The organism is Phreatobacter cathodiphilus (genome assembly GCF_003008515.1).
GTDB lineage: Bacteria > Pseudomonadota > Alphaproteobacteria > Rhizobiales > Phreatobacteraceae > Phreatobacter > Phreatobacter cathodiphilus.
Genome location: NZ_CP027668.1, coordinates 4,299,049 through 4,354,714, shown reverse-complemented (window position 1 = coordinate 4,354,714; position 55,666 = coordinate 4,299,049). Strand labels below are relative to the sequence as shown.

The following is a 55,666-nucleotide window of genomic DNA, read 5'->3' as shown; positions in this document are numbered from 1 at the left end:
CGCGCGTCGGCGCCGACGATGGACAGCGGCCGCCGCTCGAGGCGGCGCAGGATGGCCTCGGCGTTGAAGCCGTGGACGGCGCCCTCCACCGCGGTGAGGGTGATCTGGCCGCTGGCGGTGCGGGCGAGTTCGGCCATGCTGCCGCCGCGCGCCTCGAGCCCGAGCTGGATGTTGGCGGTGCCGTCGAGGCGGCGGAAGCCGAACCATTCGCCGAGGCCGAGGCCGAGCTGGCCCTTCTGCACCGTCAGCGAGGCCCGGACGTCCATGTCGTCGCCGGCCGGGGAGACGACGAGGGCGCCGCTGAGCAGGCCGCCATAGGCCTGCGCCTCGCCGAGGGTGACGGCGAGACGCCCGTTGCGCGCCGTCAGCGCCGCGGCGGAGCGGCCGAACTGGGCGCCGCCGACGATCAGTTCGCGCGCCGAGACCCTGAGGTCGATGTCGATGGTGGAGACCGCCGAGAGGTCGATGGGGCGGCGGCTCCAGCCGCGGCCCGACTCGGGCGCCAGGTTGAGGTCGCGGAAATAGGTGGTGGCGACGAAGCGGCCGGTGTCCAGCGTGCCGCGCACCTGCGGACGGGTGCCCTCGAAGCTGACCGACAGCGCGCCGTCGGCGACGTTGCCGTCGAGCTCGGCATTGACCTTGGTGAAGGCGAGCGAGTTCGGCAGCACCTCCACCTGTCCCTTCAGCGCGAAGGCGCCGAGCGAGGGGCCGATGCCGGGGTTCTGGCCGATCCAGCGCAGGAAGCCGCGCAGGGACGGGCCCTCGAGGGTGAGGGCGCCGGAGGCGGTGACGGTGTCGCCGTTGGTCAGCGATCCCTCGAAACCGCCGCGCAGCGGCACCGAGGCGAAGCGCATCTTGAGGCCCGTCGGCTCGGCGACGAACAGGGCCTGGGGCCGCGCGACGATGGCGTTGACCTCCATCGGCTCGCCGTTGACGGTGAGCTTGCCGGAGACGTTGGCCTGCCGGTCGGCGCCGGGCCAGGACACCGCGAATTCGATGCCGGTGATGTCGAAGCGCTGGCCGCTCTTGGCGTCGTTCACCGTGGCGGTGCCGTCGGCGATGCGGAAGTCGGTGAGGCCGGTGCGCCGCAGCCGCGTCGCCTCGCGCAGCCGCTCGAAGGCCTTGTCCCAGTTCGACGCGCCGTCGGCGGAGACCTGGACGGCGATGCTCGGCCGGATCAGCGTGTAGTCCGACACCGCGACGCTGCCGAACAGCAGCGGCAGCAGGCGCAGGGCCCCGACCACCGCCTCGGCGCGGGCCGGCGGCTCGCCGGTGCCGGCGTCGCCCTCGCCGAAGCGCACGTCTGCGAGCCGGATGGAGAGCTGCGGGATGACGGAGACGGCGATGTCGCCGTGGATGGCGACGGGCATGCCGAGCCGCTCGCTCAGCTCCGCCACCACCGTGCGCCGCACCGTCTCCACCGGCAGCAGCACCGGCACGAGCGCCAGGGTCCCCGCCAGCACCAGCAGGGTGGCGCCGACGGCGATCGCGATCCGGCGGATGGGTGGAGCAAGGCTCAAGGGCAGCGGTCCCGGTCCCGGCCTGGCCGCCCCCGATAGGGCGGACCATGAGGTGTCATAATCCTGCAGATGCCGGACCATGAACAGGCGACATGGCATTTCGATGGCCGCAACCCGGCCCGACATCATGCATGACGCGGCGCGGCAATGGCAACGGCGGACGGGAGGCCGCTGCGGCCTCCCGTCGCCTCGGCGGGTCGTCAGGCGGCCGCGGCGAGGCCCGGAGCGACGGCGAAGCTCGCCTCGGTATTGGCCTTGATCTCGTCGAGGGTCACGCCCTCGGCGATCTCGAGCAGCGTCATGCCGCCGCCGCCCTTCTTGTCGATGGCGAAGACGCCGAGGTCGGTGATCACGAGGTCGACGACGCCGGCACCGGTGAGCGGCAGATTGCAGCGCTTCAGGAGCTTCGGCCCGTCCTTGGCCGAATGCTCCATGACGACGACCACCTTCTTGACGCCGGCGACCAGGTCCATGGCGCCGCCCATGCCCTTCACCATCTTGCCGGGGATCATCCAGTTGGCGAGGTCGCCGTTCTCGGCCACCTGCATGGCGCCGAGGATCGACAGGTCGATATGGCCGCCGCGGATCATGGCGAAGCTGTCGGAGGAGGAGAAATAGCTCGTGGTCGGCAGTTCGGTAATCGTCTGCTTGCCGGCATTGATGAGGTCGGGATCCTCCTCGCCCTCGAAGGGGAAGGGGCCCATGCCGAGCATGCCGTTCTCCGACTGGAGCTGCACGCTCATGCCGGCGGGGATGTGGTTGGAGACGAGCGTCGGAATGCCGATGCCGAGGTTCACGTAGAAGCCGTCGCGCAGTTCCTTGGCGGCGCGGGCGGCCATCTGGTCACGGGTCCAGGCCATGGTCTCGTCTCCTTGTCAGGCCGCCTTCGGGCGGGTGGTGCGCTGCTCGATGCGCTTCGCCGCGTTCGGCACGTGGACGATGCGCTTCACGAAGATGCCGGGCGTATGGATCGCGTCGCCGTCGATCTCGCCGACCTCGACCAGGTGCTCACACTGGACGATGGTCATGCGCGAGGCGGTGGCCATCATCGGGTTGAAGTTGCGGGCGGTCTTGCGGAAGACGAGGTTGCCCTCCTTGTCGGCCTTCCAGGCGTGGACGAGGGAGATGTCGGCGAAGAGGCCGCGCTCCATCACATAGGTCTCGCCGTCGAACTCGCGGACCTCCTTGCCCTCGGCGATCACCGTGCCGACGCCGGTCTTGGTGAAGAAGGCGGGGATGCCGGCGCCGCCGGCGCGGATGCGCTCGGCGAGGGTTCCCTGCGGGTTGAACTCGAGATGCAGCTCGCCGGAGAGGAACTGCTGGGCGAAGAGCTTGTTCTCGCCGACGTAGGACGAGATCATCTTGGCGATCTGCTTGGTCTCCAGCAGGATGCCGAGCCCGGCCCCGTCGACGCCGGCATTGTTCGAGATGACCGTGAGGTTCTTGGCGCCGGAATCGCGCACCGCCTCGATCAGCACGTCCGGAATGCCGCAGAGGCCGAAGCCGCCCGACATGATCGTCATGCCGTCCTTGATCTGGCCGGCCAGGGCCTCCCTGGCGGAGGAATAGACCTTTGAACTCATCGCGTATTCGCCTCTCAGCGGGCCTCGACGGCCTCTGGTGAACCTGTGCCGCAGCCGGTTGCAGCCGACCGGCGGACAATGGTGGATTTTCCGCAGTGCATCAAGGATGAACCGCTCGTCAGGTCGCCCGGCTAGAGCCCCATCGCCCGCGGCAGCCACAGGGCGAGGTCCGGCACCGCCGCTACCATGGCCATGGCGAGCGTCATGGCGGCGACCATCCAGATCACCCAGGGGATCGTCGCCTCCATCGGCACCCGCGCGATCTTGCAGGAGACCATGAGATTGACGGCCACCGGCGGGGTGAACTGGCCGATGGCGATCATCATGGTGAGGATGACGCCGAACCAGACCAGGTCCCAGGAGAAGGAATTGGCGATGGGGATGAGGATCGGCAGCAGGATCAGGTAGATCGAGATGCCGTCGAGGAACATGCCGACGATGATGAGGAGGACGACCAGCAGGGCGAGCGTCCCCGCACCGCCGAGGCCGAGGCCGACGATGGCGTCGGCGATGGGCTGGACGATGCCGAGCGTCGAGATCGACCAGGCGAAGACCGAGGCGAGCGCCACGACGATGAGGATGACGGCGGAGAGCTCGCCGGCCTCCACCAGCATCTCGTAGACGTCGCGAAGGGTCAGGGTGCGATAGACGAAGAAGCCGATGAACAGCCCGTAGGCGACGGCGATGACGGCGGCCTCCGTCGGCGTGAAGGCGCCGATGCGCATGCCGCCGAGGATGATGACCGGGGCCATCAGCCCCCAGATCGCCTCCTTGAACGTGCCCCAGATGGTCAGCGCATCGCTGGTGGTGCGGGTCTTGCCGCCGAAATCCTTCAGCCAGGAGATGACGAGGATCGGCACGATGATGGCGAGGCCGGCGAGGATGCCGGGGATCATGCCCGCGGCGAAGATGGCCGGGACCGAGACGCCGGGCACCATCACCGCATAGATGATGAAGGCGATGGAGGGCGGGATGAGGATGTCTGTCGCCGCCGCCGCGCCCACCGTCGAGGCGATGAAGGCGCGGGGATAGCCGTCCTTCACCATGGAATCCGTCACCACCTGGCCGACCGCCGCCGACGTCGCCGGGCCGGAGCCGGAAATGCCGCCGATGACCATGGCGACGAGCACCGAGACGGTGGCGAGCGCGCCCCGCCCCGCCCCGACCAGGGCGGTGGCGAAGCGCACCAGCCGCAGCGCCACGCCGGTGCGGTCGAAGACGGCGCCGACCAGCACGAACATCGGGATGGCGATGAGCGGGTATTTGGCGATGCCGGCATAGACGTTGGTGGGCATGGCCATGATGCTCTGCCCGGCGAGCCAGATGGCGAGCGCGCCGGCGAGGCCGAGCGAGACGCCGACCGGCACGGCGGCGATGAGCATGACCGCGAAGGCGGCGAACAGAATGAAGGCGGTCATGCGTCCTCGCCCCGGGCGAGACGCAGGATGCGGCCGGCGGCCCGCGCGATCACCGCGATGGAGAGCAGCGGCAGCATGCCCGTGTAGAGCCATTGCGGATTGCCGAGGCCGGGCGAGAGGACCTCGAAGCGGTATTCGTCCCAGGCGAGGCGCCCGCCATGGACGAGGAGAATGCCGAAGCAGACGATCACCAGGACCAGGGCGGCGATCTCGCAGGCCCGCCAGCGCGCCGGGGACATGGCGTCGACCAGCACGCCGATGCGGATGTGCCGCCCCGTGGCGACGGCGAGCGACGAGCCGATCATGGTCACCACCACCATCAGCACCACCGAATATTCCTCGGTGAAGGCGAAGGAGACGTTGGTGAGATAGCGCACCACCACGTTGCCGAAGGTGATGAGGGCCATGGCCGCCATGGCGGCGGCGATCAGGATTTCCTCGAGCCGCAGCGGCACGCGGGTCTTCGGGGACGGCGGCGGCGCCGTGGGGTCGCGGTCGACGGGCAAGGCGGGATGCTTTCGGCAGAAGAACGCAGCCGGCGGCCCACCGGCTGCGTCGCGTGTGGAGGGTCGAAGGTCAGCTCGCGGCGTTGGCCGCGGCCTCGGCCTTCTTGACGAGGTCGGCGCCGACCTGCGCCGCCCACTTGTCGAAGACCGGGCGGGTGGCCCGGGCGAAGGCGCGCTTCTCCTCCGCCGACAGCGTCACCGTGGCGACGCCGCGCTTGGCGAGTTCCTCGAGCGAGGACTTGTCGTTGGGGTCGAGCACGCCGAGGCCCTTGCGGGTGGCGCCGATCTGGACCTTGGCGGCGTCCCGCGCGCTCTCGCGCACGATCTCCTTGTCGGCCGCCGAGAACGTGTCCCAGACGGGCTTGGCCACATGGAACAGGCCGGCGTCGACGCAGTAGTTCCAGATGGTCATGTGCTTCTGGGCCAGCGCGTCCATCTTGAGGCCGAGGAACAGGTTGACCGGGTTCTCCTGGCCGTCGACGGCGCCGGTGGAGAGCGCCGGCTGCAGGTCGGCGAAGGACATCTGCACCGGGTTGGCGCCGAGGCCGTTGTAGATGTCGGCGAAGATGGCGCCGGCGGCGAAGCGGATCTTGAGACCCTTCAGGTCTTCCGGCTTCTGGATCGGGCGCTTGGAATTCGACAGCTCGCGGAAGCCGTTCTCGCCCCAGGCGAGCGGCACCACGTCACGGCTCTCCATCACCTTGAACAGCATCTGGCCGACCTCGCCGCCGACGATGGCGTCGAAGGCCCTGTGGTTCGGCATCAGGAAGGGCAGCGAGAACAGGTTCATCTCGCGCACCTGCGGCGAGATGTTGATGGTGGAGGAGACGGTGAAGTCGATGATGCCCTGGCGCATGGCCACGAGCTCGCGGGTCTGGTCGCCGCCGACGAGCTGCGAGCCGGGATAGACCTTGACGTTGATGCGGCCGTTGGTGCGCTGGGTCACCATCTCCGCCCACTGGAAGGCGCCTTCCGACAGGGCGATGGGCCGGTTGCCGACGACGGAGAGCTTGTACTCGGTCTTCAGCGTCTGGGCCTTCGAGACCCAGGGAGCCATGACGGCGGCACTGAGGCCGGCGACCGCGATGCGGCGCGTGACCACGAAATCCTTTGCGCGCTCCGACATGGTGCGCCTCCTTCCCTGACGATGCGTTTCTCTCGGCGATCCGGACGTCTGCGGTCCGGTATGGTGCGGGATCATGGGACGAGCGCGGGGGCGCTGGCAAGAGCCGGCTAGCGGCCGTTCGTCCGATGGGGCGCGGAGGCGCCGGGCGAGCCTCTCCCGAACGGGAGACGGACAGGCCGATTTCGCGCCGCTGCGACGCTTCGCCATCCTCCGAAGGGCTGAATCCGGCCGATTTGGCGCCGGATCGCATTGACCTCGCCGTACCCATGCGTAGGTTCTGAGCCGAACGGGACCCGCTCCCGTCAAGGAACGCATCGGTGTCGAAGACGGCTGAAGCCGCACGGCGCCCCAGGGGAGGACTTGGCGGTGTCGCCACAGCATTCGGCCGCGCCCGTGCGGCCTCCGGCCGCTCGTCTCGACGTGGAGAATCTCTCGCTGCAGTTCGGCGGCGTGAAGGCGCTCGACGGCATCGATCTTCACGTCGCCCCCGGCTCGATCACCGCGCTGATCGGCCCGAACGGCGCGGGCAAGACCTCGGCCTTCAACTCGATTTCCGGCTTCTACACGCCGAAGACCGGCACGGTGAAGCTGGACGGCGAGGACATCACCGCCGTTCCCGCCCGCGACCGGGCGAAGCTGGGACTCGCCCGCACCTTCCAGAACATCGCGCTCTTCCGCGGCATGACGGTGCTCGACAACATCAAGCTCGGCCGCCACGCGCACCTGACCACGGGGGTGTTCGACGCCTTTCTCTACTGGGGCAAGGCAAGGCGCGAGGAGATGGAGCTGCGCGCCGAGGTGGAGCGCGACGTCATCGACTTCCTCGAGCTCGACCACATCCGCAACGTTCCCGTGGCGATCCTGCCCTACGGCCTGCAGAAGAAGGTCGAGCTCGCCCGCGCCCTCGCGATGCGGCCGCGCATCCTGATGCTCGACGAGCCGGTCGCCGGCATGAACCGCGAGGAGACCGAGGACATGGCCCGCGCCATCCTCGACGTGCGCGAGGAGTGGGGCGTGACCGTGCTGCTCGTCGAACACGACATGGGCATGGTCATGGACATTTCCGACCATGTCTGCGTGCTGAACTTCGGCCGCCGCATCGCCGCCGGCACGCCGGAGGAGGTGCGCAACAACCCGGACGTCATCAAGGCCTATCTCGGTTCCTCGGGCGATCCGCGCCGGGTGGCCGAGGGCAGCGCCCCGATCGGCGAGGTGGCGTGATGGCGATCGAATTCATCGACGTCGTCGAGACGAGCCTCGCCGGCCTCGGCACCGGCTCGCTGATGGCGCTCACCGGGGTTGCCTTCGTCATCATCTACAAGGCCACCAAGGTCATCAATCTTGCCATCGGCGAGATGCTGATGATCGGCGCCTTCGTCTTCTACGGCTTCTCGGCGGGTCTCGCCCTGCCGATCTGGGCCTCGGTGCCGCTGACGCTCGCGGTCTCGGCCGCCATCGGCGGCGTCATCGAGCGGACCATGATCCGCCCGCTGCTGAAGGACAATCCGGTCTCCGTCTTCATGGTGACGATCGGCCTCACCTCGGTGCTGATCGGCGTCGTCGAGCTCATCTGGTCGGCCGAGCCGCGCCGCCTGCCCGAGTTCCTGCCCTCGCAACCGATCATCATCGCCGACGCCTTCATTCCCTCGAAGACGGCCTATTCCTTCCTCATCGCCGCCGCCGCCATGGCGGTGCTGATCACCGTCTTTTCCTTCTGGCGCGGCGGCATCGCGCTGCGCGCCACCGCCACCGACCGCGCCGCCGCGTCTTCCGTCGGCATCGACGTGCCCGGCGTCTTCTCCTTCTCCTGGATGCTGGCGGCCACCGTCGCGGCGCTCGCCGGCATCCTCGTCGGCTCGGTCGGCGGCATCTCCTCGGCCATGGGCCTGTTCGGCCTCTCGGTCTTCGTCGTGGTGATCGTCGGCGGCCTCGATTCGATCCTCGGGGCCCTCATCGCCGGCCTCTTCATCGGCTGGCTGGAGGCCATGGTCGGCCGCTTCCTCGGCGGCGAGTTCAAGCTCCTCGCCACCTTCTCCATCCTGCTCGTCGTGCTGGTGGTCAGGCCCTACGGCCTCTTCGGCACGCATGAGATCGAAAGACTGTGAGCATGGCGCCGAAAAGTGGGAACCGGTTTTCGGGCAACGCCATGCGGGGGGCAGTGTAATGCGCGTCGGCACCGCCAAGGAGAGCTACGCGGCCGACGAGGGCCTGTTCAAGACCGACACCCAGAAGGTCTGGTTCGGCCTGCTCCTCGCCGCCCTCGTCCTCTATCCGCTGCACGGCTCCAACTACTGGATGTTCCTCGCCGTGCTGGTGATGATCAACGTCATCTCCACGACGGGGCTCAACATCCTCACCGGCTATACCGGCCAGGTCAGCCTCGGCCACGCCGCCTTCATGGCGGTGGGCGCCTACACGGTCGCCTTCTTCGACGGCCGCTTCGGCACGCCGGTGCTGCTCAACCTCGTCCTGGCGGGCGCGGTCGCCGCCGGCATCGGCTATCTCGTTGGGCTCCCCTCGCTGCGTATCAAGGGGCTCTACCTCGCCATCGCGACGCTGGCGGCCTCCGTCATCCTCGGCTTCGTCTTCCTCAACTGGACGCCGGTGACCGGCGGCCTGCGGGGCCTCAACGTTCCCACCGCCCGCATCGCCGGCATCGAGATGGCGACGCCGGACCGGCTCTACTGGCTGGTCATGCCCATCTGCGTCGTCATGGTGCTGGCGGCCAAGAACCTCTTCCGCACCCGCGTCGGCCGCGCCTTCATCGCCATCCGCGACCGCGACATCTCGGCGGAGATCATCGGCATCTCGCTGTTCAAGTACAAGCTGATGAGCTTCGCCATCTCGTCCTTCTATGCGGGCGTGGCGGGGGGCCTGTGGGCCTATCTGTTCCGCGTCGTCACGCCGGAGAGCTTCCCGGCGCTCGCCTCCATCTTCTTCCTCGCCGCCGTCATCGTCGGCGGGGCCGGCACCATCGTCGGCGGCATTTTCGGCGCCGTCTTCATGACGCTGATCCCGGAATTCCTGAAGCTGTCGGCGACGGCCCTCGTGCCGTGGTTCCCCGACGCCTCCATCTACCTCGCGCCGGTCCGCAACATCATCTTCGGCCTGCTCATCATCGGCTTCCTCATCTTCGAACCCATGGGGCTCGCGGAGATGTGGCGCAGGACGCGCCGCTACTTCGCCCTCTGGCCGTTCAGGACGTGAGCCCAACACGACAAGAACCGCCGCCAAGGCGGACCCGAAACCCCTGAGGAGACACCCATGACCCGTCTTTCCCGCCGTGCATTCCACCAGCTCGGCCTCGGCGCCGCCCTCGTCTCGACGGCGAGCGGCCGCGCCTTCGCCCAGGCCCCCGAACTCGTCATCGGCGCCGCCAACCCGATGTCCGGCGTCTTCGCCTTCGCCGGCGTCGAGGGCTTCGAGGGCGGCCGCGACCACTTCGAGTTCGTCAACAAGAACGGCGGCGTCGCCGGCCGTCGCATCCGCTACGTCAACGAGGATTCCGGCTACCGCGTCGACAACGCCGTCGCCATCTTCACCCGCATCACCTCGCAGCATCAGACGCCGGTCTTCTTCGGCGACTCGACCGGTTTCCAGAAGGCGATCAACCCCGAGCTGAACCGCCGCGGCACCACGGTCATGGCCGGCGCCTCCTTCGCCTCCGAGATCGACAACCCGCAGGCCTTCCCGAACCAGTGGATCCCGGGCCCGAACTATTCGGACCAGATGCGCGTGCTGCTGCGCTACATCGCCAGCCAGAAGAAGGGCGCCTCGGTCGTCTTCGTCCATTCCGACACCGAGTTCGGCCGCGATCCCATCGCCGCCGGCGAGGCCGAGGCCAAGCGCCTCGAGCTGAACCTCGTGGAGAAGATCGTGACCCAGCCGGGCTCGGTCGACGTCTCCGGCGACGTCCTCAAGATCCGCCGCCGCAACCCCGACTACGTCATCTTCCACGGCTACGTGCTGCAGCCGATTCCGGAATTCATGGCCCAGGCCCGCCAAGCCGGCATGACCTCGAAGTTCATGGGCACGTTCTACTCCACCGACACCGTGCTGATGAACCGCGCCGGCGCCGCCGCCGACGGCTACATGGGCGTCTCCGCCTACAACTTCGACCCCGCCGCCACCGGCACGCAGATCGACGCGATCCGCGCAGCCAATGCCGGCAAGACCCGCACCCACGCCTATTACCAGGGCTGGACCAACGCCATGCTGGCCGTCGAGGTGCTGAAGCGCACCCTCGCAGCCAACGAGGAGCTGAACGCGGTCAACATGATGAAGCACGCCCGCTCCATCAAGAACTACGACACGGGCGGCGTCGTCGGCGTGCCGATCACCATGACCGGCAACTCCTTCCCGCACGGCCGCGTCTACCAGTACAGCGCCGCCGACAAGATGCTGAAGCCGGCCTCCGACTGGATCACCATCTCCGCCAGCTCCTGACGTCGGCCGGGGCGGCCGCGCCGCGGTCGCCCCGCCATTTTCGCATCCGCAAGCGCCCGAGGGCTTCATGGCGACGACCGGCGACCTCATTCTCGAGGTGAACAATATCGAGGTGGTCTACGCGAAGGCCATCCAGGCCCTGCGCGGCCTCTCGCTCGCCGTGCCGAAGGGCAAGATCGTCGCCCTGCTCGGCTCCAACGGCGCGGGCAAGTCGACCGTGCTGAAGGCCGTCTCGGCCCTGCTGCCCATGGAGAACGGCCTGGTCACCGAGGGCCGCATCAGCTTCGACGGCGAGACGGTCGAGCAGAACGCACCGCACAAGCTCGTGCGCCGCGGCCTGTTCCACGTCATGGAGGGGCGGCGCATCTTCGGCGACCTGACGGTCGAGGAGAACCTCACCGCCGCCACCTATGCGCTGACCGGCCGCGACGTCGCGCCGGACTTCGACATCGTCTACCGCTACTTCCCGCGCCTCGCGGAACGGCGCAAGTCCATTGCCGGCTACCTGTCGGGCGGCGAGCAGCAGATGCTGGCCATCGGCCGCGCCCTCGTCGCCAAGCCCCGCGTCATCCTCCTGGACGAGCCTTCCCTCGGCCTCGCGCCGCTGCTGGTGGAGGAGATCTTCTCCATCATCGCCCGCATCAACCGGGAAGAGGGCGTCTCCATGCTGCTCGTCGAGCAGAACGCCTCCGTCGCCCTCTCCATCGCCCATTACGGCTACATCATGGAGACCGGGCGCATCGTCATCGACGGGCCGACCGAGAAGCTGATCGCCGACCGAGACGTGCAGGAATTCTATCTCGGCCTCGCCCACAAGAGCTATCGCGACATCAAGCACTACAAGAGGCGCAAGAGGTGGCTGTCATGACCGCGACCGTCCTTCCGCTCGACATGGCCCGCGAGGCGGCGAGCCCCGCCGCGGCCGATCCCGCCGCCGCCCTGCCGCCGCTCTCGGTGGTGCAGATGCTGAAGAAGCACGCGAGCGAGCGCGGCAACGAGGTGGCGCTGCGCCAGAAGCGCTTCGGCATCTGGCGGCCGACCACCTATGCCGAATACTGGCTGCGCTCCTGCCACGTCGCCCTCGGCTTCCGGGCGCTGGGCCTCGAACCGAAGGGGCATGTCGGCGTCATCTCCGAGAACCGCATCGAATGGGTGCTCTCGCAGATGGGCGCCGGCGTGCTCGGCGCCGTCACCGTCGGCGTCTATCCCACCAGCCCCTCCAACGAGGTGGCCTATGTGCTCGACCATGCCGACTGCACCATCGTCGTGTGCGAGGACCAGGAGCAGATCGACAAGGTGGTGGAGGCCCGCGCCGACCTGCCGAAGGTGAAAAAGATCGTCGCCCTGGAGGACCGCGGCCTCGCCGGCTACGAGCCGGGGCTGGTCATGACCTTCGACGAGGTCGAGGCCCTCGGCCGCGCGGAGTACGAGAAGAACCCGGGCATCGTCGACGAGCTGATGCGCGATCACCGGCTCTCGGACATTGCTCTATTGATCTATACATCCGGATCAACCGGCAAGCCGAAGGGGGCCATGCTCTCCTTCCGCAACATCCGCGCCGGCGCCAACGGCCTCCTCGACCGCTACGGCATCGGCACCGGCTGGACCGCGCTCTCCTACCTGCCGCTCTGCCACGTGGCGGAGCAGGCAACCACCGTCTTCGCGCCGCTCTATGCCGGCAGCCGGGTCGATTTCGGCGAATCCCTCCGCACCGTGCAGGAGGACCTGCGCGAGGTCGCGCCCACCAGCTTCCTCGGCGTGCCGCGCATCTGGGAGAAGATGCATTCGGGCATCCGGGTGAAGATGTACGAGGCGCGCCCCGTGCAGAAATGGCTCTACAAGACCGCCTTCGACCTCTGCGAGCCCTTCGCCGACAAGCCGCGGTCGAGCTGGTCACTGGCCGAGAGGGCCAAGTATGGCCTCGCCTACGTCACGGTGTTCCGGGCGCTGAAGAACGCCATCGGCCTCACCCGCTGCCGCATCGCCTTCACCGGCGCGGCGCCGATCTCGCCGGAGGTGATCCGCTTCTTCCGCACCATCGGCGTGCCGCTGGTGGAGATCTACGGCATGACCGAGACCTCCGGCGGCATCCTCGGCCAGACGCCCGACGACGTCGTCGTCGGCACGGTCGGCAAGGCCATGAAGGGCACCCAGGTCCAGCTTGCCGAGGACGGCGAGATCATGGCCCGCGGCGCCACTATCTTCGAGGGCTACTACAAGAACGAGGAAGCCACCCGCCAGACCATCGTCGATGGCTGGCTGCGCACCGGCGACGTCGCGGAGATGCAGGGCGGCCACTTCAAGATCATCGACCGCAAGAAGGACATCATGATCACCGCCGGCGGCAAGAATCTGTCGCCGACCGAGATCGAGCATGCGGTGAAGACGAGCCCGTTCATCAAGGAGTGCATCGTCTTCGGCGACCGGCAGAAATATGTCGCGGCCCTCATCCAGATCGACATGGAGACGGTCGGCAAATGGGCCGAGATGAAGGGCATCGCCTTCACCAACTACAAGAACCTGTCGCAGGCCCCGCAGGTGGTCGAGCTCGTCCAGCAGGCGGTGGACAAGGCCAACGAGACCCTCGCCCAGGTCGCCAACATCCGCCGCTTCGAGATCCTCGACAAGGAGCTCGACCACGACGACGGCGAGGTGACCGCGACGATGAAGGTGCGCCGCAAGGCCATCGAGGCGAAATACGCCGACGCCATCAAGCGCCTCTACGCCTGAGGGGGCGCTCCGCCGGGATGCCGGCGGGATGACCCGCGAGCCGGTCGCGGGAACCGGAGGCGCGGCGGGCGGACCCGATGCCTGTCGCGACCCTCCGCATCCTGCAACCCGGCCCCCCGCCCCTGCCCCATTCCCTGCCGCCGCGGAGCGCGCTAGCCTCCGGTCCAAATCGTTTGAAAAACGGAAGAGGACACGTCCATGCACATCCTGATCATCGGCGCCGCCGGCATGGTCGGCCGCAAGCTGACCGAGAAGCTGGTGAAGGACGGCGCGCTCGGCGGCAAGGCGATCACGGAATTCTCCCTCGTCGACGTGGTGGCGCCCGAGAAGCCCGCGGGCTTCGCCGGCAAGGTGACGAGCTGGGCGGTGGACATCTCGTTCCCCAACACCGCCGGCCCGATGATCGCCGGGCGGCCGGACGTCATCTTCCACCTCGCGGCCATCGTCTCCGGCGAGGCCGAGGTCGATTTCGACAAGGGCTACCGCATCAATCTCGACGGCACCCGGCAGATCTACGAGGCGATCCGCCAGGAGGGCGTCAAGGCGCCCTACCATCCGCGCGTCGTCTTCACCTCCTCCATCGCGGTCTATGGCGCGCCGTTCCACGAGTTCATCGAGGACGAGTTCTTCCACACGCCGCTGACCAGCTACGGCACGCAGAAGTCCATCGGCGAGCTGCTGCTCACCGACTATTCGCGCAAGGGTTTCTTCGACGGCGTCGGCATCCGCCTGCCGACCATCTGCGTGCGCCCCGGCAAGCCGAACAAGGCGGCCTCGGGCTTCTTCTCCAACATCATCCGCGAGCCGCTGGTGGGGATGGAGGCGGTGTTGCCGGTGGGCGACGACGTGGTCCACACCCATGCGAGCCCGCGCTCGGCGGTGGGCTTCCTCATCCATGCCGCGACGATGGACACCGCCCAGCTCGGCTGGCGGCGCAACCTCTCCATGCCCGGCGTGGTGGCAACCGTCGGCGAGCAGCTCGAGGCCCTGCGCAAGATCGGCGGCGAGAAGGCCCTGAAGCTGGTCAGGCGCGAGCCGGACGAGCTCATCATCCGCATCGTCTCCGGCTGGTCGCAGCGCTTCAACGCCAAGCGCGCGGCGGAGCTCGGCTTCAGGGCGGAGACGAGCTTCGAGGAGATCGTCCGCGCCCATGTCGAGGACGAGCTCGGCGGCAAGGTGGCCTGAGGGCGGCCGGTGACGGCAGCGGGCAGGCATGCGCTTCCCTTGCCGCCCGCCGCGTCGCACTGTGCGGCGATTCCCGCCGCCTGATGCCCGCCGATGCCGCCCATGCTGATCGCCCACCTGACCGATACCCACATCGTCCGCCCCGGCACCCTCTTCGCCGGCCGTTTCGACACGCTCGCCGCCCTCGACCGCGCCGTGCCGCGGCTCGCCGCGCTGCGCCCGCGGCCGGACCTGCTGGTGGTCTCCGGCGACCTCGCCGAGGAGGGAACGCCGGAGGTCTATGCCATCCTCGCCGAGCGGCTGGCGCGGATCGGCCTGCCCATGCTGGCGGTCCCCGGCAATCACGACGTGCGCGAGGCCATGGCCGCCGCCCTGCCGGAGGCGACGGGAACCATCGCGGGCGGCTTCCTGTGCAGCATGCGGGCGTTCGGCGCGGGCGTGGTGATCGGCCTCGACACGCTCGCCCCCGACGGGGCCTCCCATGGCGAACTCTGCGAGCGCCGCCTCGCCTGGCTGGAGGAGCGGCTGCGGGAGACGCAGGGGCGGGAGCGGCTGATCGTCATGCACCATCCGCCCTTCACGACCGGCCTCGCCGCCATGGACGCCATCGGTCTCAGGCGCGGCACGGCCGAACTCGCCGCCCTGCTCGCCGCCCATCCGGGCACCCAGGCGATCCTCTGCGGCCATGTGCACCGCGCCATCCAGGCGAGCATCGCCGGCGTGCCGATCCGCCTCGCGCCCTCGGCCTCCCACGCCATGGACTTCGACCTCGACCCCGCCGCGCCCTATCGATTCAAGCGCGAGCCGGCACAGTTCATGCTTCACCTCTGGGACCAGGGCGAGGGCGTCGTCAGCCACACGCTCTTCGTCGAGGAGCACCCCGACCTGTGAGCCGCACCGGAGCCGCGCCCGTGAGCACTGCGTCATGACCTTCCGCCAGACCGTCGGCCGGCACAGCCACGTGTTCCGGAATCTCGCCGACCTGATGGCCAAGGCGACGCCGCTGCGCTCGGGCGACCAGCTCGCCGGCATCGCCGCGACCTCCGCCGAGGAGATGGTGGCGGCGCGCATGGCGCTGGCCGACCAGCCGCTGAGGCTGTTCCTCAGCGAGCCCCTCGTCCCCTACGAGACCGACGAGGTGACGCGGCTCATTCTCGATCGCCACGACGCCGCGGCTTTCGCGCCCGTCTCGCACCTGACCGTCGGCGGCTTTCGGGACTGGCTGCTCTCCGACGCGGCGACGACGGAACGCCTGGCGGCGCTGGCGCCGGGGATCACCCCGGAGATGGCGGCGGCCGTCTCGAAGGTGATGCGCAACCAGGACCTCGTGGCCGTCGCCCGCAAGTGCCGGGTGGTGACCCGGTTCCGCAACACGATCGGCCTGCCCGGCACCATGGCGGTGCGCCTGCAGCCGAACCACCCGACCGACGATGCCCGCGGCATCGCCGCCTCCATCGCCGACGGCCTGCTCTACGGCACGGGCGACGCCACCATCGGCATCAACCCGGCCTCCGACAGCCTGGCGGCGCTCTCCGACCTCCTGAAGCTGCTGGACGAGATCATCGCCCGCTTCGACATCCCGACCCAGGGCTGCGTGCTGACCCACGTCACCTCCTCGATCCAGCTCATCGAGCGCGGCGCGCCGGTCGACCTCGTGTTCCAGTCGGTGGCGGGGACGGAAGCCGCCAACCGCTCCTTCGGCATCGACCTCGCCGTGCTGAAGGAGGGCCTCGAGGCCGGCCGGTCGCTGAAGCGCGGCACGCTCGGCGACAACGTCATGTATTTCGAGACAGGCCAGGGATCGGCCCTGTCGGCCGACGCCCATCACGGCGTCGACCAGCAGACGCTGGAGGCCAGGGCCTATGCGGTGGCGCGGGCCTACGAGCCGCTGCTGGTCAACACCGTCGTCGGCTTCATCGGCCCGGAATATCTCTATGACGGCAAGCAGATCATCCGCGCCGGCCTCGAGGACCATTTCTGCGGCAAGCTGATGGGCCTGCCGCTCGGCTGCGACGTCTGCTACACCAACCACGCCGAAGCCGACCAGGACGACATGGACACGCTGCTGACGCTGCTGGGGGCGGCCGGCGTCACCTACATCATGGGCGTGCCGGGGGCCGACGACGTGATGCTGAACTACCAGTCCACCTCGTTTCACGACCAGCTCTACATCCGCGACGTGCTGGGCCTGAAGCGGGCGCCGGAATTCGAGGACTGGCTGCGCCGCCAGGGCATCACCGGGCCGGACGGAAGGCTGACGCCGCGGGCGGAGAACGCGCCGCTGTTGGCGCAGATGACGGGCCTCGCCGCATGAGCCGGGCGATCTGGCAGGAGCTCGCGGCACTGACGCCGGCGCGCATCGGCCTCGGCCGCACCGGATCGGCGCAGACCACGGCACAGACGCTGCGCTTCGCCCTCGCCCATGCCACGGCGCGGGACGCCGTCCACATGCCCTTCGACGCGGAACGGGTGGCCGGCGAGATCGCCGCGCTGGGACCTGCCACGGTGATCGTGGAGAGCGCCGCCGACACGCGCCAGACCTATCTTCTGCGGCCCGATCTCGGCCGCCGCCTCTCCGGGGCGAGCCGCGCAGGGCTCGCGGACCATGCCGCAGACCCCGTGGACCTCGCGCTGGTGATCGCCGACGGCCTGTCCTCCAGCGCCGTCCACGCCCATGCGGCGGCCGTCGTCGCGGCGCTCCTCCCGCAGGTTCAGCGCGAGGGCTGGCGGCTCGGCCCCGTCGTCGTCGCGCGGCAGGCGCGCGTTGCCCTCGGCGACGAGGTGGGCGAGATCCTCGGCGCGCGGCTCGCCCTCGTGCTGATCGGCGAACGGCCGGGCCTCTCCTCGCCCGACAGCCTCGGCCTCTACCTCACCCACGGGCCGCGGCCGGGTCGCAGCGACGGCGAGCGCAACTGCATCTCCAACGTCCACGGCGCCGGCCTGTCTCCCGGCATCGCCGCCTTCAAGGCGGTGTGGCTGATGAAGGAGGCCCTCGCCCGCCGCCTCACCGGCGTCGAGCTGAAGGACGAGAGCGACGGCGCCGCGCTGTCGGCGGGGGACGGCGTCGCGCTGTCGGAAGGCGGGGCCTAGGCAGCCGCCACCGCCGTGGACGCACCAGTCAGCAAGAAGGTTCGGGAGGCGTGCTCCGGCAGCTCACACCCGGTCAGTTGCTGATCCAGATCTCGGGTCGATCGACTCGCACCCTCGGATGGATACGGATTCGGATCGGTCGCCCGTCGAGGCCGGTCGATACGTCGTTGGCCAGTCGCTCCGCCGCAGCGCGGTCCATCTCCGCATTGACCCGGATCTCGTTCCACGACCCTCGCAGCTTTCCCTCCATGTCCTCCGGGCGCTGGACGGACCAGCCACGTCCGACCAGGGTCCGGCGGAGAGCGTCGACCTTGGTGAGGTCGGTTCCCAGATAGTGGGGGAACACCCGATAGTCTTCCCACTGCGCCTGTGGGGGAGGCGCAGCGCCGGCGGACGGGGCTGTCGTCGACGGAGCCGTGACGGCGCCGACGGCCGCGCATGCGGCGTCACGCTTGACGGTGAAGATGCAATGGGGCTCGCGAGGCCAGGCGAAGACCACCGACGTGAACAGGACCGCCAGCACGAGGGCGAACATCATCAGGACGAACCGGACGAACCAGACTATGGTGGCCGTCAAATCGGGGATGCCCTTGGCGATGGCGGACACGACGAGCAGCAAGATCAAGAAGGCGGCGGCGACGACACCTATGAGGAAGGCCGTCGCAGGGTCGTTGTCGAAATAGCTGAGCGCCGCCGCCATGGCGGCCGCGAGGATGGGCAGCATTACGGCGATGGACGTAAATCCGGGATTGAGCTTGCCCACGTCCGCGAGCAGATCGAGGGGCGGTTTCAGAACCTGCACGACGGTAGACAATGTGCTGTTCATCGAAGCCGCCTCCCTCCCGGGACGATTGTCTGACAATAACAAAACTTATCCTGAGTTGTATTCGTGAAGTTCCCCACCCCCCTCGTCCCCGGCCGACTCATCAAGCGCTACAAGCGCTTCCTGGCCGATGTCGTGCTCAACACCGGCGAGGCCGTCACCGTCCATTGCGCCAATCCCGGCGCCATGCTCGGCCTCAACGCGCCGGGCAACCGGGTCTGGCTGTCGCGCTCGGCCAATGCGGCGCGCAAGCTCCCGTTGTCGTGGGAGCTGGTGGAGGCGGAGTTCGGCCGCGGGCCGGAGCTGGTCGGCATCAACACCGCCCATCCCAACGCGCTGGTGGAGGAGGCGATCGGCGACGGCACGATCGCGCCGCTCGCCGGCTACGACAGGCTGCGCCGCGAGGTCACCTATGGCAGGGCGAGCCGCGTCGACATGGTGCTGACCGGGCCGGGCCGGCCGGACTGCTACGTCGAGGTGAAGAACGTCCACCTGATGCGCCGGCCGGGCCTCGCCGAGTTTCCCGATTCGGTGACGACGCGCGGGGCGAAGCATCTCGACGAGCTCGGCGACATGGCGGAGGCCGGGCACCGCGCGGTGATGGTCTTCCTGATCCAGTATGGCGGGGCCGAACGCTTCGCCCTCGCCCGCGACATCGACCCGGACTATGGCAGGGCCTTCGACCGGGCGCGGGCGCGCGGCGTCGAGATGCTCGCCTATCGCTGCCGCCTCACCCCCGAGGCGATCACGGTTGAGCGGGCGGTGGAGATGGCGGAGGCGCGTGCCCCCGCCTGATCGGCGGGCTTGCCGCGACAGTCCAGCTCTTCCATGAAGGGCCGACGATGCGGCCGGCGCGCCGCGACAGCGGGAGCGACGGCATGAGCGTGAAACCGGGCTGGCAGGGCCGCTTCTTCGAGGATTTCGAAATCGGCGACGTCTACAAGCACCCGCTCGGGCGCACGGTGACCCAGGCCGACAACATCTGGTTCACGCTGCTCACCCAGAACACCGCCCATCCGCACTTCGACGCCAATTATGCGGCGGCGACCGGCTTCGGCAAGCCGCTGGTCAATTCCTGCTTCACCATCGCGCTGGTGACGGGACAGTCGGTGACCGACATCAGCCAGAACGTCTTCGCCAATCTCGGCTGGGACGAGGTGCGCCTGCCGGCCCCGGTCTATGAGGGCGACACGATCTATTCGGAGAGCGAGGTGCTGGAGAAGCGCGATTCCGGCTCGCGGCCGGAGGTCGGCATCCTCACCGTGCGCACCAAGGGCTACACGCAGGCGGGCGACGTGGTGATCACGTTCAGGCGGACTGTGATGGTCTATCGGCGTGGCCAGGGCCCGGGCGGCAAGCACCGACCCGAGCCGAAGGGGTGAGGGCAGGGACCGAAGCGCTGCCTTCACCTCTCCCCGGCGGGGAGAGGTCGACGATCGCAGCGAGGCGGGTGAGGGGGAGAGTTCAAGGCGGATGCGCGCCGGCCCTGGACCCCCTTCCCTCGCCCTTCGGGCTCGCCGGGGGTGACGGCCGATCGGATGCGGAGGCGCGCTGCACATGGCAAGTGCGTCCTTCGAGGCTCGGCCGTTCCGGCCTCGCACCTCAGGATGAGGGGGGTTGTGACCGGCACTTCGGTCGTCAGCCGACGACCCGGCGGGACATGCCAGGCACATCCCCCCTCATCCTGAGGTGCGAGCGCCCGGCGATGCGTCGGCATCGTCCGGCGGCGAGCCTCGAAGGACGCACTTGCGACCTGCAGAGCGCCAGGGCGGATGCCCTCACGCCTTCTTCAGAAACTCCGTCCGCAGGACCAGGCCCTTGACCTTGTCGACGCTGCATTCGACCTCGTCGGGGTCGTCGGTGAGGCGGATGGACTTCACCCGCGTGCCGCGCTTCAGCGTCACCGAGGTGCCCTTCACCTTGAGATCCTTGATGATGGTGACGCTGTCGCCGTCCTTGAGGATGGCGCCGTTGGAATCCTTCACGTCCATGGGTCAGTCCTTCGTCGATACCGGGGGATAGGGGTGGCGCGCGCCGCGCCAATCGGCGACCTCGCCGTCGCCGAAATAGGCGGGGCCGACGGGGACCTTGCCCTCGCCGCCGGGGATGTCGAGCACGTAGGTCGGCTGGGCGAGGCCGGAGAGGCGGCCGCGCAGGGCGCGCATCAGCGCCTGCCCCTCGGCGACGGAGAGGCGGAAATGGGCGGTGCCCGGCGCCATGTCGGGATGGTGCAGGTAATAGGGCTTCACCCGGTTGGCGAGGAAGGCGCGCATCAGGGCCGCAAGGGTGTCGGGGTCGTCGTTGACGCCGCGCAGCAGCACCGACTGGCTGACGAGGGCGATGCCGGCATCGGCGAGCCGGGCGAGCGCCTCGCAGGCGGCGGGGGTGAACTCGCTGCTATGGTTGGCGTGGATCGCGACATAGACCGCCTTTCCGGCCGCGCGCAGGGCGCGGGCTAAATCGGCCGTCACCCGCTCCGGCGCGACGACGGGCACCCGGGTGTGCCAGCGGATGACCTGGACATGGGGAATGGCGGCGATGGCGCGGGTGAGCTCCCGCACCCGCCGCGCGGAGAGCACGAAGGGGTCGCCGCCGGTCAGGATGACCTCGAAGATCTCCGGCCGCGCCGCGATATAGGCGAGCGCCGCGGCGAGCTCGGCCTCGTCCAGCGCCCCCTTGCCGCCGGGACCCACCATCTCGCGGCGGAAGCAGAAGCGGCAATAGACCGGACAGACATGGACGATCTTGAGGAGGACGCGGTCCGGATAGCGGTGGACGATGCCGGGCAGCGGCGAATGGGCCTCATCGCCGATCGGGTCGGCGCGCTCCTCGGGGCGACTGTCGAGTTCGCGGATATCGGGCAGGAACTGACGCGCGACGGGGTCAGCGCCGCCGGCCGCGGCGATGAGGGCCGCCATGGCGGGCGTCACGGCGACGGCGTAGCGCTCGCCCACCCGCGCCGCGTCGGCGGCGGCGGCGGGCGCGATCAGGCCGGCCGCGACGAGGTCGGCCGCCGTGCGCAGGGTGCGGTCGGGGCGGGTCATGGCGGCCTCATGGTCCCTCGCGCGTGCAAAGGCAAGGGCCGCCGGTCGCAGGGAACCTCCCGCGGGCCGCCGCCGTTGACGAAAAAGCTCTGCGCGGGAGGTCGATCAGCCCTCCGTCGGGCTTGCCGGCAAAGAGCCTTTGGATTACGGGGTTTGCCTCCGCCGCGGCCCCCCGGACCCGGCGCCTGACTGCATGGCATTCCAAGGCGCGGCAAGCGCCGAGACGCGGACCCTGAGGGGAGGACTTCCTTGGCCGAGACCGGAACCTGGAACAAGGCGCATGGGGCCGAAGCGTTCGGCTTTTCGGGGCTGAAGGCCCTGCACTGGAACTATCTGGAGCCGCAACTGGTCGAGGAATCGATCGCCCGCGGCGAGGCCAAGCTCTCCGCCGGCGGCCCGCTGGTGGCCGAGACCGGCCAGCACACCGGCCGCTCGCCGAAGGACAAGTTCGTGGTGCGCGACGCCACGACGGAGAAGACCGTCTGGTGGGACAACAACGGCGCCATCTCGCCGGAGGCCTTCGACCTGCTGATGGCCGACATGCTGGAGCATGCCAAGGGCCGCGAGCTCTTCGCCCAGGACCTCTACGGCGGCGCCGACCCGACGACGCGGCTGAAGACCCGCGTCTTCACCGAATATGCCTGGCACAACCTGTTCATCCGCAACCTGCTGATCCGCCCGAAACGCGAGGATCTCGCCGCCTTCGTGCCGGACATGACCATCGTCGACCTGCCCTCGTTCAAGGCCGACCCGAAGAAGTACGGCGTGCGCACCGAGACGGTCATCGCCTGCGACTTCACCCGCAAGATCGTGCTGATCGGCGGCACCTCCTATGCCGGCGAGATGAAGAAGAGCGTTTTCACCATGCTCAACTTCCTGCTGCCGCCGCAGCACGTCATGCCCATGCACTGCTCGGCCAACGTGGGTCCGAACGGCGACGTCGCCGTGTTCTTCGGCCTGTCGGGCACCGGCAAGACGACGCTCTCGGCGGATGCCTCGCGCACGCTGATCGGCGACGACGAGCACGGCTGGGGCAAGGACGGCGTCTTCAACTTCGAGGGCGGCTGCTACGCCAAGGCGATCAAGCTCTCCCGCGAGGCCGAGCCCGAGATCTACGCCACCTCCGAGCGCTTCGGCTCGGTGATGGAGAACGTGGTCATCGATCCGGTGTCGCGCGTGCCCGACTTCGACGACGGCTCGAAGACCGAGAACACCCGCATCGCCTATCCGCTGCACTTCATCGCCAACGCCTCGGAGACCGGCCGCGCCGGCCATCCGAAGAACATCGTGATGCTGACCGCGGACGCCTTCGGCGTGATGCCGCCCATCGCCAAGCTGACCCCGGCGGAGGCGATGTATCACTTCCTCTCCGGCTTCACCGCCAAGGTCGCCGGCACGGAAAAGGGCGTCACCGAGCCGCAGCCGACCTTCTCGACCTGCTTCGGCGCGCCCTTCATGCCGCGCCATCCGTCGGAATACGGCAACCTGCTGCGCGAGCTCATCGCCAAGCACCACGTCGACTGCTGGCTGGTGAACACCGGCTGGACCGGCGGCAAGCACGGCGTCGGCCGCCGCATGCCGATCTCGATCACGCGCCTGCTGCTGCGCTCGGCCCTCGACGGCTCGCTCAACCGCGCCGACTTCCGCCGCGACCCCTATTTCGGCTTCGCGGTGCCGACCTCGGTGCCGGGCGTGCCGCCGCACATGCTCTATCCGATCAAGACCTGGCGCGACAAAGCCGAGTTCGACGCGACGGCGCGCAAGCTGGTGCAGATGTTCCAGGACAATTTCGCCAAGTTCGAGCCCTATGTGGACGCGGACGTGAAGGCGGCTGCCCCTGCCGTGCAGCTCGCGGCGGAGTGAGTTCTTCGCCCATCGGTGTTGGAAAGGCCCGGCCAAAGCGCCGGGCTTTTTCGTTTGGGCGGGCGCCCTGCATCAGCCGAGTGCGTCGATGCAGGCCTCAGCTCCGCGGGGCGGAGGGAGCGGCGACGGGCGTCTGTCCCGCCGGGCGCTGGGCCTGCCCGCGGCGCTCGCTCTGGCGGATCTGCGCCCAGGAGTTCTGCTGCGTCACCATGGAGCGCAGATAGGCGACGTTCTGCTCGGCCTCGGCGGGCGGCAGGTCCTTGCGGGCGATCTCCTCGGCCTCGGCGAAACGTCCCTGGAGGCCGACGACGAGGGCGAGGTTCTGGCGCACGCGCTTGTCGGCCTGGGGGTGGGCGGCGGCCTGGCGCAGCGCCTGTTCGGCCTGGGGGAGCTGGCGCGAGAGCGCATAGGACAGGCCGAGATTGGACAGGATGGAGGGCTCGCCGGGCGCGATCTTGAGGGCGTCGGTGTAGAGCGCCTGCGCCTCCTGCGGCCGGCCCATCTGGTCGTAGATGGAGGCCTGGACGTTGACGATGCGCCAGTCCGGCTGGTCGGCCCGGTGGGCGCGGCCGAGCACCTGCAGCGCCTGGTCGTGGCGACCGACATCGGCGAGGGCGCGGCCGAACTCGCCCATCAGCACGGGATTGCCCGGCTCTCGGATGGCGGTGCGCTCCAGCACGGCGACCGCCTGGGCGGACTGGCCGGTGGCGCGCAGGGCGCGGGCATAGCGGATGGCGTTGCCGGTGTCGGTGGGGCTCGACCGGTAGCGCGAGGCCAGCCCCTCGATCTCGCTGCGGGCCGCCTGCTCGCTGTAGGGGCCGGTGCGCACCGAGCCGGTGATGTCGCCGCGGCCCGAACGGGCGCTCAGCGAGCAGCCGCCGGAGACGAGGGCCGAGAGGGCGACGACCAGGACGAGGGGCCGGACAGACAGGGACGCGATCGGCATGACGGACTCCGCGGGACAGGACGTGCGGCAAGTCTCCGGGTCATAATCCGTTAACGTTAACGAGCCGCTAAGACGGCTCAGCCGCGGCGGCGGGACCGGGCCGGCGGCTGCAGCCAGCGCAGAGCCTGGTCGGCCGCCCGCTCGCCGGAGGCGAAGGCGCCGCCCACCGTGCCCCACAGGCCCTCGTCGGTGGCCTCCCCCGCGAAGTGGATGCGCTGGCCGACGGGTTCGGCGAGCCGCAGCCGCTGGCCCGTGGCGCCGGGACCGGCCACCGACCAGGCGCCGCGGACGAAGGGGTCGGTCACCCAGGAGGTGACGTGGACCTCGCCCATGGCGCGGCGCGCCTGCGGGCCGAATTCGTTGCCGATGAATTCCGCCGCGAAGGCCTTCATGGGAGCCGGCCCCGCCGTGGCGAGATCGCGGGCGAAGCTGCCGCCGATGTCGAGATACCACCAGTCGGAGCCGCCGATGCGGGCGAGTGGCTTGGCCGTGGCGGCGGTGTCGGCCTTGACGACGAAGGGCTCGTCGGCCCCTGCCTCCATCGGATTGCCGGGCAGGTGGACGATGAGATGCTCGTAGGCGCCGCAGGAGAGGGCCGCGATGGCGTCGGCCTGGCGCTTCGGCAGGGCGGGGGCGAAGCGGATGGTGCCGGCGGCGAGGACGGCGGTGGAGGCGGTGACGACGGCGGCGCGGGCGCGGATGGTGCCGGCGGGCGTCTCCACCACGACGCCCCGCCCCGACCAGTCGATCCGCGTCACGGCGGTCGACAGGCGGATCGGCAGCCCCTCGGCGAGCTTCGCCAGGATGGCGCCGTAGCTCTGGCGGCAGAAGAGGTCGCGGGTCTCGATGGCGTTGTAGAAGTCGACGCAGGAGATGTCGGCGAGCTCCTTGCCGGAATCCCACGCCCCCTTGAGGAAGGCGACCGTCGCCTGCCAGTCCCGGAGGTTGGTCGGCATGGCGGCGGCGAGCGAGATCTCGCGGCCGGCCTCACCCGCATCGAGGATGGCGCGCTGGGCGCGGGTCAGGGCCGAGGCATAGGCCTCCCACTCGCCCTCGCGGGGGCGACGGCCCTTGACGAGGAGGCGCGCCCGCTCGGGATCGTCGTAGAGCTGGAAGCCGGCGGCGCGCGCCAGCGGCACCAGCGGATTGTCCTCCGGCGCATGGATCCAGTGGGCGCCGAGATCCATCGGCATGCCGAAATTGACGGTGTCGGCGATGCAGCGGCCGCCGGGCCGGTCCTTGGCCTCGAGGACGATGACGCTGCGACCGGCGGCGGTGAGCTTGCGCGCGGCGGCGATGCCGGCGGCGCCTGCGCCGACCACCACCACGTCGGCCTCGGCGGGCGCGGGACGCGCGTTCTGGCCGAGCGCCGGGGCTGCGGGGACGAGCGCGGAGGCGGCGAGCAGGCGGCGCCGGGTCATCAACGGTCCGTTCATCGTGCTGGGCGATTCCCGATCATGGTCGAGGCCTATCACAGGCAAATGGCAGCGTCGCGGCGATCGGGACCGCAAACGTGAACCCCTTGTCAACCCGGCGCGACAGAGACTTTGCCGTCCGAACAAGGACGTCCCTGGGGAGGGACCACCATGGGAGACCGCATTCTCGACGCCCTGGGGCGGCGCATCGCCGCCATCCTGGACAAGCGTTCGCCGGGCTATGAGCCGACCACGCCGAGCGACCCGAACGCGCTGCGCGCCGCGCTGCGGCCCGGCGACATCCTGCTGGTCGAGGGCGACACGCGTATTTCGGCCGTCATCAAATATCTCACCCAGTCGACCTGGTCGCATGCGGCCATGTATGTCGGTCCGATCCAGGGGCTCTGCGAACCCGACGGCGAGCCCCACGTGCTGGTGGAGGCCTATCTCGGCGACGGCGTGATCTCGGCGCCGCTGTCCAAGTACCGCGACTTCCACACCCGCGTCTGCCGGCCGGTGGGGCTGACGGAAGCCGACCAGCAGCAGGCCTGCCGGTTCATGATCGAGCGCATCGGCCTCGACTACGACCTGAAGAACATCCTCGACATGCTGCGCTTCCTCATCCCCCTGCCGATCCCGGTGCGGTGGCGGCGGCGGATGATCGCCTTCGGCTCGGGCGACCCGACGCGGGCGATCTGCTCGACGCTCATCGCCCAGGCCTTCGAGCAGGTGCGCTATCCGATCCTGCCGAAGGTGGAGCGCTGCGCGAAGGACGGAGAGCAGCGGGTAAAGGGTCAGGCGGCGCGGCGGGAGATCCTGCACATCCGCCACCACTCCCTCTACGCGCCGCGCGACTTCGACATCTCGCCCTACTTCGCCATCGTCAAACCGACGATCCAGCGCGGCTTCAACTACAAGAAGCTGCGATGGGGCGACGCCCCGGCCGAGCCGGCCGGCGAGGACGCGGCGCCGACGCTGAGCAGCGTCGCCTGATCCTCACAGGAGGCCGTGCTTGCGGAAGGCCTCGGCGAGCGACATGCCCGCCTCGAGGTCGGCGCGCATCCGCCGCTCGCCGGTGATCTTGGTCATGGCGGTGGAGAGCACGGCGAGCGCCTGGGCCCGCGGCACCACCACCACGCCGTCGACGTCGCCGACCAGGACGTCGCCGGGCGCGATCGACACGCCGCCGATGGTGATGGGCACGTCTTTCTCCACCATCATGCCGCGATACTGGGTATCGGCCGGCGAGAGGGCCGCGGTGAAGACCGGAAAGCCCATGGCGCGGATGGCGACGACGTCGCGGGCGGCGCCGTCGGTGAGGAAGCCGGCGGCCTCCAGATGGCGGGCGCGGGTGGAGAGGAGCTCGCCCCAGGGGCCGATGTCCGTATTGCCGCCGGTGGCCATGACGCAGACCTCGCCGGGCTTCAGGTCGTCGACGAGCGCCATTTCGAGGTCGTAGATGCCCTCGACGAAGCCGGAGATGACCTTGTAGCCGCCGGTGCGGGCCGGCCCGAACAGCACCGTGCCGTCGTCCACCGGGCGGATGGAGGGCGGCAGGATCTGGTGGTGAAGGCCGTGCTCGTCCAGCGCGTCGCACACGGGGGCGGCGGCGATGACCGGGCGCGCCGCGGCGATGATGTCGTCGAATGTGTCGGTCATTCCGGCGTTCCTCCTGATCGTTGCCAGGAGGATAGGGCGTTCAGCGCCCGTGTCAGCCCGCCTTCTTCGCAAGGAAGGCGCGCACGCCCTCCATGAAGGCCGGCTTGACGATGAGGCCGATCTGGGTCTCCCGCTCGGCGTCGAGCTGCGAGGCGAGGTCGCTGGTTTCGGCGCGGTCCATCAGCCGGCGGATCTCGAAGAAGGCTTCCGCCGAGCCCCGGCCGAGCCGCGTCGCGAGGGCGCGCGCCGTCGACAGGCACTCCGCGTCGTCGACGCAGGTCCAGACCAGGCCCCATTCCGCCGCCTTCTCGGCGGGCAGCTTGTCGCCGAGGAGGGCGAGGGCCCGGGCCCGGCCGCGGCCGATGGCGCGCGGCAGGAACCAGGTGACGCCGAGATCGGGAACGAGGCCGAGTTGCGGGCCGAAGGTGAGGACGAAGGACGCCGAGCGCGCAGCGACCGCGATGTCGCAGGACAGCGCGAGCCCGACGCCGGCGCCGGCGGCGACGCCGTTGATGGCGGCGACGGTGGGCTTGGGGAAGTCGTCGATGGCGAGGATCAGCGGGTTGTAGAGGTCGCGCATGGCGGCGTTGACCCCCTCCCCGGTCGGCGCGAGACCGCCCGCGAGGTCGGCGCCGGCGCAGAAGCCGCGGCCGTTGCCGGTGAGCACCAGCGCCTTGACGGCGGGATCGACCCTGGCCTCGGCGATCGCCTTCAGCGCGCCGCGCACGAGGTCGTCGTTGAAGGCGTTGAGACGGTCGGGGCGGTCGAGGGTCAGCGTCGCGATGCCCTCGGAGACCTCGTAGATGACGGCCATGGTTCAGGTCCTTTCGGCGACGAGGCCGGATGCGAAGGCCGCGTCGATGTCGGTGGGGGAGAGGCCGGCGGCGGCGAGGACGGCGCGCGTCTCGGCGCCGGGACCGCGGGCGGCGGGCGCCGCCTCGGTGGGTGTCCCGGAGAAGCGGGGCGCCGGCTTCGGCATCGGCCCCTCCGGCGTCTGGACGAAGGTGCCGCGTGCGACGTTGTGGGGATGGGCCGCGGCTTCCAGCGGATCGAGCACCGGCGCGTAGCAGATCTCGCGGCCGTCGAGCAGGGCCGTCCACTCGTCGCGCGTCTTCGACCGGAAGGTCGCTGCGATGGCCTCGCGCAGGTCCGGCCACATGGCCTTGTCCCATTGTTTGGCGAAGCGCGGATCGGTGAGGTTCAGGCCCTTCAGAAGCTCGGCGTAGAACTGCGGCTCCAGCGAGCCGATGGAGACATATTTGCCGTCGGCGGTGTCGTAGACGCCGTAGAAGGGCGCGCCGCCGTCGAGCATGTTGGCCTCGCGCGCCACCTTCCAGGTGCCGGCGTTGATCATGCCGAAGATCATGGTGCCAAGGACGGCGGCGCCGTCGACCATGGCGGCGTCCACCACCTGGCCCCTGCCCGAACTCTTCGCGCTGTAGAGCGCCGCCACCATGCCGAGCGCCAGCATCATGCCGCCGCCGCCGAAATCGGCCGCGAGGTTGAGCGGCGGCACGGGCGGGCGGTCGGCGGGGCCGAGCGGCCAGAGCATGCCGGACAGGGCGAGATAATTGATGTCGTGGCCCGGTGCCGGGCCGTAGGGCCCGTCCTGGCCCCAGCCGGTCATGCGGCCGTAGACGAGGCGCGGATTGGCCTTCAGGCAGACGTCGGGCCCGAGGCCGAGGCGCTCCATGACGCCGGGGCGGAAGCCCTCCAGCAGGGCGTCGGCGCCTTCGAGGATCTTCAGCACGAGGTCGGCGGCGCCGGGCTTCTTCAGGTCCACCGCCACCGAGCGGCGGCCGCGGCCGAGCGCGTCGCCGGCGTTCCAGGCGGCGCTGCCGGCGCGGTCGATGCGGATGACGTCGGCGCCGAGATCGGCCAGCATCATGGCGCAGAAGGGACCGGGGCCGAGGCCCTGGAACTCGACGATAGTCACGCCGGCAAGCGGGCCGCTTCTGGTCACGTCGTCCTCCCCGGCCGCGCTTCGGCGGCCCCATGCTTTCCGCGGAACGCTAAAGCCGGGCCGGCGACAGTCAAGGCGACGGCGACCGGCCTTCCGGGGGAGGCCGAAGGGCGGACGCCGACGGGCGCGCGACCAATTGGGCGTTGCATTTTGAGCCCGAGCGGCCATCTATGCGACGACTGAAACGGTGCATGCGCGGCGACCCCGGGGGGCTCCCGCGCGAGGGAGATGTCCATGAGCGGCAACGGCAGCGCGAAATTCGGCGCGTCCTTCGGCGGTTCCTATGGCGGCAGCTTCGGCGGCATGGCGCCTCAGGCGGCCCCGGCACCGGCCCCGGCCGCCGCCGCGGCGGCGCCCGGCGACCTCATCAAGGACACCACGACCCGCGACTTCGTGAAGGACGTGCTGGAGGAATCGAAGAAGCAGCCGGTCCTCGTCGACTTCTGGGCCACCTGGTGCGGCCCCTGCAAACAGCTCACCCCGGTGCTCGAGAAGGTCGTGCAGTCCTTCAAGGGCAAGGTGAAGCTGGTGAAGATGGATATCGACAAGCACCCGGAGATCGCCGGGCAGCTCGGCATCCAGTCGATCCCGGCGGTCATCGCCTTCGACAAGGGCCAGGGCATCGACGGCTTCATGGGGGCCCTGCCCGAGAGCCAGGTGAAGGCCTTCATCGACAAGCTGGTGGGCGGCAAGGTGAGCCCCGACGTCGCCGAAATCCTCGCCGCCGCCGACGCGGCGCTGGTGGACGGCGACGCGGCGGGTGCCGCCCAGATCTATGCCCAGGTGCTCGGCGCCGAGCCGGAGAACCTGCATGCGCTGGCGGGCCTCGCCCGCTGTGCGGTGGAGACCGGCGACCTCGACCAGGCCAAGGCGATCCTCGAGCAGGTGTCGGCCGACAAGGCGAACGACAAGTCGGTGGCCGCCGCCCGCGCCGCCCTCGAACTCGCCGAACAGGCGGCCGATCTCGGCCCCATCCACGAGTTCGAGCACAAGCTGGCGCAGAACCCGGCCGACCACCAGGCCCGCTTCGACCTCGCCGTGGCGCTCAACGCCCAGGGCAAGCGCGAGGAGGCGACCGACCACCTCCTCGAGATCTTCCGGCGCGACCGCACCTGGAACGAGGACGGCGCGCGGAAACAGCTCGTCCAGTTCTTCGAGGCCTGGGGGCCGATGGACGAGGCGACGCTCGCCGGCCGGCGCAAGCTGTCGTCGCTGCTGTTCCGCTGAGGGTCAGGGTGCTTGCGCTTCCCGAAGAAGCGCAGTCACCGACGCTCCTCCGACAAATGCGAGCGCTTCGGAGCGCGTAGCGCCCGTCATCCCCGGCCGAGCGCAGCGAGGGGAAGGGGATCCAGGGGTTGCAAGGACGCTGCCCCCGACGCCTGTTGCCTGCCCCTCCTGGACCCCCTTCCCTCGGCCTTCGGCCTCGCCGGGGGTGACGGGTGGTGGCGTGCGGCGCGCTGCTTCACCCCTCCCCGGCGGGGAGAGGTCGACGCGCGCAGCGAGGCGGGTGAGGGGGAGAGGGATCGGGGCCGCCGAACGCTGCCCCCGACGCCTGTTGCCTGTCCCTCCTGGACCCCCTTCCCTCGGCCTTCGGCCTCGCCGGGGGTGACGGGTGGTGGGGCATGGCGCGCTTCTTCACCTCTCCCCGCCGGGGAGAGGTGAAGCCGCGGCGGCGCTGGTGCAGCCCTGTCGACCCTAGCCCTTGCGCGTCAGACCCAGCCTCTTCGCCGCGATCCGGTCGAGCCAGCGGGCCGGCAGGGCGAGCGGCAGGAGCCAGTTCATGAGGGGCGACGGGGTGATGGTGTAGCGCACCTTCGGGCTCGCGGCCGTGAGGGCGGTGTGCACCACCTCGGCCACGGCGGAAGCCGGCAGGGCGTGTTTCGCGCGGGCGAGGACCTCGCGCTCGAAGCGCTCGATCAGCGGGCCGTAGAAGGTTCCCTGGTAGCGCGACTTCTCCACCGCGCCGGCCGACTTCTCCCAGATGGGCGTGGCGATCGGGCCGGGGCCGACGATGACCACGTCGACGCCGAAGGGCATGAGCTCGCGGCGGAGCGCATGGCTCACCGCCTCCAGCGCGTGCTTGGTGGCCGCATAGCCGCCGACGAAGGGCCAGGCGAGCTTGCCCGAGACCGAGGACATCATGACGATGCGCCCCGGGCGGCCGGAAAAGCCCTCCTGGGCGCCGAGCAGGGGGCCGAAGGCCTGGACGGTGGCGATCTGGCCGAGGACGTTGACCTTCCACTGCCGGTCGAGTTCGTCGAGCGACTGGTGCAGCAGCGGCCCGGGCAGGGAGATGCCGGCATTGCAGACGAGCCCGTCGAGCGGGGTGCCGCCGAGCAGCTCCGCCACCCGCGCGGCGGCGCGCGACAGGCCGTCGACGTCGGTGACGTCGCAGACGAGCGGCGTGAAGGACGGGCCGAGATCATTCTCGATCCGCTCGCCGTCCTCGGCGCGACGCACCGTGCCGAAGACGCGCCAGCCGCGCTTCACCAGATCGGTGGCGATCGCCTCGCCGATGCCCGAGGACACGCCGGTGACGATGCAGGACTGCATGGCCTATTCCGCCGCCTGACGGGAGCCGACGCCGTAGCGCTTGTCGATGTAGTCGATGACCATGGCCTTGAAGTCGGCGGCGAGCGTCGGGCCGCGCAGGGTGGTGACCTTCTCGCCGTCGACGAAGACGGGGGCGGCCGGGTTCTCGCCGGTGCCGGGCAGGGAGATGCCGATGTCGGCATGTTTCGATTCGCCCGGGCCGTTGACGATGCAGCCCATGACCGCGACGTTCAGAGCCTCGACGCCGGGATAGCGGGTCTTCCACTCGGGCATGGAGGCGTGGATGAAGCCCTGGATGTCCTGGGCAAGCTCCTGGAACAGGGTGGAGGTGGTGCGCCCGCAGCCCGGACAGGCCGCCACAAGTGGCACGAAGGTGCGGATGCCCATGGTCTGCAGGATCTCCTGCGCCACCTTGACCTCCAGCGTGCGGTCGCCGTTCGGCTCGGGCGTCAGCGAGACGCGGATCGTGTCGCCGATGCCCTCCTGCAGCACGACGCCGAGGGCGGCCGAGGAGGCGACGATGCCCTTCGAACCCATGCCCGCCTCGGTGAGGCCGAGATGCAGGGCGTAGTCGCAGCGCGCCGCCAGCATGCGGTAGACGGCGATGAGGTCCTGCACGGCGGAGACCTTGGCGGAGAGGATGATGCGGTCCTTCGGCAGGCCGATCTCGACGGCACGGTCGGCGGAGAGGACGCAGGACTGCACCATGGCCTCGTGCATGACGGCGCGGGCGTCGAGCGGCTCGGGGCTCTTCGCGTTCTCGTCCATCAGGTGGGTGAGCAGCTCCTGGTCGAGCGAGCCCCAGTTGGCGCCGATGCGGACGGCCTTGCCGTACTCGGCCGCCTTCTCGACGATCATCGCGAACTGCCGGTCCTTCTTGTCCTTGAAGCCGACGTTGCCGGGATTGATGCGGTACTTGTCGAGGGCCTCGGCGCAGGCGGGATGGTCGGCCAGCAGCTTGTGGCCGATATAGTGGAAGTCGCCGACCAGCGGCACGCCGACGCCCATGCGCATCAGCTTCTCGCGGATGTGCGGCACCGCCGCGGCGCTCTCGTCGCGGTCGACGGTGATGCGCACGAGTTCGGAGCCGGCGCGGGCGAGGGCCGCCACCTGGCGCACCGTCGCCTCGATGTCGGCGGTGTCGGTGTTGGTCATGGACTGGACGACGATGGGCGCGCCGCCGCCGACGGTCACCGCCGCGGCGCCCCGGCCGACCGTCACGCCGACCGTCCGGTGCCGGGGCTTCACCCCAAATCCCTGGATCATCGCTTCTCGTCTCCGCTGACCCCGTTCAAATAGCGACTGCGACCGTGGCGCGCCAGCGCTACGCGGTGATGGCGCGCAAAGGGGCACCGGCACGCGAACGTCTTCCGGAACATTACGGATCACCCAGCGTCAGGTTGCAACAAAACCCGGCCGCAACCGGAAACTTAACGTCCTGTTCAGCCTGCGGCTTGAAGATTCCGCCGGCTCCCGGACATGGAAATTCAGCATGATCGCCCTTAATCTGCGCGCTAAACTTGTGATTGGCTTCGCGGCACTGATCGTCATCGCCGCAACCAGCGCAGGGTTTTCTGTCTGGCAGGCGGGGCAGATCGCCGCGAGCATGGAACAGGTCTCGTCGGTGCGCTCGCCCACGGCGCTGCTCGGCATGAAGATGGCGGACGACCTGTCGCAGACCGGCATCGCGCTGCGCGACCAGATGATCGCTCCCGACGACGTCAACCTGTCGCGATGGGACACGGCCTGGGCCAGCCTGAAGGAGAGCCGCGACCGGATGGACGGGCTCGCCTCCTCGTTCTCGACCGATGAGCAGCGCGCCTCCTGGACCGCGGTGAGGCCGTTGTTCGAGCAGCTCGAGGAGGCCCACAAGGCACTGCTCGCGCTCATCAACACCCCGGCGCAGTATCCGGCGCTGACCACCTATGAGCGGATGGTGACGCCGCAGCTCCAGCCGCTGGAGGCGGCGCTGACCGAGCTCGTCACCCGCGAGATCCAGAACCCGCAGGCCAACGAGCGGCTGCTCGGCGCCGCGGTCGGCCTGCAGGCGAGCATTCTCTCCGCGGTCCGCGACCTGCGCGGCTTCGTCCACCGCGGCCAGGACGCGGAGAAGGCGCAGTTCGAGCAGGCGTGGAACACGGTCAATGCCCGGCTGAAGACCATCACCGACATGACCGGCTCCATGTCGCCCGACCAGATGCGGGTGCTGAACCGCGTGCGCGTCGGCATCATCTCCATCCGCCGCGGCGCGACGCTGGTGATCAACGAGCGCAGCGGGCCGACCTGGAACGGGCCGATGAACCACCTGACCGACCGGGTGGCGCCGATCAGCGACAAGATCCTCACCGCGCTGCAGGGGCCGCTCGCCGCCGGTGGCGAACGCAAGGGCGGCCTGATCGACCAGCAGACGGGTCTGCTCGCCGCCGAGACCGCGGCGGCGACCGACCGGGCGCGCAGCCTGTCGACCCTCCTGCTCGCGGCGGCCGGGCTCTCGGCCCTCGCCGGCCTCGTCATCGCCTTCCTGCTGTCGCGGATGATCGCGACGCCCATCGCCGGCATGACCCGGGCGATGCGGAGCCTGTCGGAGGGCGCCCTCGACACCGCCATTCCGGGCCTCGGCCGGCGCGACGAGATCGGCGCCATGGCCGGCACGATGGAGGTGTTCCGCGACACCATGGCGGCGGCGGAGGAGGCCCGCGCGGCCCAGGACGCGGCCCGCGCGGCGGAGGCCGAACGCCTCGCCCGCCGCAACGCGGTGGCGGAGGACTTCGTCGCCCGCATGAGCGCGCTGGCCGAGACCTTCACCGCCTCGTCCGGCCGGGTCGAGGACGCCGCGCGCGACCTCTCGGCCACCGCCGAGGAGACCAGCCGCCAGGCCGGCGAGGTGGCGGGAGCGGCGGAGACCGCCTCGGTCAACGTGCAGACGGTGGCCGCCTCCACCGAGGAGCTCGCCGCCTCGGTGCGCGAGATCAACGTGCAGGTGGCGCGCTCGTCGCAGAGCGCGGAGAAGGCCGTGGCCGATGCCCGGGTGACCGAGGGCCAGATCCGCAACCTCGCCACCGCCGCCGACCGCATCGGCGACGTCATCAACCTGATCAAGGCCATCGCCGACCAGACCAATCTCCTCGCCCTCAACGCCACCATCGAGGCGGCGCGGGCGGGCGAGGCAGGCCGCGGCTTCGCCATCGTCGCCTCGGAGGTGAAGAGCCTCGCGGCGCAGACCGCCAAGGCGACCGAGGACATCGCCGCCAAGGTGGCGGAGATCCAGAACGCGACGGCCGAGACGGTGGATTCCATCGACGCCATCGCCGGCAGCATCGGCCAGATCCGCGAGATCACGGCGGCGGTGGCGAGCGCGGTGGAGGAGCAGGGTTCGGCCACCTCGGAGATCGCCGACAACTGCCAGCGCGCCGCCGGCGCGGCGACCGGCGTGACGGGGACGATCGGCGGCGTCGGCCAGGCGGCGGAGGCCACCGGCCGCTCCGCCCATGCGCTGATGGACCTCGCCAGCGACCTGTCGACCAATGCCGGGACGCTGCAGGCGGAGGTGCAGACCTTCGTCGAGGCCCTTCGCGCCGCCTGAGGCTCAGGCTTCGGCCGGCGTTCCGCAATGGGCGCAGCGGCCGAACATCTCCACCACCTGGGTCGCCGGCCGGAAGCCGGCGGCCTTCGCGATGGCAGCGAGGTCCTTCTCCACCGGCGCGCCGGAGGCCTCCGACACGCAGCCGCAGGAATCGCAGATCATGAAGACGACGAGGTCGCGGCTCTCGTGGCGGTGGGCGCAGGCGACGAAGGCGTTGCGGCTCTCGATGCGATGGGCGAGGCCCGCTTCCAGCAGGAAGTCCAGCACGCGATAGACGCTGATCGGGGCCGGGCGGCGGCCGCTCTCGCGGTGCATGCGCTCGATCAGGTCGTAGGCGCCGACGGGGGCCGGCGATGCCGCCAGGTGGGAGAGCACCTCGCGGCGGATCGGCGTCAGCTTCAGCTTCTTCTCCGCGCAGCGCGCCTCGGCCACCTTCAGCACGTCGACCGGCGGATGGCCGTGCTCGCAGGCGTGATCGTGCGCGTGTCGGGTCTTCAGCATCGCTGCTTGCCTTCGCGGTTCCGGGGTTCCAGCTTCCTAGCATGGCGGGCGGACGGGCCAAAGCGGGCGCCGCCGTATCGCCATGTTGCATTGCGACACAACCCGCGCCAGTGATGGCGGGGCGGGCCACGGCCGCCGACGGAGGAGATAGGGATCATGAGCCTTGCGGGAAAGAGCGCGATCGTCACGGGATCGACCAGCGGTATCGGGCTCGCCATCGCGACCGCCCTCGCGGAAGCCGGCGTCGACGTCATGCTGAACGGCCTCGGCGAGGCGGCCGAGCTGGAGGCGACGCGGGCGAAGCTCGCCGCCGATACCGGCCGCAAGGTTCTGTTCTCGCCCGCCGACATGACGAAGCCGGAAGAGATCACGGCCATGGTGCGCGCGGCCGAGGCCGATTTCGGCAAGGTCGACATCGTCGTCTCCAATGCCGGCATCCAGTTCGTCTCGCCGGTGGAGGAATTCCCCACCGCGAAGTGGGACGCCATCCTCGCAATCAACCTGACGGCTTCGTTCCACCTCGCCAAGGCGGTGGTGCCGGGCATGAAGGCGCGCAAGCACGGCCGCATCGTCAACATCGCCTCGGCCCATTCGCTGGTCGCATCGCCCTTCAAGTCGGCCTATGTGGCGGCCAAGCACGGGCTGCTCGGCTTCACCAAGACCATCGCCCTGGAACTGGCCACCCACGGCATCACCGCCAACTGCATCTCGCCGGGCTATGTCTGGACCCCGCTGGTCGAGAAGCAGATCCCCGACACGATGAAGGCGCGCGGCATGACCAAGGAGCAGGTCATGAACGACGTGCTGCTCGCCGCCCAGCCGACCAAGCAGTTCGTGCGGGTGGAAGAGGTGGCGGCGCTCGCCCTGTGGCTCTGCTCGGACGCGGCCAAGAACATCACCGGCTCGAACAACGTAATCGACGGCGGCTGGACGGCGGCGTGATGGCGAAGGCGCCGAAAGCGACCAAGGCCATCAACCTCGCCCTGCAGGGCGGAGGCGCCCACGGCGCCTTCACCTGGGGGGTGCTCGACGAGATCCTGCGCGACGGGCGGCTGGTCATCGAGGGCGTGACCGGAGCCTCCGCCGGCGCCGTCAACGCCGTGCTGCTCGCCGACGGCCTGGCGGAGGGCGGACCCGAGGCGGCGCGCGAGCGGCTGGCCCGGTTCTGGAAGGCGGCCTCCGTCGACGGCAGCATGACTCCGCTGCAGCGCCGCGCGCTCGACCGGCTGTTCTCCGTGGCGCCCTACGAGGGCTCGCTGATGGAGACCTGGGTGAACGCCATGCAGCGCTATTTCTCGCCCTACGACCTCAATCCCTTCGACATCAACCCGCTGGAGGACCTGATCCGGAAATTCGTCGACTTCGAGCGGCTCGCCGCCTTCGACGGGGTCAAGGTCTTCATCTCGGCGACCAACGTGCAGACGGGGAAGCTGACGATCTTCCGGCGCGAGCACATCACCTGCCGGGCGGTGATGGCCTCGGCCTGTCTGCCCACCCTGTTCAAGGCGGTGGAGATCGACGGCACGCCGTTCTGGGACGGCGGCTATATGGGCAATCCGCCGATCTTCCCGCTCTACCGGGCGACGGATGCCGAGGACGTGCTGCTGGTGCAGATCAACCCGGTGGTGCGCCACGAGACGCCGACGACCTCGCGCGGCATCGTCGACCGGCTGAACGAGATTACCTTCAACTCCTCGCTGCAGGCCGAACTGAGGGCCGCGGCCTTCGTCGCCCGCCTCGTCAACGAGGGGCGCCTGCCGCGCGGCCGCAAGCCCGGCGAGTACAAGCGGGTGAACCTGCACCGCATCGCGCTGGGCGACTCGATCAAGGGGCTCACCGCCGGCTCCAAGGTGCTCACCGACTACGATTTCCTGCTAGAGCTCAACGCCGCCGGCAAGAAGGCGGCGCGGCGCTTCCTGAAGGCGCATTTCGCCGACATCGGCGAGCGCTCCACCCTCGACCTCGAGGCCGAGATCGCCGCCGAGTGGGCCTGAGGCTTCAGCGCCGCGGCGCCTCGACGCCCATCAGCGCGGCGGCGCGCTCGACTACCGCCTCCTCCAGTTCCGCCGCGGCACCGTCGGCGAGGACGACGCTCCACATCATGTCGACGATGCGCCGGCGCCCGTCCTCGTCGAGACGCTTGGCGAGGAGGTCGGCGAAGGAGGTCCAGCTGTCGGCGGAGGCCTCGGCGTCGATCGCGCGCTCGATGAGCCGCCCGGTATCGGCGGCCGAGAGGGCGAAGCCGGAGGCGAGCACCGCCTCGATGCGGGCGCGTTCGGTGTCGGAGACCCGGCCGTCGACGGCCATGACGTGGACGAGGAGGGCGGCTGCGGCGAGGCGGTAGTCGTCGTCGCCGAAGGCCTCCTGGGGCCCCTCCGTCAGGTCGGTGATCAGGGACAGGAAGCGGTCGAGCATGGCTGCGGGGTCCGGTGGGTGTCGGGGGGTGGCCGGCCGCCCGGTGGGGCGAGCGGAACGCAACGCGGGAGTGCATGGCGCCGAAGCGGCGGCGCGGCTTGGCCTGACGCGCGGCCCGCGCTAGGAGACGCGTTCTGCGATCAGGCAGTTCCAAGGAGAGACAAACATGGCCATCGAGCGCAAGCAGGTCGGTCCGCGCATGAGCGGTGCCGTCGTCCACGGCAACACCGTCTATCTCGCGGGACAGGTGGCCCACAAGGCGGCCGGCAAGTCGGTGACCGAGCAGACGAAGGAAATCCTCGAGACCATCGACGCCCTGCTGGCCGAGTGCGGCACGTCGAAGCAGAACCTCCTGTCGGCCAACATCTGGCTGTCCGACATGTCGACCTTCGCCGAGATGAACGCCGTCTGGGACGGCTGGGTCGTCCCCGGCCAGACGCCTGCCCGCGCCACGGTGGAAGCCAAGCTCGCCGCGCCGCAGTTCACCGTCGAGATCATGGTCGTCGCGGCGAAGTGACGATGCCGGCTCCGGCCGAAGCCTGAATAGACGAACGGCCGGGGCTCTCCCCGGCCGTTTCGCTTCTGGGGACAAGGATGACGGATCAGGCGGCGCGGACGCCCTCGAGGAAGGTGCGGATCTCGCGGTCGAGAGCCTGGGCCTCCTCGCCGAGCCGGCCGGAGAGGGCGCGCACGTCCTCGGCGGTGGCCTGGGCGGACTGGGCGGTGCCGCCGACGCGGCCCATGGCCTCGGCGCCGTCGCGCGTCTCGTCGGAGGCGCGGTTGACCGCCTCGGCGATGGTGGACACCGCGGCGTTCTGCTCCTCGACGGCGGCGGCGACGGAGGCGGCGATGCCGCGCATCTCGCCGATCACCTGACCGACCTTGTCGATGGCGTCCACCGCATCGCCCGAGGCGAGCTGGATGGCGCCGATCTGCGAGGCGATCTCTTCCGTGGCGCGGGCGGTCTGGGCGGCGAGGCTCTTCACCTCCGAGGCGACCACCGCGAAGCCCTTGCCGGCCTCGCCGGCACGCGCCGCCTCGATGGTGGCGTTGAGGGCGAGCAGGTTCGTCTGACCGGCGATCGCCTGGATCAGGTTGACCACTTCGCCGATGCGCGAGGCGGCCTGCGCAAGCGAGCCCATGGTCTGGGCGGTGCGCTCGGCCTCGGTGACGGCGGTGCCGGCGACCTCGGTCGACTTCGTCGCCTGGGAGGCGATCTCGGCGATGGAGGCGGCGAGCTCCTCGGCGGCGGCGGCAGCGGAGGAGACCGAGCTCGCCGCCTGTTCCATGGCGCCTGAGGCGGTGACGGCCTCCTGGGTGACGGCGCCCGACGTCCCGTCGAGCTGGTCGGAGGCGCCGTCGAGCTGGCCGGAGGCGCTGCGCAGGGCGCCGAGCGACCGGTCGGCGGCCTCTTCGAAGCTCTTGATGAGATTGTCGACGACGGCGGCGCGACGGTTGCGGGCCTCGACCTCGGCGATCTGCTCGGCGGCGAGACGCTCGCGCTCGATGGCGTTGTCGCGGAAGACGAGGACGGCGCGGGCCATCTCGCCGAGTTCGTCGGAGGCGTCGGTCGAGGGAACCTCCACGGCGGTGTTGCCGCCGGCGAGTTCGCGCATCGACACGGTGATGCCGCCGATCTGACGGGTCATGGAGCGGCCGAGGATCATGGCGACGATGCCGCAGAGCAGAACCATGCCGAGGATGATGCCGATGACCAGCATCATGGTCCGCGACTGGGCCTCGAGCCGCGCCTCGTTGGCGCGGGTCTTGCCGTCATTGGCGGCGGCGACGAGGACGTTGGTCTGCTGGTCGAGGGCGGTGAGGAGCTGGTCGAGCTGCTGGACAGTCTTCTCGACCGTGCGGGTGCCCTGGACGTAGGAATCGAGCGCCGGCCAGTAGATCTCGCCGGCCTTCAGGAGTTCCGCCTTGGTGGCGGGGGCGACGACCGAGCGGTTCACCTCGTTGATGAACTTGGTGCGGGCCTGGCGGAAGGCCTCGAGGTCGGAATCGAGGCCGTTCAGCATGAAGTCCTTCTCGTGCCGGCGCATCTGCAGCACCTGCTCGAGGATGCCGGCACCGTCGTCGAAATTGGCGGCGACGCGGCGGGACTGGGCCTCGAGCTGCTGGACCGATTCGTTCATGCGGCCGGTGAGGCCCGACTTCTCGTCGGTGCCGAGGGTCTCGATGGTGACGCGCACCAGATCGAAGGCGGAGGCGGCCTCGCCGAGCTGCTTCAGCGACTGGTCGATCTCGGTCTGGAGCGCGGCGGCGGCGGGTTTGCGGCGCGCCTCGCCGAGGGCCATCATCGCTTCCATGCGGGCGCGGGCGAAGGCGGTGGGCGCCGCCTCGGTGTGGCGCTCGGCATAGTCGAGGGCGGCGAAGCGCAGGTCGCGGACGCTCGCCCGGACACGGGCGGCGTCGGTGGCGAGCCCCGCCGAATCGTCATAGGCCTCGAAGGCGCTGGCTGCCGACCGCTGGCCATACCAGGCCGCGGCGCCGGCGGCGAGAACACCGGCGATGGGGACGATGGCGAGAAGAGCGATCCTCAGGCGCACGGACATTGCGGGCATACGAACAGCCATTTCTTTGAAACCTCGGGACGGACAGTGCCGCAATACTGCCCCCCACACGTTAACGAATGACTATCCCGCCACGACGACGATCCGGAAATTGTTGCTTTTACAGCGGCTTGCCGGCGAATAAACTTCCCCAGCGTCAGTGATTGAGTTTCGGCCGGCGTCCCCCTAGGGTCCGCGCCTCCCGTCGCGAGACCTCCATGTCCCTTGCGGTTCGCACCGTTCCCCTGCTCTTCGTGCTCGCCTGGTCGACCGGGTGGATCGTCGCCGGATTCTCGGCGCGCCTCGCCGATCCGCTCTGGTTCCTGTTCCTGCGCTTCTCCATGGCGGCGGCGGTGATCGCCGCCATCGCCTTCGCCATGGGCGCGCCCTGGCCGCGGTCGGGACGGGAGGTCGGCCACGCCATGATGTCGGGCGTGCTGCTGCACGCGCTCTATCTCGCCGGCGTCTGGTGGGCGGTCGCCAACGGCGTTCCCTCGGGCGTCTCGGGCATCATGGCGGGCCTGCAGCCGGTGATGACGGCGCTGCTGGCGCCGGCGATCCTGGGCGAACGCATCACCCTGCGCCAGGGCGCGGGGGTGGCGCTCGGCTTCGCCGGCATCGTGCTGGTGCTGCTGCCCAAGGTGGTCGGCGTGTCGGCGGAGGCTTTCGAGGCCATCGCCACGCCGCTGGCGGTCAACCTCGTCTCCATGGTCGCCGTGACGGCCGGCACCTTCTACCAGAAGCGCTTCGTCTCGGGCGGCGACATGCGCACGACGACGGCCTGGCAATATGTCGCCGCCGCCGGCGTGATGCTGGTGCTGACCGCCCTGTTCGGCAAGGCGGAGGCGGTGTGGAACCAGACGCTGATCCTGACCATGGCCTGGTCGGTGCTCGCCCTCTCGGTCGGCGGCATCTTTCTGTTCCTCTACCTGATCCGCCGGGGCGAGGTGTCGCGCGCCACCGCCTACATCTACCTGGTGCCGGCGGTCTCGGCGCTGATGGCCTTCGTCTTCTTCGGCGAGACCCTGACCCCCGTGCAGCTCGTCGGCATGGCAGTGACCGCCTTCGGCGTCTGGCTGGCGACGCGGCCCGCCTGACGCCGCACGACTGGTCATTTGCCGGATTGAAACGCGGCGGGGCTGCGTTATTTTGCATTGCAGCAACAACGACCACGCCGAGGGAACCACCATGAGCCCCGCTCTCGCCCGCAAGGATGCACCCGCGACCGCGCTGACCGACCTGGCGCAGGGCGCCGTCGTCGCCGCCGACGCAGTGCTGGCCGAGGCGACCGCCGCGGTGCGCGCCCTCGTCACCGAGGACGGGCGCATCTCGGGCGCGGCGATCGAGCGCGAGCAGCGCGCCACCCACGGCCTCGCCTGGCTCGCGACCTATGTGGAGAGCGTGCGCCAGCTCGCCTCCTATGCCGAGCGCCTCGGCGCCGCGGGCAAGTTCGGCGAGATCGAGGACCTCATCGTCCGCATCGGCCTCGGCGAATACCTCGCGCAGATGATCGGCGGCATCCCGATGAGCCAGGGCGAGATGGTGCGCCCCGGCGATGTCGGCCTGTCGGCGGCGGACGTCGCCCGCCGCTTCACCGGGGCCGCCGAGACGCTGATCGCCACCGGCAACACGGCCGCCAACCGGGCCCGCCTCGCCGAGCTGGTGCAGGCGCAGGAATCCTCCGGTCATTTCGGCGAGCCCGCTCTCGACGAGACGCTGGAGGCGATCCGCGACGAGATGCGGAAGTTCTCGCTCGCCGAGGTGCTGCCGCATGCCCATGAATGGCACCTGAAGAACGCCTACATCCCGCTCGAGGTCATCGCCAAGCTCGCCGAACTCGGCGTCTTCGGCCTGACCCTGCCCGAGAGCTACGGCGGCATGGGGCTCGGCAAGGAGAGCATGTGCGTCGTCTCCGAGGAGCTCTCGCGCGGCTATATCGGCGTCGGCTCGCTCGGCACCCGCTCGGAGATCGCCTCGGAGCTGATCCTCGCCGGCGGCACGCAGGCGCAGAAGGACCACTGGCTGCCGAAGATCGCCTCGGGCGAAATCCTGCCCACCGCCGTCTTCACCGAGCCGAACACCGGCTCCGACCTCGCCTCGCTGAAGACCCGCGCCGTGCGGGAGGGCGACGTCTACAAGGTCTCCGGCAACAAGACCTGGATCACGCATCCCGTCCGCGCCGACGTGATGACGCTGCTGGTGCGCACCAACCCGGCCGAGCCAGGCTACAAGGGCCTGTCCATGCTGCTGGCGGAAAAGCCGCGCGGCACCGACGAGGACCCCTTCCCGGCGAAGGGCATGTCGGGCGGCGAGATCGAGGTACTCGGCTATCGCGGCATGAAGGAATACGAGATCTCCTTCGACGGCTTCGAGGTGAAGGCGGAGAACCTGCTCGGCGGCGTCGAGGGCCAGGGCTTCAAGCAGCTCATGCAGACCTTCGAGGCCGCCCGCATCCAGACCGCGGCGCGCGCCGTCGGCGTCGCCCAGGCGGCGATGGACCTGGCACTCCGCTATGCTCAGGAGCGGGTGCAGTTCGGCAAGCCGCTGATCGCCTTCCCGCGCGTCGCCGACAAGATCGCGATGATGGCGGTGGAGGTGATGATCGCCCGCCAGCTCACCTATTTCTCGGCGCGCCAGAAGGACCTCGACCGCCGCTGCGACCTCGAGGCCGGCATGGCCAAGCTCCTCGGCGCCCGCGTCGCCTGGGCGGCGGCGGACAACGCCCTGCAGATCCACGGCGGCAACGGTTTCGCGCTGGAATATCCGGTGAGCCGCGTCCTCTGCGACGCGCGCATCCTCAACATCTTCGAGGGCGCCGCCGAGATCCAGGCGCAGGTCATCGCCCGCCGCCTGCTCGACGGGGCGAACTAGCCCGTCGTCTGACGCTCCTGCCAGTCGCTGCGCAGAAGCATCGTGACATGCTCGGTCGTTTGCCGGCCGTCCGCCATCGACCGGCTGGCGACCTTACCGACGCGCCGATAGCCGAGCTTGCGCTGCATCGCCCACGATGCGTCGTTGCCGTCGAAATAGCCGTTGACCAGTCTGGTGAGCCCAAGGTCGCGGAATGCGAACCTGATCTTGGCCTCGAAGGCTTCGCGTCCATAGCCGTGGCCGTGGTGGGCCCGCCCGATCCAGATGCCGCCGCCGGCCGTTCCGGCGTGACGGTCGATCTTGTTGAGGCTGACGCCGCCGATCACGAGGCGCGTGGATTTGAGTTCGACCGCGAATTCGCAGGCGGCCGGCGGCCCATCAGCTTCGGCCAGCGCGCGGCATCGCCTGACCCAGTTCTCGGCGTCGGCAACCGTATAGGGGTGCGGGACGAAGGCGAGCCACCTGGCGACGGCGAGATCGTTCAGGCCGGAGACGAGCGCGGGAATGTCGGCTTCGCACCACGGTCGAAGGGTCAGGTGCGGCGTCTCGATGCTGATGTTCACGACATGCCTCTGTCAGGCGTTGGCGGCCCTCAGCGCCCGGTCGATGTCGGCATAGAGGTCGTCGACCGCCTCCAGCCCCACCGACAGGCGCAGCAGGTCCGTCGGGCAGGGCGAGCCGGCGCCCTCGATGGAGGCGCGGTGCTCGATGAGGCTCTCGACGCCGCCGAGGGAGGTGGCGCGCTTCCACAATTCGACGCGGGCCGCGGTGGAGACCGCCGCCTGTTCGCCGGCCTTCACCCGGATCGACATCATGCCGCCGAATCCGCCCTGCATCTGCCGCGCCGCGAGGGCGTGCTGGGGATGGGAGGCGAGCCCCGGATAGAGCACGTCGGCCACCATGGCGTGGCCCTTCAGCTTCTCGGCCAAGGCGAGGGCCGCCTTCGCCTGGGCCTCGACCCGCACATGCAGGGTGCGCATGCCGCGCATCAGCAGGAAGGCCTCGAAGGGGCCGAGGATCTGGCCGTGCATGGAGCGTACGCGGCGGACCTTCGCCCAGAACTCGTTGACCTCGCGAGTGACGAGGGCGCCGGCGACGACGTCGGAATGGCCGTTGAGATACTTGGTCGCGGCATGCATGACGATGTCGGCGCCGAGCGCGAGCGGCCGGGTGAAGACCGGCGTCGCCACGGTGGAGTCCACCGCGCAGACGGCGCCGGCGGCATGGGCGATCTCGGAAATCGCCGCGATATCCGAGACGGTCCAGAGCGGGTTCGACGGCGTCTCCAGCCAGACGAGCTTCGTCTTGCCCGGCACCACCGCAGCCTTCACGGCGGCGAGGTCGGTCGTGTCTACGAAGGAGGTGGTGTAGCCGTAGGCGACGGCGTCGTTCATCAGCCAGTTGCGCAGGGCCCAGTACATGACGGTGGGCGCGACGATATGGGCGCCGGCCGGCAGGGCCATGACCACGGCGGTGGCCGCCGACATGCCGGAGCCGAGGACGAGGGCCTCGGGCCCCTCCTCCAGCGCGGCGAGGACCGCCTCGCACTGGCGCACCGTCTGGTTGTCGGGCCGGCCGTAGACGAAGCCGTTGCGGTACTGGTTGTCGGGGTCGCGGATGAAGGTGGTGGCGACGTGGATGGGCGTCACCACGGCATGGGTCTCGCTCTCCTCCCAGCCGAGGGCCTGGGCGGCGAGCGTGCGGGGCTGAAGGCCGTTCGGCTTGGCGGTCATGGCGGATAAGGATCCCGGGTGAGGCAGCGAACCCGATGCGGCCGGGTTCCATCATCCGCAACTACATTTCCTGTATCGTGGAATCAAGCGGAAGCGGGGCGTAGGAGCCACGATGGCAGCTTTCGCGGCGCGGCGCTAACATGCATCCATGTTCATCCCCCTCGCCGATCAGAACCCCCACCGCCACATCACCGCGCCCTATGTCACCTTCGCGGTGATCGGACTCAACGTCGTGCTGTTCCTCGCCACGACCGGGCTGGTGCCGGCGCCCGCCGCAACCGCCAACATGCTGGGCCTCGGGCTCATCCCCGCCGTCGTCACCGACCAGGCCCAGCTCGCCCCCCATCTCGCCGTCGTGCCGACCTGGGCGACGTGGATCACCTACATGTTCATGCACGGCGGCTGGATGCACCTCGTCGGCAACATGCTGTTCCTCTGGGTCTTCGCCGACAACATCGAGGACGCCATGGGCCACTGGCGCTTCCTCGTCTTCTACCTCGCCTGCGGGCTGATCGGCGGGGCGGCACATCTGATGATCGACCCCGGCTCGCAGGCGCCGCTGGTGGGAGCCTCCGGGGCCGTCTCCGGCGTGCTCGCGGCCTATCTGCTGCTCTATCCCCGCGTCAGGGTGTTCGGGCTGGTGTTCAACATCCTGCCGCTGACCATTCCCGTCTGGCTGGCGCTCGGCACCTGGGTGATGCTGCAGGTCTATCATCTGGTCACCACCCAAGGCGGCGCCACGGCCTGGTGGGCCCATGTGGGCGGCCTCCTCGCCGGCGCGGCGCTGGTCGGCCTGATGAAGAAGCGCGACATCGTGTTCTTCAGCCACGAGCGGCAACTGCCGGTGACGGTGCCGCGCATTCCCCTGCGGTTCGGATGAGGCGGGCCTTCTTTGCCTTGCGTCAGCTTTCCCCTAAACAGCAGGGAACCTTTTGCCCAAGCGCGCGTTGGAGTTCGATTCGGGGGGAGCATATGGGGCGCGACGGACAGACCGCCTGCCGACGGGCGGGCGGGGCGAGCGATGGCCGGGGCCGGGCCGTGCGCTTTTTCGACATGGTTTTGCCCGAAGGCCGCCCCTTGCCGACAGCACAGGTGACAGCCTGCGCATGGCCCGTCGGGCCGGAACACGTTACCCCCATGGCCGCCACGCTCGACGACGCTCCGCCGCAGCTCTCCCCGCCGACGGGACGGGCGCTCGGTCGCGTCGCCGCGGCGGCCTGAAGCGAGGATCGGAATTTCGTGGACGTCGCCCCGCTCGTCTCGGCCTATCGCTACCGGTTCCACGTCCTCGACGTCTATGGCGGGCGGATGGGCGGCCTCACCCGCCCCGCCGGCACCATCGAGGACGCCCTGCGCCAGGCGGCGGCCGAACTGAAGCTGGTGGCCGATCCGCCGGCCCAGCTCAAGCGCCTCGCCCATCGCATCAACGCCGAGACGCGGGCGGCGCTGCGCGACGTCATCGCGCGCGCCGAGAACGACCTCGCCATCGCCATCACCCGGTTCGGGACCGACATCGGCGCGCCGCCGACCGGGCCGCACATCGACCTCAGGGCCTCGCTCGACGGGCTCGACCGCGCCTATCGGGCGAGCGACCCCGCCCCCGACGACTTCGACGGCTGGTACGACCAGCTCGATGCGCAGATCTCGCATCTCTCGGCGCTGGTGCAGCTCGAGAAGGAGCTGGAGACCGCCCGCGGCGGCGGTGCCTCGGTGCGGGTGCCCGACCCCTCTCCGCGGCGTCTCAAATGGTTCCTGGTGGTGCTGGTGGTCGCGGCACTGGCCGCCCTCGGCATCGCCGGCCTCACCACGTTCAACCAGCCGGCCGGCGAGGCGGCGGCGCCGCCGCCCGTCCAGCCGGCGGGCGGGGCCGAGCAGCCGCGCCTCGTGCGCACCGTCCCCATCACCGTCGCGCCGCCGACGGCGGAGAGCGTGCCGCCCCCGCCGGCAGCGACGGCCGCCGCCTGCCGGACGCTGGACATGGAGGTCTCGCCCGGAGGCGCGACCCTCGTCGACGCGCCGCTCGGCGGCCAGCCGGTCGTCCGGCTCGAAGAGGGCGAAAAAGTGCAGCTCCGCCAGGTGGTCGAGCTCGGGCCGAACCGGCTCATCGAGGTGGAGGTGCCGGCGCGCTCGGCCAGGGGTTTCCTCGGCGAGCGGGAGGCCCGCCTGCCGGTGATGACCTGGACCTGCGACCGCTGAAGACCCGTCAGATCCCGGCGATCTGGTCCATGGCGCGGGCGAGCCTGACGTCCTTGGCGGTCAGCCCGTCGGCGTCGTGGGTGGAAAGCGTCACCTCCACCGTCTTGTAGACGTTGAACCATTCGGGATGGTGGTCCATCGCCTCGGCGACGAGGGCGACGCGGCTCATGAAGCCCCAGGCCTCGGAGAAGTCGCGGAAGGCGAAACGGCGGGTGATGGCGTCGCGCCCCTCGACGGCGATCCAGCCGGGAAGGGAGGCCATGGCCTCGCGTCGCTCCTCGTCGGTCAGCCTGCCGGTCATACCGCTCTCCCGCCTGTCGATCCGTGGTCCCGCCCCCGGCCGTGGCCAAAAAAACGGGCCGGCGCAACAGCGCCGGCCCGCACGTTCGCGTCGGAGGGGATGACCGAACGTTTCCATCGGCAGGGCCGATGGCGCTCGACGGGATCGGACGGAACCCCGGGGGGCTGGGGGGCTGAAAAGTCCGGGGCAGCGCCGACCGCGTCGAGGCAACGGGGTCAGGCTCGCTCCCGCTCTTGACCCCGGAAGGGCCGAAATGGGGCGGTAGCATGGCATGTCTCACCGCCGCGTGATCGCCGGCTCGTCCGTCAGACGGATTCGCTGCACGGCAGGATCTGCGGCGGGTGGCCGGTGGCCTCAAGGAAGGCGACCAGGTCGTCGCGGGCGATGGAGGTGGTCGCGGTGTTCTCGAGCGGGTGATAGTTGAGCACCGCGTGCTCCATCATCGTCACGTCGAGGATGACCGTGACGCGTCCGGCGGTGTCGGTGATGGCGCCGAAGGGGGTGACGGAGCCCGGCTTCACCCCCCAGACCTCTTCCAGCAGCTCGCCGGAGCCGAAGGAGAGGCGGCCCGAGGCGCCGATGACCTCGTGCAGGCGCTTCAGGTCGATCACCGCGTCGCCGAGGGCGACGACGAGGAAGAGCCGGCCCTTCTTGTCCTTGAGGAAGAGGTTCTTCGTGTGGCCGCCGGGGATCTGCTCCTTGACGTGGCGGCTCTCGGCCACCGTGAACACCGCCTCGTGCTCGTAGGTCGTGGTGGCGATGCCGAGCCGGTCGAACAGGGCGAAGAGGGCGGCGCGGCGCGCGGCGATGTCGGTCATGGCTGATCTTGGCGGGTGTGCGGTCAGGTGCCGAGGGCGGTGCGGATCAGCCTGAGGGCGTCCTCGCTCGCCCATTCGGCGGGACCTGCGAGGAAGCCGAGTTCGCAGCCGTTGGCGTCGATGAGGAGCGTGGTCGGCATGCCGAAGGCGCGGCCCGCGGCCTTCAGGTCCTGGAAGATGCGGGCGGAGTGATCGGAATAGTTCGCCATGTGGCGGATGCCGTTCTCGGTGAGCCAGGTGGCGGCCCGCTCGGGATTGCGGGTGTCGATGTTGACGGCGACGACCTCGAACGTCCCGCCGCCGAGGGTCTGCTGCAGGCGGTCGAGGGCCGGCATCTCGTGGCGGCACGGGGCGCACCAGGTGGCCCAGAGGTTGAGGAGCACGGTACGGCCGCGGAAGTCGGCGAGCCGGAGCTCCCGCCCGTCGGGCGCCTTGAAGGCGAGGTTGGGAGCGATCATCGGCGCCTCCGTCACCTTGAAGGCGGCGAGTTCGCCGCGTGCCAGCGGCATGAGGCTGCCGGCCACCGTCCGCGCCGCGGCGCAGGCCTGCGCGGACGCATTGCGCGCGGGGCCGCCTGTCCAGTAGAAGGCCACAGCGCCGGCGCACAGTCCGATCAGTCCTGCCGCGAGGATGGTCATTCTGGCGCGGGACAAAGCGACTTCCTTCTTCCTTCGGGGACGAGACGATGACCGAAGCCGACAAAGCCGGCAATTCCATGTGGGGCGGCCGCTATGCCTCGGGTCCAGCCGCCGTGATGGAGGACATCAACGTCTCGATCGATTTCGACAAGCGCCTGTATAGGCAGGACATCGCCGGCTCGAAAGCCCATGTGGCGATGCTGGCCGAACAAGGCATCGTGAGCCGCGATGACGAAGCCGCGATCACCAAGGGCCTCGACCAGGTTCTCGCCGAGATCGAGGGCGGCAGCTTCGCCTTCAAGCGCAGCCTCGAGGACATCCACATGAACGTGGAGGCGCGGCTCGCCGAGATCATCGGCGCGCCGGCCGGGCGCCTGCACACCGCCCGCTCGCGCAACGACCAGGTGGCGACCGACTTCCGCCTGTGGGTGCGCGACGCCGCCGACGGGCTCGACGCGCAGCTGAAGGACCTGCAGAAGGCGCTGGCGGAAAAGGCGCTGGCGGAAGCCGCGACCGTCATGCCCGGCTTCACCCACCTGCAGGTGGCCCAGCCCACCACCTTCGGCCACCACCTCATGGCCTATGTGGAGATGGTCGGGCGCGACCGCGGCCGAATCGCCGATGCCCGCCGCCGGCTCAACGAGAGCCCGCTCGGAGCTGCGGCGCTCTGCGGCACCTCCTTCCCCATCGACCGGCACATGACGGCGAAGGCCCTCGGCTTCGACCGGCCCACGGCCAATTCGCTGGATTCGGTCGCCGACCGCGACTTCGTCATGGAGGTGCTGGCGGCGGCGACCATCACGGCGGTGCACCTCTCCCGCCTCGCCGAGGAGATCGTCATCTGGTGCTCCTCGCCCTTCTCCTTCGTGAAGCTGTCGGATGCCTTCTCGACCGGCTCGTCGATCATGCCGCAGAAGCGCAACCCGGACGCCGCCGAGCTGGTGCGCGCCAAGGTCGGCCGCATCCTCGGCGCCTTCAACGCCATCGTCGTGGTGCTCAAGGGCCTGCCTCTGACCTATCAGAAGGACATGCAGGAGGATAAGGAGCCGACCATGGACGCGCTCGCCTCGCTGTCGCTGGCGATCGCCGCGACCGCCGGCATGGTGCGCGACCTCGAGGCCAATGCGCCGGTGATGAAGAAGGCGGCTGGCCAGGGCTATTCCACCGCCACCGACCTCGCGGACTGGTGCGTGCGCTCGCTCGGCATTCCCTTCCGCGAGAGCCATCACATCGCCGCCCGGGCGGTGGGTCTCGCCTCGGAGAAGGGCCTGCCGCTGCACAAGCTGACCCTCGCCGACATGCAGACCGTGGACAAGCGCATCACGGCGGACGTGTTCTCGGTGCTGTCGGTGGCGAAGTCTGTGGCGAGCCGGGTGAGCTATGGCGGCACGGCGCCGAAGAACGTGAGGGCGCAGGCGAAGCGTTGGCTCAAAAAGCTCGGCTGAGCGGCCGGGCCGGACAGGCCGGCCCCTTTCAAGAAGGCCCCACCCGCACCCTCCCCTCGCTCACGCGAGGAGAGGGGGACGTCCGCCTCGCGCCTCACCCTGATCGGTCGTGCCTGGCTCCACCGTGATCGTGCCGTGAAACGTCAAAGTCCCCCTCCCTTCGCTCACGCGAGGGGAGGGTGCGGGTGGGGCACTGTCGCCCGGCGCGGCCCGTTCGAAAAAATCCCGAACCGCCTCGAACCTTTTTCCCGCCTCCCGACACCCATGGTCACGCCGCGGCACGAGGCCGCGGACATGACCGGGGAGGCGATCCATGTTCAACCAGCTCGAGATTCGAAAGTCGGCTCTCACGCTCCTTGCTGCCGCAGCCATCTCGACCGTCGCAGGGATCGCCTCCTCCGCTCATGCCTCCTCGCTCGCCGCCAGCGCCCGCCTCGCCGGCCCGGCACTCTCCTCGCAGAGCGAATACGGCACCCACGAGGATGCCGCCGGCACCGGCCACCGCCTCACCCGGCCGGCCAACCGCTTCCACGGCTTCGTCGGCACGCCGGGTCCGACCACGGGCACGCACCAGGGTCCGTGATCGAGGTTCCGCGCATGAAAAAGGCCGGGTCGCCCCGGCCTTCGTTCATTGTCGCGGGCTGGAGCCCTCAGAGCCCCATCTTCTTCTTGCGCTGGGCGAGGGTGCGCAGGCGCAGCGCGTTGAGCTTGATGAAGCCCTGGGCGTCGCGGTGGTCGTAGGCGACGGCGCCCTCCTCGAAGGTCACCAGCTCCTTGTCGTAGAGCGAATAGGGGCTCTCGCGGCCGACCACGATGACGTTGCCCTTGTAGAGCTTCAGCCGGACCGTGCCCGTCACATACTGCTGCGACTTGTCGATGAGGCCCTGGAGCAGCTCGCGCTCGGGGGAGAACCAGAAGCCGTTGTAGATGAGCTCGGCATATTTCGGCATGAGCTCGTCCTTCAGATGCGCCGCGCCGCGGTCGAGCGTGATGCTCTCGATGGCGCGGTGGGCCATGTAGAGGATCGTGCCGCCGGGGGTCTCGTACATGCCGCGGGACTTCATGCCGACGAAGCGGTTCTCGACGAGGTCGAGGCGGCCGATGCCGTTCACCTTGCCGAGTTCGTTGAGCTGGGTGAGGATGGTGGCCGGCGACAGGGCCTTGCCGTCGATGCCGACGGCGTCGCCCTCCTTGAAGTCGATGGTGATGTAGGTCGCCTTGTCCGGCGCGCTCTCGGGCCCGTCGGTGCGCGAATAGACGTAGTCCGGCACCTCCTCGGCGGGGTCCTCCAGCACCATGCCCTCCGACGAGGCGTGCAGCAGGTTGGCGTCGACGGAGAAGGGCGCCTCGCCGCGCTTGTTCTTGGCGATCGGGATCTGGTGCGCTTCCGCGAACTCGATGAGCTTGGTGCGGCTGGAGAGATCCCATTCGCGCCAGGGGGCGATGACGGTCACGTCGGGCTTCAGGGCGTAGTAGGAGAGCTCGAAGCGCACCTGGTCGTTGCCCTTGCCGGTGGCGCCGTGGGAGACGGCGTCGGCGCCGACGGCCTCGGCGATCTCGATCTGGCGCTTGGCGATGAGCGGGCGGGCGATGGAGGTGCCGAGGAGATAGAGGCCCTCATACATGGCGTTGGCGCGGAACATCGGGAAGACGTAGTCCTTCACGAAGGTCTCGCGCAGGTCGTCCATGTAGATGTTCTCGGGCTTGATGCCGAGGAGCAGCGCCTTGTCGCGCGCCGGTCCCAGTTCCTCGCCCTGGCCGAGGTCGGCGGTGAAGGTGACCACCTCGCAGCCATAGGTGGTCTGCAGCCATTTCAGGATGATCGAGGTGTCGAGGCCGCCGGAATAGGCGAGGACGACTTTCTTGACGGACTTCTGCGCGGCCATGAGTGGGTTTCCAGGGCAGTCGGAGGGGGTTGCGTCGGCTTAAAGAAGCCGCGGCGAAGAGGCAAGCCGCACCGGTATCAGGCGCGCGCGCCGAAGAGGCGGCGCACCGGCGCGCCGAGGGCTGCGAGGCGGGCGGCGAAGGCCTCCTCGGTCGGCGCCTCCGGCCGTCGGTAGAACCACCGGTAGCCGAAGGCGACGATGAGGAGGGTGAGGAGCGTCGCGATCAGCGTGTCGGAGAGGAAGTGGCCGCCGAAGCCCATGCGCAGGGCCGAGACGACGACGGTATAGGCGCCCGCCGCCGCCAGCAGCGGCAGCCGGGCCGGCGGCGGGGCGAGGAGGGCGGGAGCGGCGAGCCACGCCGCGCCGGAGGACTCGCCCGAGACGAAGGAGCAGTTGGTGCGGCACTGGGTGCCGTCGCCGGGCTGCCACCAGGGCGTGAAGCGCCAGGGGCCGCCGAGCTCGGTGACGTGGACGGGGCGCGAGCGGTCCCAGACCTCCTTGAGGACGCCGTTGACCAGCAGGACGGGCGCTGCCGTCACCGTCAGGAACAGGAAGGCGGCGGCGCGCGCCGACATGAACTGCCGCGAGGCCGGCAGGACGATGTGCTGGATCAGCGAGACGAGCGCGGCGATGCCGATGGCGATGGTCGGCCACATGCTGACCCGGCGCAGGAAGGCGGCGGCGCCGTTCTGACCGAGCCAGAAGCCGTCGGCCGGCGTCCAGAACCAGCGCGCCACCGTGAGGTCGTCCTGCGGGAAGATCGCGATCGTGGCGATGGCCACCACGAGGACGAAGAGGACGGCGATGAACAGCGTGCGGACCACGGGACTTTCCGGATTGCGATGCGTGCAACGCTTCTAGCGGGGCGCCGCCCCCGGAGCAAAGCGCATGGCGTGGTCAGGGCGCCTTGCCGGCCTCGGCACTGGCGTCGTGGCGCATGATCAGCGGCATCTGCGCCATGGCGAAGACCATGGTCAGCGGCATGATGCCCCAGACCTTGAAGGCGACCCAGAAATCGGTGGTCTGGGTGCGCCAGACGATTTCGTTGAGCGCCGCCAGGACGAAGAAGAAGAAGGCCCAGCGCCAGGTGAGCAGGCGCCAGCCCTCGTCGGTGAGGGTGAAGACCGAGTCGAGCACCAGCTTGAGCACGTTGCGCCCGGTGAGCCCGGCCCAGACGAGCACGGCGCCGAACAGCGTGTTGACGATGGTGGGCTTCAGCTTGATGAACAGGTCGTCGTGGAGGATCAGCGTCAGCCCGCCGAAGACGGTGACGACGACGGCCGAGACCAGCGGCATGACGGGAAGCTTGCGGATCAGCGTCCAGGTGACGGCGAGCGAGGCGAGGACCGCGACGACGAAGATGCCGGTGGCGAGGAACAGGCGGCGGTCCGGGGCGACGCCGAACCAGCGGTCGCCGTAGGAGTTCACCAGGAAGAAGAGCACCAGGGGCCCCATCTCCAGGGCGAGCTTGGCGAGCGGCGCGAGTTCGCGTTTTTCGGTATGCGTCATCAGCCTTCAAGCCATGGACAAATCGCCCTGCGAGTTTAGCTTGCGCGCGGCGTCGAGACCACCGTGATCCGACGCGACCGTGCTGGAGCGCCAATTTGTCCTACGTCTTCGAACCCCCCGCCCTCCCCGCCCTCCCCGTGGTCGGCACCGACAAGCTGTTCCCGGTGCGCCGCGTCTATTGCGTCGGCCGCAACTATGCCGCCCACGCCCGCGAGATGGGCGGCGACCCGACCCGCGAGCCGCCGTTCTTCTTCAACAAGGCGGCGGACGCGCTGCAGCCGGTGCCGCACGGCAAGACCGTGGATCACCCCTATCCGCCGAAGACCTCCAACTACCATTTCGAGCTGGAGATGGTCGTGGCGCTGTCCAAGGGCGGCAAGGACATCCCGGTCGACAAGGCGCTCGACTGCGTCTTCGGCTATGCCGTCGGCCTCGACATGACCCGCCGCGATCTGCAGGACGAGGCCAAGGCGCTGAAGCGGCCGTGGGAGCTCGGCAAGTCCTCCGACCTCTCCGGCCCGGTCGGCCCGCTCTATCCGGTCTCCCAGGTCGGCCAGAAGCTGAAGGGCCCGATCTCGCTGACGGTAGACGGCGTGGTGAAGCAGAAGGCCGACCTCGCCGACATGATCTGGTCGGTGGCCGAGCAGATCTCCTTCCTGTCGACCTATTTCGAGGTCTGCCCGGGCGACGTCATCTTCACCGGCACGCCGGACGGCGTCGGCGCGGTGACCCGCGGCCAGACCATGGTGGCGGCGGTGGACGGCCTCGGCGAGATCAGCCTGAAGGTCGTCTGACGCCCGTCCGCGCCGCGACGACATCCGGGAGGGCGGCGAAGTCGCCCTCCTGCAACCCCCGCCGCGGCAGCGTGATGGCCTCGATGCGGCTGAGGAAGAGGAAGACGTGCTCCGGCGTGGCGACGCTCGCCACGATGCTGCTCCAGGGCGCGGAGCCGGTGAGCGGGCCGAGGGTCCAGGCGATGCCCGCCTCGTCCAGCGTCACGACGGCCTCCTTGCCGGCCACGGCGTGGCGCGAGAAGACCCAGCGATAGACGACCTGCCGGAAGACGAGATCGATCAGGAAGATCAGCACGGGAATGGCGAGCAGCCATCTCAGCACCGGCCAGGACAGATAGACCGCCAGCGGCGCCCCGAACCCGTCCATCCACCAGAGCGTGACGACGAAGAGGGCGATCCAGACGGGATAGCGCAGCACGCGGCCCCAGCCGCGCAGAGGCCCGAGGCGCTCGCGCGCCCGGCCGAGCGCCAGGTAGTCGGCGAATTCCAGGCGATAGACGAAACGGGTCGGCTGCGCGGTCATGCCCCTGCCGGATGGTGCGGCCGCC

Annotated in this window: 54 protein-coding genes and 1 pseudogene (1 of these 55 cut by a window edge); 26 read left to right on the top strand and 29 right to left on the bottom strand. The window is 69.7% G+C overall.

Annotation, left to right across the window (positions count from 1 at the left end; translation table 11 throughout):
- The 6 genes from C6569_RS20925 to C6569_RS20900 form a co-directional block, all read right to left on the bottom strand.
- A protein-coding gene (locus tag C6569_RS20925) for an AsmA family protein (protein ID WP_181313846.1) crosses the window boundary here: on the bottom strand, positions 1 to 1,520 show its 5' portion. The gene continues 448 nt to the left of window position 1, outside the view; the window shows 1,520 of its 1,968 coding nt (coding positions 1-1,520); its start codon is at positions 1,518 to 1,520; the stop codon falls past the left edge of the window.
- A 200-nt stretch (positions 1,521 to 1,720) separates the two neighbouring features.
- Positions 1,721 to 2,380 carry a 3-oxoacid CoA-transferase subunit B gene (locus C6569_RS20920; protein WP_106750676.1) on the bottom strand — a complete coding sequence of 220 codons (660 nt, stop codon included), beginning with the start codon at positions 2,378 to 2,380 and terminating at the stop codon, positions 1,721 to 1,723.
- A gap of 15 nt (positions 2,381 to 2,395) precedes the next feature.
- A complete protein-coding gene (locus tag C6569_RS20915; RefSeq protein ID WP_106750675.1) occupies positions 2,396 to 3,103 on the bottom strand; it encodes a CoA transferase subunit A in 708 nt (235 codons plus the stop codon).
- 131 nt (positions 3,104 to 3,234) lie between these two features.
- Positions 3,235 to 4,521 carry a TRAP transporter large permease gene (locus tag C6569_RS20910; protein WP_106750674.1) on the bottom strand — a complete coding sequence of 429 codons (1,287 nt, stop codon included), beginning with the start codon at positions 4,519 to 4,521 and terminating at the stop codon, positions 3,235 to 3,237.
- Complete coding sequence (locus tag C6569_RS20905) at positions 4,518 to 4,976, bottom strand: TRAP transporter small permease (RefSeq protein WP_215905770.1); 459 nt, start codon at positions 4,974 to 4,976, stop codon at positions 4,518 to 4,520. Before C6569_RS20905 ends, C6569_RS20910 begins: the two co-directional genes overlap by 4 nt.
- Before the next feature lie 121 nt (positions 4,977 to 5,097).
- Positions 5,098 to 6,153, bottom strand: coding sequence for a DctP family TRAP transporter solute-binding subunit (locus C6569_RS20900; RefSeq protein ID WP_106750673.1), 1,056 nt, complete (start codon positions 6,151 to 6,153; stop codon positions 5,098 to 5,100).
- A 366-nt stretch (positions 6,154 to 6,519) separates the two neighbouring features.
- Here C6569_RS20900 and C6569_RS20895 point away from each other — a divergent pair, with 366 nt between their 5' ends.
- The 10 genes from C6569_RS20895 (at position 6,520) to eutC (ending at position 17,604) form a co-directional block, all read left to right on the top strand.
- Positions 6,520 to 7,374, top strand: coding sequence for an ABC transporter ATP-binding protein (locus C6569_RS20895; RefSeq protein WP_245898184.1), 855 nt, complete (start codon positions 6,520 to 6,522; stop codon positions 7,372 to 7,374).
- A complete protein-coding gene (locus C6569_RS20890) occupies positions 7,374 to 8,258 on the top strand; it encodes a branched-chain amino acid ABC transporter permease (RefSeq protein WP_106750672.1) in 885 nt (294 codons plus the stop codon). Before C6569_RS20895 ends, C6569_RS20890 begins: the two co-directional genes overlap by 1 nt.
- A gap of 58 nt (positions 8,259 to 8,316) precedes the next feature.
- Complete coding sequence (locus C6569_RS20885) at positions 8,317 to 9,360, top strand: branched-chain amino acid ABC transporter permease (protein ID WP_106750671.1); 1,044 nt, start codon at positions 8,317 to 8,319, stop codon at positions 9,358 to 9,360.
- A gap of 57 nt (positions 9,361 to 9,417) precedes the next feature.
- Positions 9,418 to 10,599 (top strand): ABC transporter substrate-binding protein, encoded by a 1,182-nt coding sequence (locus C6569_RS20880; RefSeq protein ID WP_106750670.1) that lies wholly within the window; start codon positions 9,418 to 9,420, stop codon positions 10,597 to 10,599.
- Positions 10,600 to 10,666: 67 nt separating this feature from the next.
- Positions 10,667 to 11,467 (top strand): ABC transporter ATP-binding protein, encoded by an 801-nt coding sequence (locus C6569_RS20875; RefSeq protein ID WP_106750669.1) that lies wholly within the window; start codon positions 10,667 to 10,669, stop codon positions 11,465 to 11,467.
- Entirely contained in the window at positions 11,464 to 13,329 is a 1,866-nt protein-coding gene (locus C6569_RS20870) for an AMP-dependent synthetase/ligase (RefSeq protein ID WP_245898183.1), read from the top strand. The genes C6569_RS20875 and C6569_RS20870 overlap by 4 nt, the downstream gene beginning before the upstream one ends.
- Before the next feature lie 198 nt (positions 13,330 to 13,527).
- Positions 13,528 to 14,514, top strand: coding sequence for a D-erythronate dehydrogenase (gene denD / locus C6569_RS20865; RefSeq protein ID WP_106750668.1), 987 nt, complete (start codon positions 13,528 to 13,530; stop codon positions 14,512 to 14,514).
- A 102-nt stretch (positions 14,515 to 14,616) separates the two neighbouring features.
- Positions 14,617 to 15,405 (top strand): phosphodiesterase, encoded by a 789-nt coding sequence (locus C6569_RS20860; RefSeq protein WP_181313845.1) that lies wholly within the window; start codon positions 14,617 to 14,619, stop codon positions 15,403 to 15,405.
- Positions 15,406 to 15,439: 34 nt separating this feature from the next.
- Positions 15,440 to 16,828, top strand: a complete 1,389-nt coding sequence (locus C6569_RS20855; protein WP_106750666.1) for an ethanolamine ammonia-lyase subunit EutB — start codon at positions 15,440 to 15,442, stop codon at positions 16,826 to 16,828.
- Positions 16,825 to 17,604, top strand: coding sequence for an ethanolamine ammonia-lyase subunit EutC (gene eutC / locus C6569_RS20850; protein WP_106750665.1), 780 nt, complete (start codon positions 16,825 to 16,827; stop codon positions 17,602 to 17,604). Before C6569_RS20855 ends, eutC begins: the two co-directional genes overlap by 4 nt.
- Before the next feature lie 73 nt (positions 17,605 to 17,677).
- Here the strand turns inward: eutC and C6569_RS20845 are convergent, their stop codons facing one another.
- Positions 17,678 to 18,466, bottom strand: coding sequence for a hypothetical protein (locus C6569_RS20845; protein ID WP_146144862.1), 789 nt, complete (start codon positions 18,464 to 18,466; stop codon positions 17,678 to 17,680).
- A gap of 27 nt (positions 18,467 to 18,493) precedes the next feature.
- On the opposite strand from C6569_RS20845, the gene sfsA reads away from it, so the two are divergent.
- Both sfsA and C6569_RS20835 read left to right on the top strand, forming a co-directional pair.
- Positions 18,494 to 19,222 (top strand): DNA/RNA nuclease SfsA, encoded by a 729-nt coding sequence (gene sfsA / locus C6569_RS20840; protein ID WP_106750663.1) that lies wholly within the window; start codon positions 18,494 to 18,496, stop codon positions 19,220 to 19,222.
- 83 nt (positions 19,223 to 19,305) lie between these two features.
- Complete coding sequence (locus tag C6569_RS20835) at positions 19,306 to 19,809, top strand: MaoC family dehydratase (RefSeq protein WP_106751175.1); 504 nt, start codon at positions 19,306 to 19,308, stop codon at positions 19,807 to 19,809.
- Positions 19,810 to 20,205: 396 nt separating this feature from the next.
- On the opposite strand, the gene C6569_RS20830 is transcribed toward C6569_RS20835, so the two are convergent.
- Positions 20,206 to 20,418 (bottom strand): alkylphosphonate utilization protein, encoded by a 213-nt coding sequence (locus C6569_RS20830; RefSeq protein WP_106750662.1) that lies wholly within the window; start codon positions 20,416 to 20,418, stop codon positions 20,206 to 20,208.
- 3 nt (positions 20,419 to 20,421) lie between these two features.
- Positions 20,422 to 21,471 carry a lysine-2,3-aminomutase-like protein gene (locus tag C6569_RS20825; protein WP_106750661.1) on the bottom strand — a complete coding sequence of 350 codons (1,050 nt, stop codon included), beginning with the start codon at positions 21,469 to 21,471 and terminating at the stop codon, positions 20,422 to 20,424.
- Positions 21,472 to 21,720: 249 nt separating this feature from the next.
- Here C6569_RS20825 and C6569_RS20820 point away from each other — a divergent pair, with 249 nt between their 5' ends.
- The gene (locus C6569_RS20820; RefSeq protein WP_106750660.1) at positions 21,721 to 23,334 is read left to right on the top strand and encodes a phosphoenolpyruvate carboxykinase; all 1,614 of its coding nucleotides are present in this window, start codon (positions 21,721 to 21,723) and stop codon (positions 23,332 to 23,334) included.
- A 97-nt stretch (positions 23,335 to 23,431) separates the two neighbouring features.
- On the opposite strand, the gene C6569_RS20815 is transcribed toward C6569_RS20820, so the two are convergent.
- Together C6569_RS20815 and C6569_RS20810 are read right to left on the bottom strand one after the other, a co-directional pair.
- Positions 23,432 to 24,280 (bottom strand): tetratricopeptide repeat protein, encoded by an 849-nt coding sequence (locus C6569_RS20815; protein ID WP_106750659.1) that lies wholly within the window; start codon positions 24,278 to 24,280, stop codon positions 23,432 to 23,434.
- A 77-nt stretch (positions 24,281 to 24,357) separates the two neighbouring features.
- Positions 24,358 to 25,701 carry a flavin monoamine oxidase family protein gene (locus C6569_RS20810; protein WP_181313844.1) on the bottom strand — a complete coding sequence of 448 codons (1,344 nt, stop codon included), beginning with the start codon at positions 25,699 to 25,701 and terminating at the stop codon, positions 24,358 to 24,360.
- Positions 25,702 to 25,866: 165 nt separating this feature from the next.
- Here C6569_RS20810 and C6569_RS20805 point away from each other — a divergent pair.
- Positions 25,867 to 26,661, top strand: a pseudogene (locus C6569_RS20805) (YiiX/YebB-like N1pC/P60 family cysteine hydrolase); the annotation flags it as partial.
- Positions 26,662 to 26,691: 30 nt separating this feature from the next.
- Here C6569_RS20805 and C6569_RS20800 read toward each other — a convergent pair.
- From C6569_RS20800 to C6569_RS20790, 3 genes are read right to left on the bottom strand one after another with little or no spacing between them, the layout of a single operon-like run.
- Positions 26,692 to 27,354, bottom strand: coding sequence for an RraA family protein (locus tag C6569_RS20800; RefSeq protein ID WP_106750656.1), 663 nt, complete (start codon positions 27,352 to 27,354; stop codon positions 26,692 to 26,694).
- A 52-nt stretch (positions 27,355 to 27,406) separates the two neighbouring features.
- Positions 27,407 to 28,168, bottom strand: coding sequence for an enoyl-CoA hydratase-related protein (locus C6569_RS20795; RefSeq protein WP_106750655.1), 762 nt, complete (start codon positions 28,166 to 28,168; stop codon positions 27,407 to 27,409).
- 3 nt (positions 28,169 to 28,171) lie between these two features.
- A complete protein-coding gene (locus C6569_RS20790; RefSeq protein ID WP_245898182.1) occupies positions 28,172 to 29,317 on the bottom strand; it encodes a CaiB/BaiF CoA transferase family protein in 1,146 nt (381 codons plus the stop codon).
- Between the two features lie 303 nt (positions 29,318 to 29,620).
- Here C6569_RS20790 and trxA point away from each other — a divergent pair, with 303 nt between their 5' ends.
- Positions 29,621 to 30,544, top strand: coding sequence for a thioredoxin (gene trxA, locus C6569_RS20785; RefSeq protein WP_245898368.1), 924 nt, complete (start codon positions 29,621 to 29,623; stop codon positions 30,542 to 30,544).
- 468 nt (positions 30,545 to 31,012) lie between these two features.
- Here trxA and C6569_RS20780 read toward each other — a convergent pair whose 3' ends face one another.
- The 3 genes from C6569_RS20780 to C6569_RS22060 form a co-directional block, all read right to left on the bottom strand.
- Positions 31,013 to 31,870, bottom strand: a complete 858-nt coding sequence (locus C6569_RS20780; RefSeq protein WP_106750652.1) for an SDR family NAD(P)-dependent oxidoreductase — start codon at positions 31,868 to 31,870, stop codon at positions 31,013 to 31,015.
- Positions 31,871 to 31,873: 3 nt separating this feature from the next.
- Positions 31,874 to 33,136 (bottom strand): flavodoxin-dependent (E)-4-hydroxy-3-methylbut-2-enyl-diphosphate synthase, encoded by a 1,263-nt coding sequence (ispG, locus tag C6569_RS20775; RefSeq protein ID WP_106750651.1) that lies wholly within the window; start codon positions 33,134 to 33,136, stop codon positions 31,874 to 31,876.
- Positions 33,137 to 33,265: 129 nt separating this feature from the next.
- Entirely contained in the window at positions 33,266 to 33,478 is a 213-nt protein-coding gene (locus C6569_RS22060) for a hypothetical protein (RefSeq protein ID WP_181314023.1), read from the bottom strand.
- Between C6569_RS22060 and C6569_RS20770 the strand changes: the two genes are divergently transcribed.
- Positions 33,393 to 35,453: a HAMP domain-containing methyl-accepting chemotaxis protein gene (locus C6569_RS20770; RefSeq protein WP_181313843.1), complete on the top strand. Its 2,061-nt coding sequence runs from the start codon at positions 33,393 to 33,395 to the stop codon at positions 35,451 to 35,453. The two genes, C6569_RS22060 and C6569_RS20770, sit on opposite strands and share 86 nt — an antisense overlap.
- Before the next feature lie 3 nt (positions 35,454 to 35,456).
- Here the strand turns inward: C6569_RS20770 and C6569_RS20765 are convergent, their stop codons facing one another.
- Positions 35,457 to 35,954 (bottom strand): Fur family transcriptional regulator, encoded by a 498-nt coding sequence (locus C6569_RS20765; RefSeq protein ID WP_106750649.1) that lies wholly within the window; start codon positions 35,952 to 35,954, stop codon positions 35,457 to 35,459.
- Between the two features lie 153 nt (positions 35,955 to 36,107).
- On the opposite strand from C6569_RS20765, the gene C6569_RS20760 reads away from it, so the two are divergent.
- Positions 36,108 to 36,896 (top strand): 3-hydroxybutyrate dehydrogenase, encoded by a 789-nt coding sequence (locus C6569_RS20760; RefSeq protein WP_181314022.1) that lies wholly within the window; start codon positions 36,108 to 36,110, stop codon positions 36,894 to 36,896.
- Positions 36,896 to 37,948: a patatin-like phospholipase family protein gene (locus tag C6569_RS20755; protein WP_106750647.1), complete on the top strand. Its 1,053-nt coding sequence runs from the start codon at positions 36,896 to 36,898 to the stop codon at positions 37,946 to 37,948. Before C6569_RS20760 ends, C6569_RS20755 begins: the two co-directional genes overlap by 1 nt.
- Before the next feature lie 4 nt (positions 37,949 to 37,952).
- On the opposite strand, the gene C6569_RS20750 is transcribed toward C6569_RS20755, so the two are convergent.
- Positions 37,953 to 38,369, bottom strand: coding sequence for a tellurite resistance TerB family protein (locus C6569_RS20750; protein ID WP_106750646.1), 417 nt, complete (start codon positions 38,367 to 38,369; stop codon positions 37,953 to 37,955).
- Between the two features lie 166 nt (positions 38,370 to 38,535).
- On the opposite strand from C6569_RS20750, the gene C6569_RS20745 reads away from it, so the two are divergent.
- Positions 38,536 to 38,886, top strand: coding sequence for a RidA family protein (locus tag C6569_RS20745; protein WP_106750645.1), 351 nt, complete (start codon positions 38,536 to 38,538; stop codon positions 38,884 to 38,886).
- A gap of 85 nt (positions 38,887 to 38,971) precedes the next feature.
- Here C6569_RS20745 and C6569_RS20740 read toward each other — a convergent pair whose 3' ends face one another.
- Positions 38,972 to 40,939, bottom strand: coding sequence for a methyl-accepting chemotaxis protein (locus tag C6569_RS20740; protein WP_146144861.1), 1,968 nt, complete (start codon positions 40,937 to 40,939; stop codon positions 38,972 to 38,974).
- A gap of 206 nt (positions 40,940 to 41,145) precedes the next feature.
- Between C6569_RS20740 and C6569_RS20735 the strand changes: the two genes are divergently transcribed.
- Positions 41,146 to 42,024, top strand: a complete 879-nt coding sequence (locus C6569_RS20735) for a DMT family transporter (RefSeq protein WP_106750643.1) — start codon at positions 41,146 to 41,148, stop codon at positions 42,022 to 42,024.
- A 91-nt stretch (positions 42,025 to 42,115) separates the two neighbouring features.
- Positions 42,116 to 43,798 carry an acyl-CoA dehydrogenase family protein gene (locus tag C6569_RS20730; RefSeq protein WP_106750642.1) on the top strand — a complete coding sequence of 561 codons (1,683 nt, stop codon included), beginning with the start codon at positions 42,116 to 42,118 and terminating at the stop codon, positions 43,796 to 43,798.
- Here C6569_RS20730 and C6569_RS20725 read toward each other — a convergent pair.
- Together C6569_RS20725 and C6569_RS20720 are read right to left on the bottom strand one after the other, a co-directional pair.
- Positions 43,795 to 44,361: a GNAT family N-acetyltransferase gene (locus tag C6569_RS20725; protein ID WP_106750641.1), complete on the bottom strand. Its 567-nt coding sequence runs from the start codon at positions 44,359 to 44,361 to the stop codon at positions 43,795 to 43,797. The two genes, C6569_RS20730 and C6569_RS20725, sit on opposite strands and share 4 nt — an antisense overlap.
- 12 nt (positions 44,362 to 44,373) lie before the next feature.
- Positions 44,374 to 45,531 (bottom strand): trans-sulfuration enzyme family protein, encoded by a 1,158-nt coding sequence (locus C6569_RS20720; protein ID WP_106750640.1) that lies wholly within the window; start codon positions 45,529 to 45,531, stop codon positions 44,374 to 44,376.
- Between the two features lie 148 nt (positions 45,532 to 45,679).
- Here C6569_RS20720 and C6569_RS20715 point away from each other — a divergent pair, with 148 nt between their 5' ends.
- Together C6569_RS20715 and C6569_RS20710 are read left to right on the top strand one after the other, a co-directional pair.
- Positions 45,680 to 46,411 (top strand): rhomboid family intramembrane serine protease, encoded by a 732-nt coding sequence (locus C6569_RS20715; protein WP_106750639.1) that lies wholly within the window; start codon positions 45,680 to 45,682, stop codon positions 46,409 to 46,411.
- A gap of 359 nt (positions 46,412 to 46,770) precedes the next feature.
- Complete coding sequence (locus C6569_RS20710) at positions 46,771 to 47,727, top strand: hypothetical protein (protein WP_106750638.1); 957 nt, start codon at positions 46,771 to 46,773, stop codon at positions 47,725 to 47,727.
- A 7-nt stretch (positions 47,728 to 47,734) separates the two neighbouring features.
- On the opposite strand, the gene C6569_RS20705 is transcribed toward C6569_RS20710, so the two are convergent.
- From C6569_RS20705 to tlpA, 3 genes are all read right to left on the bottom strand, one after another.
- Positions 47,735 to 48,028 (bottom strand): 4a-hydroxytetrahydrobiopterin dehydratase, encoded by a 294-nt coding sequence (locus C6569_RS20705; protein WP_106750637.1) that lies wholly within the window; start codon positions 48,026 to 48,028, stop codon positions 47,735 to 47,737.
- Positions 48,029 to 48,333: 305 nt separating this feature from the next.
- Positions 48,334 to 48,846 (bottom strand): prolyl-tRNA synthetase associated domain-containing protein, encoded by a 513-nt coding sequence (locus C6569_RS20700; protein WP_106750636.1) that lies wholly within the window; start codon positions 48,844 to 48,846, stop codon positions 48,334 to 48,336.
- Positions 48,847 to 48,869: 23 nt separating this feature from the next.
- A complete protein-coding gene (tlpA, locus tag C6569_RS20695; protein WP_106750635.1) occupies positions 48,870 to 49,484 on the bottom strand; it encodes a thiol:disulfide interchange protein TlpA in 615 nt (204 codons plus the stop codon).
- Between the two features lie 47 nt (positions 49,485 to 49,531).
- Here tlpA and argH point away from each other — a divergent pair, with 47 nt between their 5' ends.
- Together argH and C6569_RS20685 are read left to right on the top strand one after the other, a co-directional pair.
- A complete protein-coding gene (argH, locus tag C6569_RS20690; RefSeq protein WP_245898180.1) occupies positions 49,532 to 50,929 on the top strand; it encodes an argininosuccinate lyase in 1,398 nt (465 codons plus the stop codon).
- A gap of 313 nt (positions 50,930 to 51,242) precedes the next feature.
- Positions 51,243 to 51,512: a hypothetical protein gene (locus tag C6569_RS20685; RefSeq protein WP_106750634.1), complete on the top strand. Its 270-nt coding sequence runs from the start codon at positions 51,243 to 51,245 to the stop codon at positions 51,510 to 51,512.
- Between the two features lie 67 nt (positions 51,513 to 51,579).
- Here the strand turns inward: C6569_RS20685 and C6569_RS20680 are convergent, their stop codons facing one another.
- The 3 genes from C6569_RS20680 to C6569_RS20670 form a co-directional block, all read right to left on the bottom strand.
- Complete coding sequence (locus tag C6569_RS20680) at positions 51,580 to 52,815, bottom strand: argininosuccinate synthase (RefSeq protein WP_106750633.1); 1,236 nt, start codon at positions 52,813 to 52,815, stop codon at positions 51,580 to 51,582.
- Positions 52,816 to 52,892: 77 nt separating this feature from the next.
- Complete coding sequence (locus C6569_RS20675; protein ID WP_106750632.1) at positions 52,893 to 53,639, bottom strand: phosphatase PAP2 family protein; 747 nt, start codon at positions 53,637 to 53,639, stop codon at positions 52,893 to 52,895.
- 73 nt (positions 53,640 to 53,712) lie between these two features.
- The gene (locus C6569_RS20670; protein WP_106750631.1) at positions 53,713 to 54,324 is read right to left on the bottom strand and encodes a septation protein A; all 612 of its coding nucleotides are present in this window, start codon (positions 54,322 to 54,324) and stop codon (positions 53,713 to 53,715) included.
- Between the two features lie 95 nt (positions 54,325 to 54,419).
- On the opposite strand from C6569_RS20670, the gene C6569_RS20665 reads away from it, so the two are divergent.
- A complete protein-coding gene (locus C6569_RS20665; RefSeq protein ID WP_106750630.1) occupies positions 54,420 to 55,118 on the top strand; it encodes a fumarylacetoacetate hydrolase family protein in 699 nt (232 codons plus the stop codon).
- Here C6569_RS20665 and C6569_RS20660 read toward each other — a convergent pair.
- Positions 55,099 to 55,641, bottom strand: a complete 543-nt coding sequence (locus C6569_RS20660; protein ID WP_106750629.1) for a YcxB family protein — start codon at positions 55,639 to 55,641, stop codon at positions 55,099 to 55,101. The two genes, C6569_RS20665 and C6569_RS20660, sit on opposite strands and share 20 nt — an antisense overlap.
- Positions 55,642 to 55,666 lie beyond the last annotated feature (25 nt).

Bases quoted from the DNA above. Each gene is read 5' to 3' on its own strand.
- C6569_RS20685 (WP_106750634.1), top strand. From the start codon at position 51,243: ATGTTCAACCAGCTCGAGATTCGAAAGTCGGCTCTCACGCTCCTTGCT.
- C6569_RS20915 (WP_106750675.1), bottom strand. From the start codon at position 3,103: ATGAGTTCAAAGGTCTATTCCTCCGCCAGGGAGGCCCTGGCCGGCCAG.
- C6569_RS20660 (WP_106750629.1), bottom strand. From the start codon at position 55,641: ATGACCGCGCAGCCGACCCGTTTCGTCTATCGCCTGGAATTCGCCGAC.
- C6569_RS20825 (WP_106750661.1), bottom strand. From the start codon at position 21,471: ATGACCCGCCCCGACCGCACCCTGCGCACGGCGGCCGACCTCGTCGCG.
- C6569_RS20730 (WP_106750642.1), top strand. From the start codon at position 42,116: ATGAGCCCCGCTCTCGCCCGCAAGGATGCACCCGCGACCGCGCTGACC.
- C6569_RS20780 (WP_106750652.1), bottom strand. From the start codon at position 31,870: ATGCAGTCCTGCATCGTCACCGGCGTGTCCTCGGGCATCGGCGAGGCG.
- C6569_RS20810 (WP_181313844.1), bottom strand. From the start codon at position 25,701: ATGACCCGGCGCCGCCTGCTCGCCGCCTCCGCGCTCGTCCCCGCAGCC.
- C6569_RS20880 (WP_106750670.1), top strand. From the start codon at position 9,418: ATGACCCGTCTTTCCCGCCGTGCATTCCACCAGCTCGGCCTCGGCGCC.
- ispG (WP_106750651.1), bottom strand. From the start codon at position 33,136: ATGATCCAGGGATTTGGGGTGAAGCCCCGGCACCGGACGGTCGGCGTG.
- C6569_RS20700 (WP_106750636.1), bottom strand. From the start codon at position 48,846: ATGACCGACATCGCCGCGCGCCGCGCCGCCCTCTTCGCCCTGTTCGAC.
- C6569_RS20875 (WP_106750669.1), top strand. From the start codon at position 10,667: ATGGCGACGACCGGCGACCTCATTCTCGAGGTGAACAATATCGAGGTG.
- C6569_RS20920 (WP_106750676.1), bottom strand. From the start codon at position 2,380: ATGGCCTGGACCCGTGACCAGATGGCCGCCCGCGCCGCCAAGGAACTG.
- C6569_RS20890 (WP_106750672.1), top strand. From the start codon at position 7,374: ATGGCGATCGAATTCATCGACGTCGTCGAGACGAGCCTCGCCGGCCTC.
- C6569_RS22060 (WP_181314023.1), bottom strand. From the start codon at position 33,478: ATGCTCGCGGCGATCTGCCCCGCCTGCCAGACAGAAAACCCTGCGCTG.
- C6569_RS20705 (WP_106750637.1), bottom strand. From the start codon at position 48,028: ATGACCGGCAGGCTGACCGACGAGGAGCGACGCGAGGCCATGGCCTCC.
- C6569_RS20835 (WP_106751175.1), top strand. From the start codon at position 19,306: ATGAGCGTGAAACCGGGCTGGCAGGGCCGCTTCTTCGAGGATTTCGAA.
- C6569_RS20870 (WP_245898183.1), top strand. From the start codon at position 11,464: ATGACCGCGACCGTCCTTCCGCTCGACATGGCCCGCGAGGCGGCGAGC.
- C6569_RS20755 (WP_106750647.1), top strand. From the start codon at position 36,896: ATGGCGAAGGCGCCGAAAGCGACCAAGGCCATCAACCTCGCCCTGCAG.
- C6569_RS20715 (WP_106750639.1), top strand. From the start codon at position 45,680: ATGTTCATCCCCCTCGCCGATCAGAACCCCCACCGCCACATCACCGCG.
- C6569_RS20735 (WP_106750643.1), top strand. From the start codon at position 41,146: ATGTCCCTTGCGGTTCGCACCGTTCCCCTGCTCTTCGTGCTCGCCTGG.
- C6569_RS20815 (WP_106750659.1), bottom strand. From the start codon at position 24,280: ATGCCGATCGCGTCCCTGTCTGTCCGGCCCCTCGTCCTGGTCGTCGCC.
- trxA (WP_245898368.1), top strand. From the start codon at position 29,621: ATGGCGCCTCAGGCGGCCCCGGCACCGGCCCCGGCCGCCGCCGCGGCG.
- eutC (WP_106750665.1), top strand. From the start codon at position 16,825: ATGAGCCGGGCGATCTGGCAGGAGCTCGCGGCACTGACGCCGGCGCGC.
- C6569_RS20910 (WP_106750674.1), bottom strand. From the start codon at position 4,521: ATGACCGCCTTCATTCTGTTCGCCGCCTTCGCGGTCATGCTCATCGCC.
- C6569_RS20800 (WP_106750656.1), bottom strand. From the start codon at position 27,354: ATGACCGACACATTCGACGACATCATCGCCGCGGCGCGCCCGGTCATC.
- C6569_RS20885 (WP_106750671.1), top strand. From the start codon at position 8,317: ATGCGCGTCGGCACCGCCAAGGAGAGCTACGCGGCCGACGAGGGCCTG.
- C6569_RS20680 (WP_106750633.1), bottom strand. From the start codon at position 52,815: ATGGCCGCGCAGAAGTCCGTCAAGAAAGTCGTCCTCGCCTATTCCGGC.
- C6569_RS20795 (WP_106750655.1), bottom strand. From the start codon at position 28,168: ATGGCCGTCATCTACGAGGTCTCCGAGGGCATCGCGACGCTGACCCTC.
- C6569_RS20900 (WP_106750673.1), bottom strand. From the start codon at position 6,153: ATGTCGGAGCGCGCAAAGGATTTCGTGGTCACGCGCCGCATCGCGGTC.
- C6569_RS20745 (WP_106750645.1), top strand. From the start codon at position 38,536: ATGGCCATCGAGCGCAAGCAGGTCGGTCCGCGCATGAGCGGTGCCGTC.
- C6569_RS20720 (WP_106750640.1), bottom strand. From the start codon at position 45,531: ATGACCGCCAAGCCGAACGGCCTTCAGCCCCGCACGCTCGCCGCCCAG.
- C6569_RS20670 (WP_106750631.1), bottom strand. From the start codon at position 54,324: ATGACGCATACCGAAAAACGCGAACTCGCGCCGCTCGCCAAGCTCGCC.
- C6569_RS20855 (WP_106750666.1), top strand. From the start codon at position 15,440: ATGACCTTCCGCCAGACCGTCGGCCGGCACAGCCACGTGTTCCGGAAT.
- denD (WP_106750668.1), top strand. From the start codon at position 13,528: ATGCACATCCTGATCATCGGCGCCGCCGGCATGGTCGGCCGCAAGCTG.
- C6569_RS20830 (WP_106750662.1), bottom strand. From the start codon at position 20,418: ATGGACGTGAAGGATTCCAACGGCGCCATCCTCAAGGACGGCGACAGC.
- tlpA (WP_106750635.1), bottom strand. From the start codon at position 49,484: ATGACCATCCTCGCGGCAGGACTGATCGGACTGTGCGCCGGCGCTGTG.
- C6569_RS20740 (WP_146144861.1), bottom strand. From the start codon at position 40,939: ATGCCCGCAATGTCCGTGCGCCTGAGGATCGCTCTTCTCGCCATCGTC.
- argH (WP_245898180.1), top strand. From the start codon at position 49,532: ATGACCGAAGCCGACAAAGCCGGCAATTCCATGTGGGGCGGCCGCTAT.
- C6569_RS20750 (WP_106750646.1), bottom strand. From the start codon at position 38,369: ATGCTCGACCGCTTCCTGTCCCTGATCACCGACCTGACGGAGGGGCCC.
- C6569_RS20765 (WP_106750649.1), bottom strand. From the start codon at position 35,954: ATGCTGAAGACCCGACACGCGCACGATCACGCCTGCGAGCACGGCCAT.
- C6569_RS20860 (WP_181313845.1), top strand. From the start codon at position 14,617: ATGCTGATCGCCCACCTGACCGATACCCACATCGTCCGCCCCGGCACC.